The organism is Aeromonas sp. HMWF016, from assembly GCF_963878195.1.
In the GTDB taxonomy this organism is placed as follows: Bacteria; Pseudomonadota; Gammaproteobacteria; order Enterobacterales; family Aeromonadaceae; genus Aeromonas; species Aeromonas lacus.
Genome location: NZ_CAWNWX010000026.1, coordinates 1,355 through 57,787, shown reverse-complemented (window position 1 = coordinate 57,787; position 56,433 = coordinate 1,355). Strand labels below are relative to the sequence as shown.

The 56,433-nt window shown below is 60.7% G+C and carries 51 protein-coding genes and 1 riboswitch (1 of these 52 running past the window's edge); of the genes, 33 read left to right on the top strand and 18 right to left on the bottom strand.

The features are described 5' to 3' along the window. Positions 1–373, top strand: partial view of an NAD-dependent DNA ligase LigA gene (gene ligA / locus AACS24_RS04010; protein ID WP_108572431.1) — the 3' end only. Its footprint begins 1,634 nt before the window's first position; only the last 373 of its 2,007 coding nucleotides appear in the window; the start codon falls outside the window, past its left edge; it ends in the stop codon at positions 371–373. 61 nt (positions 374–434) lie between these two features. On the opposite strand, the gene AACS24_RS04005 is transcribed toward ligA, so the two are convergent. Next, positions 435–1,409, bottom strand: coding sequence for an ABC transporter substrate-binding protein (locus AACS24_RS04005; protein ID WP_108572430.1), 975 nt, complete (start codon positions 1,407–1,409; stop codon positions 435–437). A gap of 447 nt (positions 1,410–1,856) precedes the next feature. On the opposite strand from AACS24_RS04005, the gene nrdD reads away from it, so the two are divergent. The 3 genes from nrdD (at position 1,857) to AACS24_RS03990 (ending at position 5,167) form a co-directional block, all read left to right on the top strand. Further along, entirely contained in the window at positions 1,857–3,974 is a 2,118-nt protein-coding gene (gene nrdD, locus AACS24_RS04000) for an anaerobic ribonucleoside-triphosphate reductase (RefSeq protein WP_108572429.1), read from the top strand. Positions 3,975–4,074: 100 nt separating this feature from the next. Further along, the gene (gene nrdG, locus AACS24_RS03995) at positions 4,075–4,584 is read left to right on the top strand and encodes an anaerobic ribonucleoside-triphosphate reductase-activating protein (protein WP_108572428.1); all 510 of its coding nucleotides are present in this window, start codon (positions 4,075–4,077) and stop codon (positions 4,582–4,584) included. 190 nt (positions 4,585–4,774) lie between these two features. Next, on the top strand, positions 4,775–5,167 hold the full coding sequence (locus AACS24_RS03990) for an energy transducer TonB (protein ID WP_108572427.1): 393 nt from the start codon (positions 4,775–4,777) through the stop codon (positions 5,165–5,167). A gap of 49 nt (positions 5,168–5,216) precedes the next feature. Here the strand turns inward: AACS24_RS03990 and AACS24_RS03985 are convergent, their stop codons facing one another. The 5 genes from AACS24_RS03985 to AACS24_RS03965 all read right to left on the bottom strand — a co-directional run bounded on the left by AACS24_RS03985 (position 5,217) and on the right by AACS24_RS03965 (position 9,187). Further along, positions 5,217–5,573 carry an MliC family protein gene (locus AACS24_RS03985; protein ID WP_033115768.1) on the bottom strand — a complete coding sequence of 119 codons (357 nt, stop codon included), beginning with the start codon at positions 5,571–5,573 and terminating at the stop codon, positions 5,217–5,219. A gap of 129 nt (positions 5,574–5,702) precedes the next feature. Beyond that, a complete protein-coding gene (locus AACS24_RS03980; RefSeq protein ID WP_108572426.1) occupies positions 5,703–6,461 on the bottom strand; it encodes a substrate-binding periplasmic protein in 759 nt (252 codons plus the stop codon). A 99-nt stretch (positions 6,462–6,560) separates the two neighbouring features. After that, positions 6,561–7,628 (bottom strand): DUF2955 domain-containing protein, encoded by a 1,068-nt coding sequence (locus AACS24_RS03975; protein WP_108572425.1) that lies wholly within the window; start codon positions 7,626–7,628, stop codon positions 6,561–6,563. Next, a complete protein-coding gene (locus tag AACS24_RS03970; protein WP_108572424.1) occupies positions 7,618–8,673 on the bottom strand; it encodes an HlyD family secretion protein in 1,056 nt (351 codons plus the stop codon). The genes AACS24_RS03975 and AACS24_RS03970 overlap by 11 nt, the downstream gene beginning before the upstream one ends. Position 8,674: 1 nt before the next feature. Then, positions 8,675–9,187, bottom strand: coding sequence for a MarR family transcriptional regulator (locus AACS24_RS03965; protein WP_108572423.1), 513 nt, complete (start codon positions 9,185–9,187; stop codon positions 8,675–8,677). 303 nt (positions 9,188–9,490) lie between these two features. Here AACS24_RS03965 and AACS24_RS03960 point away from each other — a divergent pair, with 303 nt between their 5' ends. The 5 genes from AACS24_RS03960 to AACS24_RS03940 all read left to right on the top strand — a co-directional run bounded on the left by AACS24_RS03960 (position 9,491) and on the right by AACS24_RS03940 (position 15,349). Continuing rightward, entirely contained in the window at positions 9,491–9,673 is a 183-nt protein-coding gene (locus AACS24_RS03960) for a hypothetical protein (protein ID WP_225628274.1), read from the top strand. A 506-nt stretch (positions 9,674–10,179) separates the two neighbouring features. Beyond that, positions 10,180–11,496, top strand: coding sequence for a 2-hydroxycarboxylate transporter family protein (locus AACS24_RS03955; RefSeq protein WP_108572422.1), 1,317 nt, complete (start codon positions 10,180–10,182; stop codon positions 11,494–11,496). Positions 11,497–11,519: 23 nt separating this feature from the next. Beyond that, entirely contained in the window at positions 11,520–13,070 is a 1,551-nt protein-coding gene (locus tag AACS24_RS03950; protein ID WP_108572421.1) for an NAD-dependent malic enzyme, read from the top strand. Between the two features lie 17 nt (positions 13,071–13,087). Then, a complete protein-coding gene (locus AACS24_RS03945; RefSeq protein ID WP_108572420.1) occupies positions 13,088–14,653 on the top strand; it encodes an ATP-binding protein in 1,566 nt (521 codons plus the stop codon). A 3-nt stretch (positions 14,654–14,656) separates the two neighbouring features. After that, positions 14,657–15,349: a response regulator gene (locus AACS24_RS03940; protein WP_033115761.1), complete on the top strand. Its 693-nt coding sequence runs from the start codon at positions 14,657–14,659 to the stop codon at positions 15,347–15,349. Between the two features lie 80 nt (positions 15,350–15,429). Here the strand turns inward: AACS24_RS03940 and AACS24_RS03935 are convergent, their stop codons facing one another. Continuing rightward, the gene (locus tag AACS24_RS03935) at positions 15,430–16,329 is read right to left on the bottom strand and encodes a DMT family transporter (protein WP_033115760.1); all 900 of its coding nucleotides are present in this window, start codon (positions 16,327–16,329) and stop codon (positions 15,430–15,432) included. A gap of 214 nt (positions 16,330–16,543) precedes the next feature. On the opposite strand from AACS24_RS03935, the gene AACS24_RS03930 reads away from it, so the two are divergent. The 12 genes from AACS24_RS03930 to AACS24_RS03875 all read left to right on the top strand — a co-directional run bounded on the left by AACS24_RS03930 (position 16,544) and on the right by AACS24_RS03875 (position 27,085). Continuing rightward, on the top strand, positions 16,544–17,371 hold the full coding sequence (locus tag AACS24_RS03930; RefSeq protein ID WP_108572419.1) for an AraC family transcriptional regulator: 828 nt from the start codon (positions 16,544–16,546) through the stop codon (positions 17,369–17,371). Between the two features lie 132 nt (positions 17,372–17,503). Beyond that, a complete protein-coding gene (locus AACS24_RS03925) occupies positions 17,504–18,784 on the top strand; it encodes a GGDEF domain-containing protein (protein ID WP_108572418.1) in 1,281 nt (426 codons plus the stop codon). 62 nt (positions 18,785–18,846) lie between these two features. Next, complete coding sequence (locus AACS24_RS03920) at positions 18,847–19,266, top strand: VOC family protein (protein WP_108572417.1); 420 nt, start codon at positions 18,847–18,849, stop codon at positions 19,264–19,266. A 95-nt stretch (positions 19,267–19,361) separates the two neighbouring features. Then, the gene (gene phoB, locus AACS24_RS03915; RefSeq protein WP_033115756.1) at positions 19,362–20,051 is read left to right on the top strand and encodes a phosphate regulon transcriptional regulator PhoB; all 690 of its coding nucleotides are present in this window, start codon (positions 19,362–19,364) and stop codon (positions 20,049–20,051) included. Between the two features lie 8 nt (positions 20,052–20,059). Further along, positions 20,060–21,355 carry a phosphate regulon sensor histidine kinase PhoR gene (gene phoR / locus AACS24_RS03910; RefSeq protein ID WP_108572416.1) on the top strand — a complete coding sequence of 432 codons (1,296 nt, stop codon included), beginning with the start codon at positions 20,060–20,062 and terminating at the stop codon, positions 21,353–21,355. A 177-nt stretch (positions 21,356–21,532) separates the two neighbouring features. Continuing rightward, positions 21,533–22,507: a PstS family phosphate ABC transporter substrate-binding protein gene (locus AACS24_RS03905; protein WP_041208175.1), complete on the top strand. Its 975-nt coding sequence runs from the start codon at positions 21,533–21,535 to the stop codon at positions 22,505–22,507. Positions 22,508–22,685: 178 nt separating this feature from the next. Then, positions 22,686–23,492 carry a M48 family metallopeptidase gene (locus tag AACS24_RS03900; RefSeq protein ID WP_033115753.1) on the top strand — a complete coding sequence of 269 codons (807 nt, stop codon included), beginning with the start codon at positions 22,686–22,688 and terminating at the stop codon, positions 23,490–23,492. Beyond that, positions 23,480–23,986 carry a GNAT family N-acetyltransferase gene (locus AACS24_RS03895; RefSeq protein ID WP_033115752.1) on the top strand — a complete coding sequence of 169 codons (507 nt, stop codon included), beginning with the start codon at positions 23,480–23,482 and terminating at the stop codon, positions 23,984–23,986. The genes AACS24_RS03900 and AACS24_RS03895 overlap by 13 nt, the downstream gene beginning before the upstream one ends. A gap of 103 nt (positions 23,987–24,089) precedes the next feature. Then, entirely contained in the window at positions 24,090–24,992 is a 903-nt protein-coding gene (locus AACS24_RS03890) for an ROK family protein (RefSeq protein WP_108572415.1), read from the top strand. Between the two features lie 41 nt (positions 24,993–25,033). Beyond that, positions 25,034–25,759, top strand: a complete 726-nt coding sequence (locus tag AACS24_RS03885) for a copper homeostasis protein CutC (RefSeq protein ID WP_108572414.1) — start codon at positions 25,034–25,036, stop codon at positions 25,757–25,759. A 204-nt stretch (positions 25,760–25,963) separates the two neighbouring features. Then, positions 25,964–26,575: an FKBP-type peptidyl-prolyl cis-trans isomerase gene (locus AACS24_RS03880; RefSeq protein WP_033115749.1), complete on the top strand. Its 612-nt coding sequence runs from the start codon at positions 25,964–25,966 to the stop codon at positions 26,573–26,575. 195 nt (positions 26,576–26,770) lie between these two features. After that, on the top strand, positions 26,771–27,085 hold the full coding sequence (locus AACS24_RS03875) for a DUF2845 domain-containing protein (RefSeq protein ID WP_041208180.1): 315 nt from the start codon (positions 26,771–26,773) through the stop codon (positions 27,083–27,085). Between the two features lie 53 nt (positions 27,086–27,138). Here the strand turns inward: AACS24_RS03875 and AACS24_RS03870 are convergent, their stop codons facing one another. Further along, positions 27,139–27,357 (bottom strand): DUF1107 family protein, encoded by a 219-nt coding sequence (locus AACS24_RS03870; RefSeq protein ID WP_033115747.1) that lies wholly within the window; start codon positions 27,355–27,357, stop codon positions 27,139–27,141. A gap of 196 nt (positions 27,358–27,553) precedes the next feature. On the opposite strand from AACS24_RS03870, the gene yfcD reads away from it, so the two are divergent. After that, on the top strand, positions 27,554–28,036 hold the full coding sequence (gene yfcD / locus AACS24_RS03865) for an NUDIX hydrolase YfcD (RefSeq protein ID WP_108572413.1): 483 nt from the start codon (positions 27,554–27,556) through the stop codon (positions 28,034–28,036). Positions 28,037–28,090: 54 nt separating this feature from the next. On the opposite strand, the gene AACS24_RS03860 is transcribed toward yfcD, so the two are convergent. Continuing rightward, positions 28,091–29,017 (bottom strand): phenylacetate--CoA ligase family protein, encoded by a 927-nt coding sequence (locus AACS24_RS03860; RefSeq protein WP_108572412.1) that lies wholly within the window; start codon positions 29,015–29,017, stop codon positions 28,091–28,093. A gap of 152 nt (positions 29,018–29,169) precedes the next feature. Here AACS24_RS03860 and AACS24_RS03855 point away from each other — a divergent pair, with 152 nt between their 5' ends. Together AACS24_RS03855 and AACS24_RS03850 are read left to right on the top strand one after the other, a co-directional pair. Beyond that, positions 29,170–29,643 carry a peroxiredoxin gene (locus tag AACS24_RS03855; protein WP_108572411.1) on the top strand — a complete coding sequence of 158 codons (474 nt, stop codon included), beginning with the start codon at positions 29,170–29,172 and terminating at the stop codon, positions 29,641–29,643. A 124-nt stretch (positions 29,644–29,767) separates the two neighbouring features. Next, a complete protein-coding gene (locus tag AACS24_RS03850) occupies positions 29,768–30,736 on the top strand; it encodes a calcium/sodium antiporter (protein WP_108572410.1) in 969 nt (322 codons plus the stop codon). A 72-nt stretch (positions 30,737–30,808) separates the two neighbouring features. On the opposite strand, the gene AACS24_RS03845 is transcribed toward AACS24_RS03850, so the two are convergent. Next, positions 30,809–31,975: a type III PLP-dependent enzyme gene (locus AACS24_RS03845; RefSeq protein ID WP_108572409.1), complete on the bottom strand. Its 1,167-nt coding sequence runs from the start codon at positions 31,973–31,975 to the stop codon at positions 30,809–30,811. Between the two features lie 507 nt (positions 31,976–32,482). After that, positions 32,483–32,593: riboswitch (glycine riboswitch) on the top strand. 264 nt (positions 32,594–32,857) lie between these two features. Here AACS24_RS03845 and AACS24_RS03840 point away from each other — a divergent pair. Next, positions 32,858–34,234, top strand: coding sequence for an alanine/glycine:cation symporter family protein (locus AACS24_RS03840; protein WP_108572408.1), 1,377 nt, complete (start codon positions 32,858–32,860; stop codon positions 34,232–34,234). An 87-nt stretch (positions 34,235–34,321) separates the two neighbouring features. Here the strand turns inward: AACS24_RS03840 and AACS24_RS03835 are convergent, their stop codons facing one another. Further along, entirely contained in the window at positions 34,322–35,710 is a 1,389-nt protein-coding gene (locus AACS24_RS03835; RefSeq protein ID WP_108572407.1) for a nucleobase:cation symporter-2 family protein, read from the bottom strand. Between the two features lie 247 nt (positions 35,711–35,957). Here AACS24_RS03835 and AACS24_RS03830 point away from each other — a divergent pair, with 247 nt between their 5' ends. After that, positions 35,958–37,079 (top strand): GGDEF domain-containing protein, encoded by a 1,122-nt coding sequence (locus AACS24_RS03830; RefSeq protein ID WP_033115739.1) that lies wholly within the window; start codon positions 35,958–35,960, stop codon positions 37,077–37,079. 33 nt (positions 37,080–37,112) lie between these two features. On the opposite strand, the gene AACS24_RS03825 is transcribed toward AACS24_RS03830, so the two are convergent. Together AACS24_RS03825 and AACS24_RS03820 are read right to left on the bottom strand one after the other, a co-directional pair. After that, complete coding sequence (locus AACS24_RS03825) at positions 37,113–37,361, bottom strand: YciN family protein (RefSeq protein WP_033115738.1); 249 nt, start codon at positions 37,359–37,361, stop codon at positions 37,113–37,115. A gap of 138 nt (positions 37,362–37,499) precedes the next feature. Further along, positions 37,500–38,879 carry an MATE family efflux transporter gene (locus tag AACS24_RS03820; protein WP_108572406.1) on the bottom strand — a complete coding sequence of 460 codons (1,380 nt, stop codon included), beginning with the start codon at positions 38,877–38,879 and terminating at the stop codon, positions 37,500–37,502. A gap of 120 nt (positions 38,880–38,999) precedes the next feature. Between AACS24_RS03820 and AACS24_RS03815 the strand changes: the two genes are divergently transcribed. Both AACS24_RS03815 and AACS24_RS03810 read left to right on the top strand, forming a co-directional pair. After that, complete coding sequence (locus AACS24_RS03815; protein WP_181364302.1) at positions 39,000–39,857, top strand: helix-turn-helix transcriptional regulator; 858 nt, start codon at positions 39,000–39,002, stop codon at positions 39,855–39,857. Between the two features lie 69 nt (positions 39,858–39,926). Further along, positions 39,927–41,621: an NAD-dependent malic enzyme gene (locus tag AACS24_RS03810; RefSeq protein WP_033115735.1), complete on the top strand. Its 1,695-nt coding sequence runs from the start codon at positions 39,927–39,929 to the stop codon at positions 41,619–41,621. 105 nt (positions 41,622–41,726) lie between these two features. Here AACS24_RS03810 and AACS24_RS03805 read toward each other — a convergent pair whose 3' ends face one another. The 3 genes from AACS24_RS03805 to AACS24_RS03795 all read right to left on the bottom strand — a co-directional run bounded on the left by AACS24_RS03805 (position 41,727) and on the right by AACS24_RS03795 (position 44,989). Beyond that, positions 41,727–42,725: a porin OmpA gene (locus AACS24_RS03805; RefSeq protein ID WP_108572405.1), complete on the bottom strand. Its 999-nt coding sequence runs from the start codon at positions 42,723–42,725 to the stop codon at positions 41,727–41,729. Positions 42,726–43,063: 338 nt separating this feature from the next. Then, positions 43,064–44,089: an OmpA family protein gene (locus AACS24_RS03800; RefSeq protein ID WP_033115733.1), complete on the bottom strand. Its 1,026-nt coding sequence runs from the start codon at positions 44,087–44,089 to the stop codon at positions 43,064–43,066. Between the two features lie 303 nt (positions 44,090–44,392). Next, on the bottom strand, positions 44,393–44,989 hold the full coding sequence (locus AACS24_RS03795; protein WP_108572404.1) for a hypothetical protein: 597 nt from the start codon (positions 44,987–44,989) through the stop codon (positions 44,393–44,395). 259 nt (positions 44,990–45,248) lie between these two features. Between AACS24_RS03795 and AACS24_RS03790 the strand changes: the two genes are divergently transcribed. Further along, positions 45,249–45,515 carry a helix-turn-helix domain-containing protein gene (locus AACS24_RS03790; protein ID WP_026456659.1) on the top strand — a complete coding sequence of 89 codons (267 nt, stop codon included), beginning with the start codon at positions 45,249–45,251 and terminating at the stop codon, positions 45,513–45,515. Positions 45,516–45,719: 204 nt separating this feature from the next. Then, positions 45,720–47,081, top strand: a complete 1,362-nt coding sequence (locus AACS24_RS03785) for a sodium-dependent transporter (RefSeq protein WP_041208201.1) — start codon at positions 45,720–45,722, stop codon at positions 47,079–47,081. 79 nt (positions 47,082–47,160) lie between these two features. On the opposite strand, the gene AACS24_RS03780 is transcribed toward AACS24_RS03785, so the two are convergent. Both AACS24_RS03780 and AACS24_RS03775 read right to left on the bottom strand, forming a co-directional pair. Further along, positions 47,161–48,027, bottom strand: coding sequence for a patatin-like phospholipase family protein (locus AACS24_RS03780; protein WP_033115730.1), 867 nt, complete (start codon positions 48,025–48,027; stop codon positions 47,161–47,163). A 33-nt stretch (positions 48,028–48,060) separates the two neighbouring features. Further along, entirely contained in the window at positions 48,061–49,614 is a 1,554-nt protein-coding gene (locus tag AACS24_RS03775) for a sensor domain-containing diguanylate cyclase (RefSeq protein ID WP_108572403.1), read from the bottom strand. A gap of 200 nt (positions 49,615–49,814) precedes the next feature. Between AACS24_RS03775 and AACS24_RS03770 the strand changes: the two genes are divergently transcribed. The 3 genes from AACS24_RS03770 to AACS24_RS03760 all read left to right on the top strand — a co-directional run. Continuing rightward, positions 49,815–50,864 (top strand): efflux RND transporter periplasmic adaptor subunit, encoded by a 1,050-nt coding sequence (locus AACS24_RS03770; RefSeq protein ID WP_181364301.1) that lies wholly within the window; start codon positions 49,815–49,817, stop codon positions 50,862–50,864. Then, positions 50,864–53,992 (top strand): efflux RND transporter permease subunit, encoded by a 3,129-nt coding sequence (locus tag AACS24_RS03765; protein ID WP_108572402.1) that lies wholly within the window; start codon positions 50,864–50,866, stop codon positions 53,990–53,992. The genes AACS24_RS03770 and AACS24_RS03765 overlap by 1 nt, the downstream gene beginning before the upstream one ends. A gap of 195 nt (positions 53,993–54,187) precedes the next feature. Beyond that, the coding region (locus tag AACS24_RS03760) for a YgiQ family radical SAM protein (protein WP_258223093.1) at positions 54,188–56,433 on the top strand (2,246 nt) is incomplete at its 3' end.

The following is a 56,433-nucleotide window of genomic DNA, read 5'->3' as shown; positions in this document are numbered from 1 at the left end:
GCTCGAAGTGGCCGACGTGGGCGATGTGGTGGCCAAGCATGTCTACTACTTTCTGCGTCAGCCGCACAACGTGGAGGTGCTGGAAGCCTTGCTGGCTGCCGGTATCCACTGGCCAGCCATCGAGAAGAAAGAGGCCGCGGAGCAACCCTTTGCCGGCAAAACCTTCGTGCTGACAGGTACGCTAACTACCTTGTCGCGCAACGATGCCAAGGCGGCACTGCAGGCGCTGGGCGCCAAGGTGGCGGGCTCTGTGTCTGCCAAGACCGATGTGCTGGTCGCGGGGGCGGCGGCGGGTTCCAAGCTCGCCAAGGCGCAGGAGCTGGGGATCACCGTCTGGAGCGAAGAGGAGCTGCAACAGGCGTTGCAGGGCTGAGTGGCCCGCAGGTTGAGATACAAAGAGAACCCGGCATGGCCGGGTTCTCTTTTATTGGGGGTTATTCGCGCCAGAGGATCTTGTTGCGCCATTTCTCGGGCACCGTGAGGTGCCAGCGGGCGACTTCGCTCTTGCTGAAGACATACTCGCCACGCAGGGCAGCCCGTGGAGAGAGGGTTTTAGGCAATGCACCTGCCAGTATGCTGTTGATGAGCGCCGCCGCTTGCAGCCCCTGATCCTTGCCATCAAGTACCAGGCCACCGATGGCCATCCCCTTGCCCACGGTGAACTCCCAGAAGCAGAAAACCGGCACCGGGCTATGGCTGCTGGTCCACTCCAGTACCGTTTTTTCATCCACATGCTTGCCATTTTCATCCAGCAGTGTGTGGTAGAGGCCGAGGAATATGGCGCCATAGCCGTTTTTCTTGCTGTTGAGCACCGCCTCTTGCCAGAGGCTGTAATCGCCCATCAGCTGGCTGTAGACCCGGGTCTGGCCGACCCGCAGCTCGGTCTGGGTTTTGAACTCATCCTCGATGGCGGTGAGGGCCACATTGCTGGAATCAAACAGCACCAGTACTTTGTTAAGACCTCCCATCATCTGACTCATCTCGCTGATATTGCGTTTGAGCAGGGGGCGCTCCAGCACGCCGGTGATCTTGGGGTGGCCGACAAAGCCCTTGAGCCGGGGATTTTCGTTCATGCCAAGAAAGACGACGGGGGTACCCAGGGACGAGATCTCGCTGGCGAGATAGTTGATGGCGTTGTCATCGCCGAGCACCACAATATCCGGTTTGCTCTTGAGGTAGAAAGCAATCGCCTGTTGGGCGACCGTATCGAACTCTTCCCGTGGCCGGCGCTTGGTATCCATGTAGAAGTGGCTGATCTGGTGCGTTTCCTCTAGACCATCCACCAGCCCCTGGTTGTAACTGATGTCCCACAGATAGTCGGGGTGGTAGCTGCTGATCACCAGTATGCGGGCTGCCCACACAGGCAGGGATAAGGTAGTCAGCAGTAGCAACAAGAGGGATTTACGCATGGGGTGTCCTGTGTCGAACCGTCGTCTCTACCCGCTCAGTATGAGTGGTTTTGCTTGGCACTGTCACCCCGCTATCCAGAGTGTTTATTGCGAATTTTTTTCTGCTTTGGCAGATCGGACGCCAGCCCGCACCACCGCTGAAGATGGCCTTGTTTGAGGCTTTTGTTGGTTGGTCGTGAACTGTCCCACTCGCTGTAAAACCTGTCTTGGATCAATAAATGGCTACCTGCTTTGGTGCCTAATAGACACCACATATAGGCATGCATTCGTTTTTAATCCCTATATGTTGTGTTATTAAGCTGTGCATAAGCTGTTCCCTTCCTATCTTCAGCCCGGGTTTGTCAAGCCTCGGCTGAATTTATTTGTGTCCAGGATGAGACGCCGGGAGGGGGGCCTAACAAGGGTGAGCCAAGGGCAGATTGCCTGGCCTTTTAACGGGGAAATTCGATGAAACCGGTTGTGATCAAACGTGACGGATGTCGCGCACCATTCAATGCCCAGCTGATTGCAGAGGCGGTCAGCCGTGCGGCGGAAGCGGTCAATCAGGCCAGTTCGGCGCTGGCACTGCGTATCTCAAGCGCGGTGAGTCAGGAGCTGGAAGGGCGTGGTGAAGTCGATATCCACGAGATCCAGAACCGGGTCGAAAACCACCTGATGGCGTCCGACGACAAGGCCATCGCCCGTGCCTATATCGAATATCGCCACGATCGGGATCAGGCCCGCGAGGCGCGCGGTCGTTTGGCGCAGGAGATCCGTGGTCTGGTCGAGCAGACCAACGCCGCCCTGCTCAACGAGAACGCCAATAAAGATTCCAAGGTGATCCCGACCCAGCGCGACCTGCTGGCCGGTATCGTCGCCAAGCACTATGCCACCAGCCACATGTTGCCCCGTGATGTGGTACAGGCCCATGAGAGCGGTGATCTGCACTTCCACGATCTCGACTACTCCCCCTTCTTCCCGATGTTCAACTGCATGTTGATCGATCTGAAAGGGATGCTGACTCACGGCTTCAAGATGGGCAATGCGGAGATCGATACCCCGAAATCGATCAGCACCGCCACTGCCGTGACCGCCCAGATCATCGCCCAGGTGGCGAGCCACATCTATGGCGGCACCACTATCAACCGCATCGACGAGGTGTTGGCACCCTATGTGACCATCAGCTGGCAGAAGCACCGTGAAGTGGCCGAAGAGTGGGGCATTGCCGATGTGGACGCCTACGCCATGGCCCGCACCGAGAAAGAGTGCTACGACGCCTTCCAGTCACTGGAATACGAAGTAAATACCCTGCACACCGCCAACGGCCAGACCCCGTTCGTCACCTTCGGCTTTGGCCTGGGCGACTGCTGGGAATCGCGGCTGATCCAGCGCGCCATCCTCAGCAACCGTATCGCTGGCCTTGGCAAGAACAAGAAGACCGCGGTGTTCCCGAAACTGGTGTTCGCCATCAAGGATGGCCTCAACCATAAGGTCGGGGACCCCAACTACGACATCAAGCAGTTGGCGCTGGAGTGTGCCTCCAAGCGGATGTATCCGGACATCCTCAACTACGACCAGGTCGTGAAAGTGACCGGATCCTTCAAGACCCCCATGGGCTGCCGCTCCTTCCTCGGCGCTTACGAGGAGAATGGCGAGCTGATCCACGAAGGCCGCAACAACATTGGCGTGGTGAGCCTCAACTTGCCGCGTATCGCGTTGAAATCCCGTGATGAAGCGGACTTCTGGGATCGTCTGGATGCTGCCCTGCGGGTGGCCAAAAAGGCGCTGATGTATCGCATTGAACGTCTCGACGGGGTCAAGGCCCGGGTTGCGCCGATCCTCTATATGGAAGGGGCCTGTGGCGTGCGTCTGAAGGCAGACGACAACGTCAGCGAGATCTTCAAGAACGGCCGCGCCTCCATTTCGCTGGGTTATATCGGGGTTCACGAGACCATCAATGCCCTGTTTGGCGGCGATACCCATCTGTTCGATAGCGAGATCCTGCGCCAAAAGGCGATCGCCATCATCGAGCGTCTCAAGGCGGCGACCGATGCGTGGAAGGACGAGACTGGCTACGGTTTCAGCCTCTACTCCACCCCGAGCGAGAACCTCTGCACCCGTTTCTGCCGCATCGACGCCAAGGAGTTTGGCGTGGTATCCGGCGTGACCGACAAGGGTTACTACACCAACAGCTTCCACCTCGACGTGGAGAAGCAGGTCAACCCGTACGACAAGCTGGACTTCGAAGCACCCTATCCGCCTATCGCCAGTGGCGGCTTCATCTGCTACGGCGAGTACCCCAACATCCAGCACAACCTGGAAGCGCTGGAGAACGTCTGGGACTACAGCTATGACAAGGTGCCCTATTACGGTACCAACACCCCCATTGACGAGTGCTACGACTGCGGCTTTACCGGCGAGTTCGAGTGCACTTCCAAGGGCTTTACCTGCCCGCGCTGCGGCAACCACGACCCGGCCAAGGTGTCGGTGACCCGCCGTGTCTGCGGCTATCTTGGCAGCCCGGATGCGCGCCCCTTCAATGCGGGCAAGCAGGAAGAAGTGAAGCGCCGCGTCAAACATATGTAAACGCACAAGCGATGAAGAGCTGGCCCCTGACCCAAGGGGCCATTTTCATTGGAGGGCGGCAGCCATGCCGCTGTGCCATGAGCGAGGCAGGAAACAAGCGATGCACTACCACCAGTACTACCCGGTCGATGTGATCAACGGCCCCGGCACCCGAGCCACCCTGTTTGTCTCCGGCTGCGAGCACCAGTGCCCGGGTTGCTACAACCAGAGCACCTTGCGGCTCGATGGCGGCCAGCCGTTCGATGAGGGGATGAGCGATCGCATCATTGCGGATCTCAACGACACCCGCATCAAACGGCGAGGTCTGTCGCTCTCCGGCGGTGATCCGCTCCACCCCGCCAACGTGCCCCACGTGCTGGCGCTGGTGAAGCGGGTGCGCGCCGAGTGTCCGGGCAAGGACATCTGGTGCTGGACCGGTTACCTGCTCGGCGAACTGTCAGAGGCCCAGCGCGAGCTGGTTGCCTTGCTGGATGTGCTGGTGGATGGCAAGTTCGAGAAGGAGTTGGCAGACCCTGGCCTGCTCTGGCGTGGCAGCAGCAACCAGCAGATCCACGATCTCAACGCCTGGCGTGAGAGTGGGGAGCGCATTCCCTGTCTGTTTGCCTCTTGAGTCCGGCATTCTGCCGGGTTAACTTTCGCCAACTTGATGTTTTCAGGGCCAATCTTCACAGATTGGCCCTTTGTTTATGTCCAGCTCGGGTCTTTTTCGCTAGGATGGGTCACTGACCAGTGGACGGCCAGTCTGCTGACCAAGAGCAGAACAAGAAATAACCAGCATAAGAGACGAAAAGGAGTTTGGCATGGGATGGAAAGCATTGTGGTTGGGGTGTGCCGTGTTGCTGCTGGCAGGATGCAGCTCCCGGCAGGAGGTCGCCGCTAACCGTACACCGATCGCGATTCCCCTCGAGCAGCTCTCCAGTTACTGGATCCAGGAAAACCGCCGTTCATTCTTTGGTGATGACGTGCCTGCCGTTGTGCCTGCCAAACCGGTCAGGGGATATGTGGATGTACGGTATCAGATCGATGCCGATGGCAACCCGATAAAACCACAGATCGTCGCCGCCGAGCCGCCCGGAGAGCTGGAGCAGAGCGCGTTGGCAACCCTCTCACGGCTGCGCTACAGTCCGGCGGACAGCAATCCGGATGCTATTCCCGTGGTGGTGACCAACCGCTTCGAAATAGAGCTCAACTGATCCCCGAACAACCAAAAGAGAGACCCCGGCCTGGCCGGGGTCTCTTCTATTACTGCTGTTTGCAGTTGTTGTAGACGATCTGCCAGTCGTCATCCTGACCGCGCATCTCGACAAATCCTTCATCCCCCTTGTTCCACCAGACGGCTTCACGCTCATCCGTATAGCGGGCGCCGGAGGCCGAGATGGCCTGCGGCAGGGTGTAATCCTTGCCGTCCGGTAGAGACAACTTGATAAAGCTGAGGCTCTCGTCGGAGAGGGAGAAGTAGCGCACCTGCACCTTCTTGCCCTGTTCGCACTGATAGCTGACGGGGTCACCGCCGGTAACGGTGAGGGTATTGCCCTGATTGCAGCCGGCAAGCAGCGAGAGAGCCAGTGCTCCCGCGCTCATCATATGAACCTTGTTCATGGTTACAGCTCCCCTGATGTTATACGGTGGTGTCATACGGGCGTGAGCCTAACAGCTCAATGCACAGCTGCAATCACTTTGTGCGAGGATTGATGTCTGACGGGGTGCGGAATGTGGCTGGAGCGCCTTTCAGCGTGCTCCGAGCCGGGTTTCAAACTGCTGCATAAGGGCATCGTAGGTGCCGTTCATTTTGATCTTCTGCAGCCCCTTCTCGAACCGTTTGGCCATATCTTCCCCCAGAGGGTGCTGGCGAGAGAAGGCGACCCAGAAGCCATCGGTAGAGAGCTTGCCGACCTTGACCACCTGACCCGTCAGCGCTTTCTCCCGGATCTTGAGATAGCCCGGCATGCCGTTCATCAGGATGTAGTCGACTCGGCCCCGTGCCAGCATATCGAGGATCTGGGCGTCGGATTTGGCCTGAAAGCGGGCGATCTGCGGATCTGCCATAAAGTTGGTGGGGTAGGTGTAACCCAGGGTGATACCGACCCGTTTGCCCTTGAGAGAGGCGAGGTCGAGATCCCGGCGTGGCTCGCTGGCAAGGGCAAAGATGGCGAGATCCTCGCTGAACATGGGGGTCTCGTGCCAAAAGTACTGGTCGCGATTCTCATCCGTGATGGTGGCATCGAAGCAGCCTGCCAGCTGGTCGCTCTTGGCATCGTGCATGCAACGGGCAAAGGGGAGGGTTCGAAAGGCGACCTCGATGCCTTCGGTGGCGAATACCGCCCGAACCAGCTCGGGTGCCAGCCCTTGCAGCTGACCCGTCTCCCTGTTCAGCACGCTGTAGGGGGCCCAGTCATCTTCGGCACCAATCAGCAACGGCGCTGCGCCGGTATGGCTTGCTGCCAGCCAGAGCCCCCCTGCCAACCATTTTCCCCACCCAGCGACCATAGCGCGGCTCCTCCCCCATGTATTGCAGCTCTACAAGCATAGCTAGCGTCCTTGCCCCGCCTGGTCAAGGTGCTTTGTTGCGTTCGAGTACGCCAGCCGTCAGCAGCCGAAGCGGGTTGCCTCGAAGCGGTTGAGCAACTGATGCACCAGATAGCAGATCAGCAGGGTGGCCACGATGGCAAAGAGGATGCTGCTGACCCGGTAGAGCGCACTGAATACCAGATCGTTGCCCGGCGTCAGATATTGACCGAACAGGATGCCAAGGGTGGTCAGGGCACCAAAACCGACGCCGGAACCGCTCGCCTCCTTCACATGGGCATGGCTGAACAGCATGGCGCCGAGCCAGAGCAGCGGAGCCACCAGCAGCAGTTGACCCGACCAGTCATAGAGCAGCAGCTGGCCAAGCAGACCGAAGGTGACACCGAGCAAGGTGCCCATGGCCCGTTTGCGGGCGTAGTTCAGCGCCCCGTTCCAGTGCATGGGAAAGAGCACCAGCAGGGTGGTGCCTTGCGCCGACATGGAGTCACGCAGATCAAACACCTGAAACACCAGAAACGAGAGGGTGGCGACCGTTGCGCCCAGCAGAGCCTCATGGCGCATCCGGTGCGGTGCCTTGGGGGCAGGGGTTGGTTTGGGGCGCGCCTCCACATCCGGTATCAGGGCCGTCATCAGGTAGGCGATCAACACCGACAACACGCTGGCCAAGAGGTTATTGAAGATGAGGTCGTTGAGGTCGGTCTGCGGATAGCTGGCAAAGTGGAGCATGATACTGAGGCTCAGCACTCCGTTGGCACCAAACAGGAACAAACTGCCCCGCGACATGGCGGCAAAGCGGTAGAGAAACAGCAGGAAGGCGATGGGGGTCATCAGTCCGGGGTGGCTGCCGAACAGCCCACCCAGCAACCCCACCTCCACCCCGCAGATGGCTGCCGCGGCGATCAGCTGGCGGGCGGCATGACCATTCATCACCGGCACCATGCCAAGCAGCAGCACGGGGGTAACCGTGTAGAAGACCCCGTAATTCCAGCCACACAGCTTGCAGAGCAGAAAGCCGGTGGTGCAGCCAAAGGCGATACGCAGACACTGGCGCAACTCGTTGCCGGTCAGGGGCCGATGCCACAGATGGGTTGTGGCTGGACTGGGAGACGCAGCTTGATTAGTAGACATAGTGCAGCAGGCTGAGCAGATGGATCTGGGCACGAGCCAGCATGGCGGTCAGCGGGTTGTCCGGCAGCAGTTGTACCGTGGCCCGGGCACCGGCGGGAAGATGGGAAGGGAGATCATCCAGCTCCAGATGCAGGCGCATCCGCTGGGCATCCCGTACCCAGCGATCCGATTCGACCGGGGCGGCCAGCCGACCGTTGGCATCAAACTGACCGGCGCTCACACCCGCATCGAGACTGCTGACGCGAGCGGGGTAGAGCTGGCCCGGTTCGCCATCAAAGGCGACCAGCGCCCTGGTCTGGTCGCCAACGTGGCGCAGGCTCTTTTCACGAAAATCGGCGATCACATCTACTTGTTCCGACACCAGCGCCAGCAGCGGATTGCCTGCACTGGCGATGCTGCCCGGCTTGAGTTGCAGGTTGGTGATGGTGCCGTCCTGATCCGCATGCACCTGGCTGTAAGCCAGTGCCAGCTCGGCTTGGGCCAGCTTGTTGCGCGCCTGGCGCAGCAGTAGGTTGTCATCCCCGGTCAAGCCACGGTTGGCCTCACGCTGGGTCAGCTTCGCCTTGCTGGCGCGCAGGTTGGCCTGGGCACTGCGCAGGGCACTGTCTGCCTCATCTTTTTGCTGCAGCGAGACCATGCGACGCTGGAACAGAGCATTGATCCGCTCAGCCTCACGCCACTTCTGGCTGGCCAGCGTCTCCTTGGCATAGAGCTCGGCATTGGCGGCACTGAGGGCAGCATCCAGCTCGCTGTTCTGCTGCTCTGCTTGCGCCAGGGCAAGACGGGCCTGCTCGACCGCCAGCTCGAAGGGAACCGGGTCCAGCCGGAAGAGCAGGTCACTTTTTTTGACCTGCTGGTTGTTGTGTACCGCTACTTCGACCACTTTGCCGCTCACTTGCGGGGCCAGCTTGGTGACAACCCGGGTGGCCATGGCCTGCGGGGTGAGTGGCATCAGCAGGTCTGCCATCAGAAAGTAGGCAAAGAGGGCGGTAAAGCCGGCCATGGACCATTTGATCCAGCGGCTGAATTGTTGATCCGGGGTCATCTTATTCCTCTGCGGGCTGTGCATCGGGCGGGGTGCTCTGCCCACCGCTCTCGTTGTCGTGGTGTGTTTCAATCTTGCTCAGGGCATTGGCCGAGATGCGCTGCACCGTCGCCTCAAACAGACTCAGGGTCTCTTCGTCGATACCGGCCAGCAGCTCTCTGCGAATATTCATGATGCGGTTGGCAATCTGGTCGAGCAGGGTCTGGCCGATGGGAGTGACCGAGACGATGCGGGCCCGTTTGTCCTGACTGCAGCAGTGGCGTTCTATCAGCCCCTGCTCTTCCAGCTGGCCGAGGGTGCGCATCAGGGAGGGGAGCTCGATTTCGAGGGCGTCGGCCAGGGTCTTCTGGCTGACATGGTTGCCCATGCGGGAGAGTTTCCACAGCGCCGTCCAGCGCGGGTGGGTCAGGCCAAGGGGGGCCAGCTCCAGATCGGCGGCGGTACGCCACAACCGGTGCATGCGTGCTATTTGCTCGGCGAGCGACAGCTCGCGCAACCTCTCCAGATCCTTCATCCCTTGCTCCTCACATAAATTTGTTAGCCTGCTAACTATTATTGTTTGTTTAGCAGGCTAAGTAAATAGTGTGATGCAGATCTCTTTTTCAGCGGATGGCAGCAAATCGTTAACCGGCGGGCCTTAATCGGCTCTCTTTGGCTGTGGCGTGACCGGATCCGGGGGAAAAGGGGAGGTGCGGGAATATGTGACGAAATAGCGTGATAATTTCGAGGCTATTTTCAGAAAATATCTGTATCGCTCGCGCAGCTTATTTTTTATCCGCTAATATTGATGAGGTTATAAAACAGGGAGAGACGGGTTGTGGATGGCTATGACAGTGGATGTGTATATCTGGCAATAGAAGCTCTGCTGAGTGATGGAGAATATGGTGCAGAGTCCCATTATGGTGTGAGTCGGGAGGGGCCCAATAAGGGCGCCAGCAAGCATGCCGATATCTGCCATGATTTTGACCCTGCCAATATTCCATTGCTGCTGATGGAATAGATCTGACCACGTGTAGTCCTTGTGAGTTCAAGCCGGTGCCGATGTATGCACTGGCTTGGCTCATCGCTCTATATCGATATTCCCCTTTCCTGATGTTGGCCAAACCGCCAGCTTTTTGCGATGCCTTGCTCTTGCTGCATCTCTGCGGCCATAGCCACGGATGGCCGCGCCGTGGCAGGTCGACAGGCTCAGGCTCCGACTCCGACCATATGTTTCACTGCCTGCGTAGATTATTTGCCCACAGGCTTTGTCATCCGGTTCTGCTATTTTCACCGACTCCTCTGCTTATCCCGATCCACAATCCGGGATTGGCTGGAAAATAATTGTCCGGTTTGTTCGCTTGAGCTTCATATAACGCCCGCTTGCCATACAGGATGTATGACATTTGTTCGAGGCGTGACGTTTAAGTTTTTAATGTTTTTATATGGCTTTGCAGTCTGGCTAACCGACAGGGGCGAGAGGGATCAATAAAGTAGCGGCCACAATCATACGCAGAGTCCATAACAATGAAAAACCTCTCTACCCTACAAACCACACAAGAAAAGGCCGCTTTTATGGGCGGCCACCAAATTGCCGGTATGCCGCTCTTTATATTTCTCGGGTTGGCGACCTGCGTTCTCTTTTCCGGCTGGAACGGCTCGCTGCCGCTCGGCATGGTCGGTGCGCTGGCGCTGATGTTTGTGCTGGGCACCCTGCTGACCGAGTTGGGTGAGCGGATCATGCCGATCCGCGAATATCTGGGTGGCGGCACTATCCTCGCCATCTTCGGCGGTGCCGCCCTGTTTGAATATCAGTTGCTGCCGGTGCAGGCCGGACAGGTCATCACCAACTTCATGAAGGAGGGCGGTTTTCTCAACTTCTTTATCGCCAGTCTGGTGACCGGTTCGGTGTTTGGCATGAGCGGCGCTTTGCTGAAAAATGCCGCCATGCGCTACCTGCCGGTCATTCTCGGCGGCGTCGCGCTGGCGCTGCTGAGCGTGGGGCTGGTCGGCTCCCTGATGGGCTATGGCTTCAAGAATGCTGTGCTGCTGATCGGCCTGCCCATCATGGGCGGCGGCATGGGGGCTGGCGCGGTGCCTTTGGTGGAGATCCTCTCCGGCCCGATGCAGATGTCCAGTGCGGATCTATTGTCACGGATGGTTCCGGCGGTCGTGATCGCCAATACCCTGGCCATTCTGGTGGGCTCCCTGCTGGCGCGCCTTGGTCGCCGTTACCCCTCCCTGACCGGCAACGGCAAGCTGATGGTCAAGGAAAATAGTCAGAGCATTGCCGAAGAGCAGGCCGAGGCGCCTACCCTGCAGAGTCTGGGCATGGGGCTCTTTATCAGCTCCAGCATGTTTGTGCTGGGTTCCCTGCTTGGCAACTTTATCCCCATGCACCCCTTCGCCCTGATGATTTTGGCGGTCGCCTTTATCAAGGTGAGCGGCCTGCTGCCGCGCCGTTATGAGCAGGCGGCAGCTGACTGGTATCAGTTCGTGGTGAGTAACCTGACTCCCTCGCTGCTGGTGGGGATCGGCGTCGCCTACACCAGTATTCCCGAGCTGATCAGCGCTTTTTCCATCAGCTACTTCGTGCTGGTCATGGTCACAGTGATTGGCGGAGCCCTCGGTGCGGCGCTGGTCGGCAAGCTGATCGGCTTCTATCCCATCGAGGCGGCCATCACCGGCGGGCTCTGCATGGCCAACATGGGGGGCACCGGCGATGTGGCGGTGCTCTCGGCGGCCCAGCGCATGAAGCTGATGCCCTTTGCCCAGATCTCCTCCCGTCTCGGCGGTGCCGTGATGCTGATTTTGGCTACCGCTCTTATCTCCCTGCTCGCCTGATACCGGATTGAGGAACAAACAAGATGAACGACATCATGATGGGCACCAGCCTGCCCTATGCAGAACGCAAGCGTCAGGGTGTACGCGGCCGCATGCCGCACAAGGAGGAGTCCCTCTCCCAGCAGCGGCGCCGGATCTACCGGTTGGTCAGTGCCATGCAGAGTCCGTTTGACCAGCATCTGCTGCTGCGCCAGCTGCAGGAGGACAACCCTGTGCTCTTCTATGATCTGGTACGCCATCACCTGCCGGAGCTGTTGCCGATCATCTACACCCCGGTGGTGGGGGAGGCGTGCCAGCGTCACAGCGACCTTTATCTGCGCAGCCACGGGCTCTACCTCTCCTGGCATGACAGGGACGATCTCGACGACATCCTCGAGTCGGTGGAGCAGGAAGTCGACGTGATCGTCATCTCCGACGGTGAGCGGGTGCTGGGGCTGGGCGATCTCGGTATCGGCGGCATGGGGATCTGTATCGGCAAGCTGGCGCTCTACTCCGCCGCGGGTGGCATCAACCCGGCACGGACCCTGCCGCTCTGCGTTGATGTGGGCACCAACAACCCCGAGCTGCTGGAGGATGACTCCTACCTCGGCTGGCAATCCCCGCGCATTGACGGCGAGAGCTACTACCACTTCATGGACAAGGTGGTGGCCGCCATTCGCAAGCGCTGGCCGCAGGTGGTGTTGCAGTTTGAGGATTTCGCCGGCAAGCACGCCGCCAACCTGCTGGCCCGCTATCGCGACGAGCTCTGCATGTTCAACGACGACATTCAGGGTACGGCGGCAGTGGCCTCCGCCTGCGTGCTGGCCGGGTTGCAACAGGCGGGCACGGCCCTGTGCGATGCCCCGGTGCTGATCGTCGGGGCGGGCTCTGCCGGTTGCGGCATTGCCGCCATGCTGGCCCAGCTGGCGGGGAGTCGCGACGGCGTCTGGCTGTTTGATCAGGATGGGGTGGTCTGCTGCGATCGCCCTGCGTTGACCCGCGCCCAGCAGCCCTTTGCCCGCGCCGTGGAGGAGGCCAACGGCTCGCTGCTGGAGACCATCCGCCAGGTGCGACCTGCGGTCTTGATTGGCGTGAGTGGTCAGGGTGGCCTCTTTACCCGCGAGGTGTTGCAGGCGATGGGGGAGGTGTGCGAGCAGCCGGTTATCCTGCCGCTCTCCAACCCGACCCGCAGCGCCGAGGCCACCCCCGAGCAGGTATGGGCCGCCACAGATGGCCGCGCCCTGCTGGCCACCGGCAGCCCCTTTGTGCCGGTGACGGTGGCTGGCGAGCGGCGGGGGGTCTCCCAGTGCAACAACGTCTATGTCTTCCCGGGAATTGGTCTCGGGGCCTGCGCCGTCAAGGCGCGCCGTATCAGCGATGGCATGTTGCTGGCCGCGGTACGGGCGGTCGGTGCCTATCCGCTGCTGGCTGGGCGATTGTTACCTCCCATCGAGCAGGTGGGGGAGGTGGCTCGCGCCGTCGCCAGAGCGGTGGCGCTCAGCGCTCGTGAAGAGGGGTTGGCCGATTTTGCCGGTGATCCGGCACCTTTGATTGACCAGACCTGGTGGCATCCGCACTATTGGGTGGCTTCCTGACGTTGCAAGGTCCGTGCATGAAACTTCGCCACCAGCTGGTTACCCTCTCCCTTGGGCTCTCCCTGCTGCTCATCATCATTCTGGGCAGCCTGCTTGCGCTCTTTATCCGCCACCTGCTGGAGAGCAATCTGGAGGAGAAGGGGGGCGATCTGGCCCGCATCATGGCGGCTGACAGCCGGGTGGTGGCGGCGCTGCACCAGGGGAGCGAGCCTGCACTGCGCGATTACATGGAGGAGGTGTGCCGTCGTACCGATGCCGCCTATATGGTGGTGACCGACGAGCATGGTCGCCGCCTCAGCCACCCTAACTCCGCTCTGGTGGGGGGGCAGTTTCGCGGTGAGGATCTCTGGCCCGCGATCCACGAGCGGCGCAGCTACTGCTCGCGCGACATGGGAACCATGGGGCCGGCGATCCGCTGCTTCTCCCCGGTCGTGGGGGCTGACGGGCGCGCCATGGGGGCCGTGGTGGTGGGCTATCTGATGCAGCAGGTGGAGGGCATCTACATGGAGCGGATTGCCCTGCTCATCAGCGCCATCGGCGCCGTCTTTGGTTGCGGCCTGCTGCTGGCGCTCTGGGTGCAATATCTGCTGCGCAAGACCCTGCTCGATCTGGAACCGGAGGCGATCGTCCGCCGCTTCACCCTGCAGGATCTTGTGCTGGAGCAGATCGCCGAAGGGGTGATTGCGCTGGATGGCCGCGGCCACATCGCCATGATCAACAGCACCGCCATCTATCAGCTGCGGCTGCCTGCCACCGGTCGTCACGCCCTGCAGGGGCAGGCGCTGGCCGAGCTGGTGCCACCGCTCGCGCCCGTACTCGAGCAGGAGGGGGAGGTTGCCTTCACCATTCAGGGCGAATCGTTCGTCGGTCGCTGGCAGGTGGTACATGGCAAGGAGCCCGGGCGCCTCCTGATCTTCAGCCGTCCCGAAGTGGCGACCAGTCTGGGGGTGCAGGTCACCCACCTGCGCCAGTACGCCGAGATGCTGCGGATGCAGAGCCATGAGTTTGCCAACAAGCTGAGCAGTCTCTCCGGCCTGTTGCAACTGGGCCATGTGGATCAGGCGGTCGAGCTTATCCAGCAGGAGAACGAGGCGTGCCAGACCCTGCTGCAGGAGCTGCTGGAACTTATCGACAACAAGCCGGTGGCGGGGCTTATTCTCGGCAAGTTCAGCCGGGCCCGCGAACTGGGGGTCACTCTTGAGCTCGATCCCGATTCGGCGCTCGGCGAGTATCCGGCCTCAGTCTCGGCCGATCTCATCACGCTCATCGGCAACCTGCTGGACAACGGTCTGCAGGCGGCCTGGCGCAATCGTCAGCAGTGTCCGCCGCGGGTGCTGCTCTCGCTCTGCGATGTGGGGCGCCGGTTGGTGATCGAGGTGGAGGATAGCGGCGAGGGGGTGGATGAGGATCTGGCCGATCACCTGTTCGATTACGGGGTGAGCCGCCAGAGCGGCGATCATGGCGTAGGACTCTTTCTGGTCAAGGAAACCGTGGGGCGCTACGAGGGTGTGATAGAATGGCGCCGAACTGTCGAGCAGACCACCCTGTTTGGCATCTACCTGAATAAAAACAAATTAATGTGAGCCATGGATCCAATACTCACCCTTGTTATTGAAGATGACGATCGGATTGGTGCCATCTTGTCCGAGCTGGTGGCCTCCACCTCCGGTTTCTCCCTGCTGGGGCGCGCCGGTACGCTGGCCCAGGCCGATGCCATGATGGCCGGCGTGGTGCCGCAGTTGCTGCTGGTGGATATCTCCCTGCCGGACGGTTCCGGCCTTGAGTGGGTGAGCCGCCTGCGCAGCCACAACCGCGAGGCTTATGTCATCATGGTGACCGCCTCGCGCGATGTGGAGACCATCCAGCAGGCGCTCAATCTCGGGGTGCATGACTACATCATCAAGCCGCTGCGGCTGTTTCGCATCCAGCAGAGCCTCGACGAAATCCTGCAACTTCATCAGAAGCTCTCCGAGCCGGGACGGCTGGAGCAGGAGGATCTCGATCGCCTGCTCGGCAAAGGGCGAACCCAGCCGAAAGAGGTGCGTACCACCCCCAAGGGGATCGACAGCATTACCCTGCGTCAGGTGCTCGACCTGCTTGCCGCCGAGCCCGAGAGCGTCTTCTCGACCGATACGGTGGCGCAGCGGTTGTCGCTCAGTCGCACCACGGCACGCCGCTATCTGGAGTATCTGGAGTCGGAAGATCGGGTGGATGTGGATCTCAACTACGGCCAGCGCGGGCGACCGGAGCGGCGCTACCGCTGGCGCCGGGCGGGGTGAGCAGGTTCACAGTCGCTAGAACACGATAGAAATGAACAAGGGAGCCAGCGGCTCCCTTGTTGTTTTTGGCATGTTGCCCGTCAAGCCGCATTGCGCTCCGGCAGTGGGACACGCTTTTTCAGCTGGGAGATCATCACGCCTCCCAGAATGAGGCCACCCCCCAGCAGGTGGTAGCCGTGGATCGGCTCGCCCAGACCGACGACGGCGATAAGCGCCGTACAGAGCGGCATCAGGTTCATAAAGACCGATGTGCGCTCGGCGCCCATGCAGGCGAGGCCGCGCATCCAGCAGTAGGCCGCCAGTAGGGAGGAGGCGAGCCCGGCGAAGAGCACCAGTCCCCACCCTTCGGCCGGCACTGCCATCGAGTCGGCACTGAGAGCGAGCGGTACCAGCAGCAGTACAGCCAGCAGGATCTGCATGTAGAGGTTGAGCCAGGGGCCGAAGGGGGGCTGCCAGCGGCGGATCAGCAGGCCGTAAAGGGCATAGCTGGCGGAGCCCAGCAGCATCATGCCATCCCCCGGGTTGATGCCGTTGTGCAGCAGGGCCAGCGGCTCGCCCTTGCCAAGCAGCCAGAGCACCCCGAACAGGGAGAGGCTCATGCCGAGCAGCGCCTGTTTGCCGGGACGCTGGCCGAAGAAGAGCGCCCCTTGCAGCAGGGTGAGCAGCGGAATGAGGGAGCCGATCACCCCCATGTTGGTGGCGGAGGTGCTGTGAGCGGCGTAGTAGGCGAGACACTGGTAGAGCACCATACCGAGTGCTGCCAGCACCAGCAGCTTGCCGAGCCAGGGACGAACCTCGCTGCGTCGCCGCCAGAGGGTGGGCAGGCAGAAGGGGGTCAGCGCCAGGGCGGCAATCACCCAGCGATAGAAGGAGATGGCCGCGGGGTCGAGCACGCTGGCCGCAGCTTTGGAGACCACGGTATTGGTGGCCCAGATCAGCACCGCCATCAGCGGAAACAGGAGGGGAGAGAAGAGTCGCATCAAAGGCTCCTTGGAGTAGATGTGACAAGTTTAACCTTGTCTGTATATTGTCAAGTAGCGTAAAACTGACAAACTATCCCGCAGAAAAGACAACTCCCTGTGATCTGTTGTAAGGCTACCGCCACCGGTTAGGGTATGGCACCTGCATGGTACGGGCCGAGGTTGAACATCAGGTGGGTATAGAAGCGGGCATCGAGAGGAGAGCGAAGAGACTATGACAACCCGGCACTACCACCCGGCAGACAGCGAGCTGCCAGCGCCCAATCCCCTCTACTTTCGCTACCAGCAGCTGCAGGCGGAGAACGTCATGGCTATGCACTCCCACCCCTGGGGGCAGCTCAGCATGATCAGTCTGGGGGTGATGGAGATGGGGCTGACCAACCAGCGCTTGCAGGTACCCGCCGACTACCTGATCTGGGTGCCGGCGGATCTGGAGCACGCCGCCTACAACGAGCAGGCCCTCGACTACACCTCCATCTATGTCAGTCACGAGCTGGCCGCCCGCTTGCCGGCCGAGCCTCGCCTGCTGCTGCTGACGCCGCTCATCCGCGCCCTGCTCGCCGATTTTTGCGAGCGCAAGGTGGGCCATATGGTGGATGAGTGGGATCAGCGTCAGGCCGAACTGCTGGTGGCGAAGCTGACCCGTACCCGCTGTCAGGAGAGCTACCTGCCGATGAGTCAGGACAAGCTGCTGGCCCCCATGCTGGCCGTGCTGCACAACGATCCGGCCGATCCCCGTACCCTGGCCCAGTGGGCGCAGCAGCTGCACACCACAGAGCGCACTCTGGCGCGCCGTTGTCTGCGCGAGCTCGGGATGAACTTCGGCCAGTGGCGGGCGCGGTTGCGGCTTATCAAGGCGCTGGCCTGGCTCAAGGGGGAGTTGCCCATTCAGGAGATCAGCTGGCGGCTCGGCTATGGCTCCACCTCCGCGTTCATTGCCATGTTCAACCGGGAACTGGGCTGCTCGCCCCAGCGCTATCGTCAGCAATCGCGAGGCAGTTCGCTGGCGGGACTGCCGGGCAAAGAGTCGCGAACATCTTGATAAGCCGCATGTTTATTGTCGTTATCGAGGGTATCATAGTGGCTTGTTTCGAGATTCCACGATGAGGCCGGGGCTATGCTGCCCGGCTTGATCCTGAGGTTTGTGCATCCATCCTGATGCCATGGGGTAAGCATGCTCGCTTCCGGTTCCCGTTTTGCCGAGTCCGTTTTCTGGTATCTACTGGCATTGACAGGCTGTTCCATTCTGCTGTTCGAGTTCGGCCCCGAGCGGGTGCTGGATATCAAAAACTGGCCCCACACCGTCGAGGTGACGCGGGCTTCCGGCGCGAGTGAGGCATCGGCCCGCTATGCCCCCTCGCAGGAAGGGGAGCCCGGCGTGAGCTGTACCCGTTCCGACGAGCCCAGCACCTATCCCGGCTGCGGTTTGATCCTGACGCTTTCGGCCCCCGAGCAGGGGCTCCACCTTGGGCGTTTCAAGACGCTCCATGTGCGCCTGCGCGTGACCGGCAATGGTCAGCAGGATTGGCGCTTCTATCTACGCAACTACAACCGGGCATTCAATATCCCCGGGGATCCCATGTCGCCCAAGTTCAACGAGATCATCTTCCGCCCCGCCGACTACGGCAGAAGCCACGAGGTGCCGCTTGACGTGTTTACCCCGGCCACCTGGTGGATCAAGCGCTACAAGGTGCCCTTGCAGTTGCAGGGGCCAGATTTGAGCCGTGTCTACGCCATCGAGATTGCGGCGGGATCGGACATGTCGCCGGGTGAGCACGGCGTGGTGATCGAAGAGCTGCGGTTTCATGGCGATTGGCTGGATGCCACCCTCTTCTATCGCCTGATCCTGCTGGTCTGGTTTCTCTATGGCTGCGCCACCTTTATGGTCAACCACCTGCATATGAAGCAGCGGTTGCGCCACGCCAATCGCGCGAAAGAGGAGGTGGAGGCGCTCAACCGTAGTCTGAGCGAGGAGAGCCGCCGCTCCCGCGAGCTGGCCTGTTACGATCCGCTCACCGGCGCCCTCAATCGTCTGGGTGGGGAGCGGTTGCTGGCCGATATCGGCGATCTGCCGTTTGCCTTCATCTATATCGATGTGGACCACTTCAAGCAGATCAACGACACCCATGGCCATCCGGTGGGTGACGAGGTGCTCAAGCATCTGGTCAGCGAAATCCAGCTAAACAGCGATGCGCTCTGCCATCTGGTGCGCTGGGGGGGCGAGGAGTTCGTGCTGCTCTGCCTCCATTACGACCTGCTGCGAGCCTGTGCATTGGCCGAACGGTTGCGCGCCAGGCTGGAAGAGTATCCCCACTGGCCCTCCTCCCTGCAGGTGACCGCCTCGTTCGGGGTGGCCGAACGGGGGGGAGACAGCCCGGAGCGGGTGCTCAAGCGGGCCGATGAGGCGCTCTATCAGGCAAAGCAGCGTGGCCGCAATCGGGTGGAAGCGCAGTGAGGGCGGGCAGTACGCCGTTTAGGCCGCCATTCGACAACTTCTTATAAAACGGGCAGAACCATATGACAGGACAAACCATCGGGGCCTTGACCCTGCTGGTGGCCGATTACGACGAGGCCATCGCCTTTTTTACCGAGGGGCTGGGGTTTGCGCTGCTGGAAGATACCCGACTCGACGAGCCGGGCAAACCGGGCAAGCGCTGGGTGCGGGTCGCTCCGGCGGGTAGCCCCGGTTCTGCGCTGCTGCTGGCCCGCGCCGTCAGTGAAGAGCAGCGTGCCGCCATCGGCAAGCAGGGCGGCGGGCGGGTATTTCTGTTCCTTGAGACCGATGACTTCTGGCGGGATTACCGGCGGATGCAGCAGTACGGTGTTCATTTTTGTGAACAGCCCCGTGACGAGTCTTACGGCACCGTAGTGGTATTTGAAGATATCAGTGGCAACCGCTGGGATCTGCTGCAACGGATATCTGCCAGTGGCATTTGAAAACGTTTATCATCCCGTCTGTCACAAAGTCATAAAAGTGTCACAGAAAATTCTAATAATTGGCGCACCCATCTTCACAGAGGAGAGAGAAGGGAATGGCTAAGCGAATTCTGGTGGTCGAGGACGAAGCACCGATCCGCGAAATGCTCTGTTTCGTGTTGGAACAGAAGGGATATGAGACGATTGAAGCGGAAGATTTTGCCGATGGACTGGCGAAGGTGCGCGAACCCTACCCGGAACTCATCGTGCTCGACTGGATGATGCCTGGCGGCAGCGGCATCCAGTTCATCAAGCAGCTCAAGCAGGATGAAGTGACCCGCCAGATCCCGGTGGTGATGCTGACCGCGCGCGGCGAGGAGGAGGACAAGGTCCGCGGCCTCGAAGCGGGGGCTGATGACTACATCACCAAGCCGTTCTCTCCCAAGGAGCTGACTGCCCGCCTTCATGCGGTGATGCGCCGCGTCTCTCCCACCTCGGTGGACGAGGTGATCGAGGTGCAGGGTCTCAAGCTGGATCCCGTTTCGCACCGGGTCAGCGCCGAAGAGAGGGCGCTCGACATGGGGCCAACCGAATTCAAGCTGCTCCACTTCTTCATGACCCACCCCGAGCGGGTCTACAGCCGCGAGCAGCTGCTCAACAATGTCTGGGGTACCAATGTGTACGTCGAGGACAGAACCGTGGATGTCCATATTCGCCGCCTGCGCAAGGCGATCGAAGAGACAGGGCACGATAGATTGATCCAGACGGTGCGTGGAGCCGGATACCGCTTCTCAACCCGTCTCTAGAGGCTGTTATGTTGCAACCCTACGCCTGGCGGCGACAGTTGTGGCGAATGGCATTTTTTTACGCGCCTTTCGCATTGGTTGGCTGGCTGATTGATCACCTTTCGCTCACTCTGCTGGTCGCTGCGTTGCTCCATCTTGGCTGGCACTACCGCTTCCAGAAGCGGTTGTCGGACTGGCTGTGGCACGATCGCAGCCTGGTTCCTCCCAACGGCAAAGGCAGTTGGGAGCACATCTTCAACGGCATCTACAAGTTGCAGCAGCGCCACCGCGCCCGGCGCCGCGAGCTGGCGGGCCTGATCCGCCGCTTTCGGGAAGGGGCCGAGGCATTGCCCGACGCGGCCGTAGTATTGCGCGATGATGGCAGCATCCTCTGGTGCAACCGGCTGGCGGAGCAGTTGCTCGGTTTTCGCTGGCCGGAAGATGCCGGTCAGCATATCGGCAACCTGATCCGCAATCCGGCCTTCACCGCCTATCTGGCGAAACAGGCTTTTGACGAGCCATTGGAGATGCACTCCCCGGTCAACGAGGAGAAGTTTCTCGAGTTTCGCATCATGCCCTATGCCTCCGATCAGGCGATGCTGGTGGTGCGCGATGTTACCCGCTTGCGCAGTCTGGAGAAGACCCGCAAACACTTTGTCTCCAACGTCTCCCACGAACTGCGCACGCCACTCACGGTACTCAAGGGCTATCTGGAGATGACCGAGGAGCCACCGCCGCCCGCCATGTGGGCCAAGGCGCATCGGGTGATGATGGAGCAGACCATCCGGATGGACAATCTGGTCAATCAGCTGCTCACCCTGTCACGCATCGAGGCGGCTCCGAGCGTGGATCTCTCCCATCTGGTGGACATGCCCGCCATGCTGGGGCTGCTGGAGCAGGAGGCACGGGCGCTCTCGGGCGAGCGGGCCCACCAGATCGAGTTCGTGGTGCAGCCCAACCTCTTGGTGCGTGGCGATCAGGAACAGCTGCGCAGCGCCGTCTCCAATCTGGTCTACAACGCCATTCACTACACACCGCAGGGGCGCAAGGTGACGGTGGAGTGGCGCAAGCAGGGGGCGATGGCGCTGTTTGCGGTGCAGGATGAGGGGGAGGGGATCCCGCCCGAGCATCTGGCACGGCTCACCGAGCGTTTTTATCGGGTGGACAAGGCGCGCTCGCGCCACACCGGTGGCTCCGGCCTCGGCCTTGCCATCGTCAAGCATGCCTTGAGTCACCACGACTGCCAGCTCGATATCGAGAGCCGGGTCGGCTTTGGCAGCCGCTTCAGCTTTCTCATCCCCAGCCGAATGGTGGTAATAAAATAGTCTTTTATGACAAGGTGTTAGATATACGGGAAGGGCTGCGTTGGCAGCCCTTTGCCATTTGGACAAAAGCGCCGCCATGTCATTAAAGTGTCACATTAAATCCATAAATTTGTCACTGCCAGGTCAGATACTGGCGCCGTTTTAAGAACGGACCTTCTGTAACTTTGGAGAGATTGGATGAAACTCAACAAACTGGCTGGTGTAATCGGATTCACCGCAGCAACCCTCTTTTCTGCCAGCACCCTGGCCTATGGTGTCGATAAAAACCTGCCGGAATACACCCCGACCAGCGGCATCTCGGGCAACCTGTCCTCTGTCGGCTCGGATACCCTGGCCAACATGATGACCCTGTGGGCTGAAGAATTTAAGCGCATGTATCCCAACGTCAACGTGCAGATCCAGGCTGCCGGCTCCTCTACCGCGCCGACCGCCCTGACCGAGGGGGTTGCCCAGTTTGGCCCGATGAGCCGCGCCATGAAGGCTGGTGAAGAGGAGGCATTCGAGAAGCGTTACGGTTACAAGCCGACTGCCATCCGCGTCGCAGTCGATGCTCTGGCCGTGTTCGTCAACAAGGATAACCCCATCAAGGGGCTGACCATGCCGCAGATCGACGCCATCTTCTCCAGCACCCTCAAGTGCGGCGAAGCCAAGGCGGCCACCAAGTGGTCTGATCTGGGTCTGACCGGGAACTGGTCCGGCAAGGATCTGCAACTGTTCGGTCGCAACTCCGTATCCGGTACTTACGGTTACTTCAAGGAGCACGCCCTGTGTAACGGCGACTTCAAGAGCGGTGTGAACGAGCAGCCGGGTTCCGCCTCCGTGGTGCAGTCCGTCTCTGCCTCCCTGAACGGCATCGGTTACTCCGGCATCGGCTACGTCACCTCCGGCGTGCGTGCAGTTCCGCTCTCCAAGGATGGCAAGACCTTTATCGAAGCGAACGCTGACAACGCCATCACCGGCAAGTATCCGCTCTCCCGCTTCCTGTACGTTTACGTGAACAAGCACCCGAACAAGCCGCTCTCCCCGATGGAGCAAGAGTTCGTCAAGATGATGCTCTCCAAGGCAGGCCAGAATATCGTTGCCAAAGATGGCTACGTACCGGTACCGGCCAAGGTGGTACAGGCTGACCTGAAAAAACTGGGTATCAACTGATAGTTCGATATCCAGAGAGTGTAAAAACGAGCCCTGCGGGGCTCGTTTTGTTTTTGGCGACTGTCAATGTTGTTAATAGTTGGCGCATGATCTTTTTGCATCGGCATGGCTCTGGCTCCCTTGCAGAGCAGGGCGGCATTTCCGAGAATAGGGCAACGTTATGGCAAAGGACCCCTTCATGATTGCGTCTCTCTCCAAGTTTGGCCTGGTAGCCCTCTGCAGTTCCCTGCTGGTCGCTTGTGCCCAGTCTCCGACCGGTCGCAGCCAGATGCTGCTCTACTCTCCCCAGCAGATGAACCAGCTGGGTGCCGACTCGTTTGCCCAGATGAAGCAGCAGGAGAAGGTGAGCACGGATGCCAAAATGAACGCCTATGTATCCTGCGTCGCCAAGGCGGTCGCAGCCCAGGTGCCCGCCAGCTACGGCATCACCAACTGGGAAGTTGTGGTGTTTGACTCCAAGCAGGTCAACGCCTTTGCGCTGCCCGGTGGCAAGATCGGGGTCTACAGCGGCCTGCTCAAGGTGGCCAAGAATCAGGATCAGCTGGCGACCGTTATCGGTCACGAGCTGACCCACGTGCTGGCCCAGCACTCCAACGAGCGACTCTCGCGCAGCCAGCTGGCCGGGATCGGTATGGCTGCGGCCGATGTTGCCCTCGGCAGCAGCGAGTATCGTGGCGCCACCATGGCGGCCCTTGGCCTCGGCATGCAGGTAGGGGTGATGCTCCCCTATGGCCGCACCCAGGAGAGCGAAGCGGACCGGCTGGGTCTGGAGCTGATGGCGCGTGCCGGTTTCAACCCGGCCGAAGCGATTCCGCTTTGGCAAAACATGAGCGCCGCCTCCGGTGGCAACAATCCGCCCCAGCTGCTCTCCACCCACCCGAGCAACGAGAGCCGGATCGCCGATCTGCAGGCACAGCAGGTTGAAGTCGAGCCGCTCTATCAACAGGCTCGCGCGTCGGGTCTGGTGCCCCAATGCAAGGCATAAGCCTGCGCATGGCGCGGCCCGAGGATGCTGCCGCCATGACGGTAATGCAGCGGGCCAGCTGGCTCGCTGCCTATGGTCAGGTGCTGGGCCCGGATCTGCTGGAGCAGCTGGCGGTGACCTCCCATCTGCAGATCTGGCAGCAGCGGTTGGCTGACGCTGGGCCAAGGCCCATGCTGCTCTGTCTCGATGAGGTGGTCATCGGCCTGCTCTACTGGCAACCGGTGCAGGAGGGGGATGAGACCATCGCCTGGATCCGCGCCTTCTATCTTCACCCCGATCACTGGCGGCAGGGCTATGGCAAGCGGCTGTGGCAGGCGGTGGCGATGCAGATGCGCCGAAGCCGCTGCTCCTGCGTCAAGTTGTGGCTGCTCGATGGCAATCATATCGGAGAGGGCTTCTACCTGCGCCGCGGTTTCATGTTTGATGGTCAGGAGCGCACCCTGATGAGCCTTGGCCACCCCTGTCTGCAGCGGGAAATGTCCCGTTTGCTCTGATCTCTCTCCCGTTTTTCGCCCCCGGTCACTTTATTTTTTTAGCGAATTAATACAATGTCACCCGAAACAGATGGGATGAGAACTCGCTGACAGGGAGAGCGGCATGTATTACGGCTTTGATATCGGTGGTACCAAGATTGCGTTCGCTGTCTACGACGGCGCCCTGAACCTTTGCCACGAAGAGCGTATGAGTACGCCCGGTGATGACTATCAGGGGCTGTTGCAGCTGGTTCGCTCTCGGGTCGAGCAGGCCGATACCCGCTTTGGCGTCAAAGGGGCGGTCGGCATCGGTTTTCCCGGTATTCTCAACCGTCACGACCAGAGCATAGTGGCGGCGAACCTCCCCTCCATCAATGGTCGCCATCTGGGGGCTGATCTGGCCGAGCTGCTGGCGCGGCCGGTCAAGGTGGACAACGATGCCAACTGCTTCCTCTGGTCGGAAGTGCACAAGGGGGCAGCCGATGGGGCCGGCAGTGCGCTGGGCATGACCATTGGCACCGGCATCGGTGGTGCCATCTATCTGGCAGGCACCCTGATCCAGGGGCGTAACTGGCTGGCTGGTGAAATCGGTCACTATCCGCTGCCGGCCACCATCCTGATGAAGTATCCCGACTTGCCTCGTCCCCGCTGCGGCTGTGGCCGTCTGGTCTGTTTTGAAACCTATGCATCCGGTACAGGCCTTGAGCGCCTCTACTACCATTTTCACGGCCACCGGGCCACCGGCCATCAGATTGTGGCGCGCTTCGAGGCTCATGAGCCCCATGCCGTCGCCACCATCGACTGCTGGCTAGAGATCCTGGCGGCTGGACTTGCTACCGCCATTTCGGTGATGGATCCCGAGGTGGTTGTGTTGGGGGGCGGCCTGAGCGGCCTGCCTGCCCTTTACGAACAGTTGCCGCTGCGCCTGCCCGGCCATCTGCTGCCCGGGGTGGCTCTGCCCGAGATCCGCGAAGCCCGCTTTGGCGGCGCTGGCGGGGTGCGGGGCGCAGCCTTGCTCAATCTATGAGATCAGATGCAGGTCTGATCTCCCCGATAAAAGGAGTCCTCATGACCTCTCTTGAAATCTGCATCGACAATCTGGAATCCCTTTTCACTGCCCAGGAGGCCGGCGCCGATCGCATCGAGCTCTGCTCTGCGTTGGGGCTTGGGGGGCTGACCCCCTCCTATGGTTTTATGCAGTTGGCCGCTCGTCACGCCACCGTCCCTGTCTATGCCATGATCCGTCCACGCGCCGGGGATTTTTGTTTCAACGACGGTGAGTTCGAGATGATGCTGCAAGATATCGCGGCGGCACGCTCTGCCGGTCTGCAAGGGGTCGTGGTCGGTCTGCTGGATGAGGAGGGGCGGGTGCCTGCCGCCAAGCTCAAGCAGCTGGTGGATGCCGCCGGATCGTTGGGTGTCACCTTCCACCGCGCCATCGATCTCTCTTCTGACTGGCGGCTCGATCTGGAGACCATAGTCGCTGCCGGCTGCGAGCGCATTCTCAGCTCCGGCCATGCACCGACCGCGCTGGCCGGACTGGAAAATCTGCAGGCGATGCAACAGGCGCTGGCGGGGCGAGCCAGCCTGATGCCGGGGGCGGGGGTCAATGCCGACAACGTGCGTACCATCATCGAATTTACCGGGGTGAGCGAAGTGCATATGTCCGGCATGGGCTGGCGTGGCGGTATGGTGCCTCATGGCGTCAATATGGGCACCTCGGATGATGGCCGGGTCAATATCACCGATGGCGCCAAGGTCGCAGCGGTGCGGGCTCTGCTGGACAAGACCTGATACGGGCCGCGTGGCGGTAGTTCGCGTACTGCTGGACGATAACCTTTCGGACAAAAGAGGGGCGCCACTTGCTGGCGCTCCTCTTTTTGCTTGTGTGAACTCTCTCCCACGCTCGGGGAAATCAGGCACGAGGCTGGCAGCACCTCGCGAAAAAGTCTGATATCATCCCGTCTCTTTTATCATCTGGACCCGGAGCACATCTCAATGTCCCAATACGACTCTATCGAACAGAAAGCCAGTTATGGCATCGGCCGCAACATGGGTGATCAGCTGGCGCAGCAAGCCTTCGCCGGTCTGGATATCCCGGCCCTGCAGCAAGGTCTGGCAGATGCCCTGAACGGTCTGGAGTTCGCGGTCAGCCGTGACGATATCAACGATGCCTTCCAGGTCATCACCGCTCGCATGCAGGAAGAGCAGGAAGCGGTTGCCAAAGCAGCAGCTGCTGCTGGCGAAGCTTTCCTGGCCGACAACGCCAAGCGCGACGAAGTGACTGTGACCGATTCCGGCCTGCAGTACGAAGTGCTGGTAGAGGGTAATGGCGCCGTGCCGGTAGCGGGTCAGTCCGTACGCGTGCACTACCACGGTACCTTCACTCACGGTGGCGTGTTCGACAGCTCCGTTGCTCGCGGTCAGCCGGCCGAGTTCCCGGTGACCGGCGTTATCGCTGGCTGGGTTGAAGCGCTGCAACTGATGCCGGTTGGCTCCAAGTGGAAGCTCTACATCCCGCACGATCTGGCCTACGGTGCCCGTGGTGCCGGTTCCATCCCGCCCTACTCCGCGCTGGTATTCGAAGTAGAGCTGCTGGATATCCTGTAATCCGGCTGGCTTGATCTTGATGCAGACGGCGACCCTCGGGTCGCCGTCTGTTTTTTGGGCCCCTCAATAGACACCGGTTGTCGCGATCAGATGAAATCGGAGAGTCTGCCAGCCAGCTTTTCCGACTCTTGATTGATTTTTTCACTCTGGCTGCAGCCATACTGCAAACCGTCTGACCAAATCGAGGAACCCCGGATGAACAGATACATGAACAACGCCGTGCTGACCGCCTTGCTGCTGCTCAGCATTCCGGCCAGTGCCGACGCCATGCGCTGCAAGAATGCGCTCATTACCGAAGGGGACAGCACTGCCGAGATGCTGCTAAAGTGCGGCGAGCCCATGTTGCGGGAAGACATTACCCGTAACGAGGAGAATCAGTACGGCAACGTGGTCGAGGTCAAATATGGCGAACGCTGGACTTACAACTTCGGCAAGAACGAGTTCATGCGCTTTGTCACCGTGCGCAACGGCAAGGTGATAGATATAGAAAATGGCCCGCGCGGCGAGTAACCGGCGGGCGAAAGGCATGGATGCACAACAGACAGAAGGGCAAGTCCCTTGACTCACATGTCCGGCAAGGGATCGCGGTGACCAAGTTGTCTGACCGCCAGATTGATCTGGCGGGCCAGCCTCAGTCGCTGGCGACAGGTCAGGCCGTGAAGACTGATCCTGCCGGCGTTGAATTCAAATGTCCCCAATGCCTCGATGGCAAAGTAACCTCGGTGAAAGCTCTTGATGTAGCGAGCGATCTGGCGTGGGGATAACTGCTTGAACACCTTCATCACAACAAACCCTGATTGAACCGGACGGGGGAGATGATGGGACTCGTATATGACATGCTAATGACGGTTTTGTACGCTTTCAATTAATCCGGTCACGGTCACGCGCGACTACGCGGCCATGAAAAAGTTGTGCGGTGCAAAGGGTTAGCCCCGATATACTGCGAGCACTCTGACTGGATGGAAAAAGGGCCTGCGCGTGGAATGGGTTGATGTAGTGGATGCGGATAACCGGGTGATTGGCGTGGCCGAGCGTGCCAGGGTGCGGCGCGAGAATCTCTGCCATCGGGCCAGCTACATTCTGGTACTCGACGAGGCGAACCGCATCCTGGTGCAGCGGCGCACCCTCAGCAAGGATTTTTGCCCCGGCATGCTGGATGCCTGTGCCGGCGGTGTGGTCACCACCGGGGAGGCGATGGAGCCCTCGGCGCGGCGCGAACTGGCCGAGGAGCTGGGGATCCGCGATGTGCCGCTCGAGGCATTCGGTGACTTCTATGCCGAAGGTGAAGGGTATCGGGTCTGGGGTGGCCTCTTCAGCTGCCGCTATCAGGGACCGCTGCAGTTGCAGGCCGAAGAGGTGAGCGAGGTGCAGTGGATGAGCCTGGCCGAGATAGCGGCCCGCGCTGCCGAGTTTACCCCCGACTCCCTGTTGGCTATCGCCACCTGGCAGGCCCGGCGTTAAGAGCGCAGCCACAAAAAACGGGCAGCCTTTGGGCTGCCCGTTTTTGTTGCGCGGCTAGACAAGTTTGAGCTGGCGGTTGGTGCGCCCGCAGCGGCTGGGTCTGGCCAGCCAGTAGCCCTGCCACTCTGTGGCAAGGCGCAGCAGCGGATACTCCAGATCGAGCCTGGTCACCACCAGTTGTCCCGGATCTTCTCCCGTCACCGGCTTGCCACTGGCCGGGTCGATGATCTCGACGATGCAGCTCTCGTTGACGATAAAGCCCTGACCGGGGCGACTCTCGTAGGCCACCACCCCGACATCCTGCCACACCAGACAGTTGAAGGCGGCAATGCCGTGGATAGCCTCGAGCGGTGCTGTCTCGGGGTGGGTCACCTCGCACAGCAGGGCGTGGCGCAGACATTCGGTGGGGGTCTCGGCCAGCTCGGCGGCCTCCAGCAGATCGAGCAGGGTGACCAGCGGGCCGACGAAACCTGTGGGTTGATAGCGCCGCAGTGTTTCGAGCTGGCGCTGGGTGTCGTCGGGGCCGCAGGGCACCACGGGGCAGCCGAGCTGGCGCGCCCCGTTGTCAAAGATGAAGGCGGTGGGGCCGGCATGATAGTCATGGCAGTTGAGCAGCACCTCTCCTGCCTTGAAGCCGGCGGCAAAGAGCGCCCGTGCAACCCCCCACCAGTCGGCCCCGGCATATTCGGGAATGGCCAGCTGCCCGGGGCAGGAGAAGACCCGCAACGCCTGACTGGCTGGTCGACCGGTGAGTCCGGCAAAGGGGGGATAGGCTTGCTGGGCGGTAAAGAGATCCGTGCTGTCGAGCAGCGGCAGGGAGGCGAGCTGCTCCAGATCGTCGAGACGGCAGTGGCGATAGGCGCTGGAGTAGCCAGAGCAATACTGGCTGACATGGGCGAGTTGATGATTGAGCTGATCCAGCTGCTGTTGTGCGCGCAGGGCTGGGGGGCGAATTTCCAGCCCGTCGTAATGGTTATGCATGAAGGCCTCCTGAGTCGGCAGATCCTGCTCAAGGTTAGTTCAAATGGCCCCGGCAGAGAGAGGCCTGTGTCACATGGCAGGTGTGGGGTAGACTGGGGCTCTTTTCATCCAGAGATCCCCATCAACTACCCATTAACTAAAGGACGAGCACGATGATCGCGATTGGTCAGACCCTGCCTGCGGGCGAATTCACCTTCATCACCGCCGAGGGAAAGCAGCAGCGAGACACCCGAAGCCTGTTTGGCGGCAAGCGGGTGGTGCTGTTTGCGGTGCCCGGCGCCTTTACCCCTACCTGCTCCAACGCCCATCTGCCGGGTTACGTGGTGCTGGCCGACCAGCTGATGGCCAAAGGGGTGGATGCCATCTGTTGTCTGTCGGTCAACGACGCCTTCGTGATGAAGGCGTGGCAGGATGCCCAGAACGCCGGGGCCATCACCATGCTGGCGGATGGTGATGGCAGCTGGACCCGGGCGCTGGGGCTTGCCAAAGAGACCGGTGCCTTTGGCGGCGTGCGTGCCCAGCGCTTTGCCCTCATCGCCAATGATGGAGTGGTGGAGCAGCTGTTTGTGGAGGAGCCCGGCAAGTTCGAGGTCTCCGATGCGGCGAATCTGCTGAGCAGACTGTAGCGATTAATCGTTGTTTGATTTCCCCTTGAATTGACTGGCGGCGCCGTTACACTGGGCGCCACTTTCCAATGGCGCCAGCAGCTTTGCTGGCGCTCCTGTTTACTGGCGATGGGATAGAGACCTTATGACCCTGGCTTTTGTTGCCCTGATTGCCGGACTGGCGCTGCTGGTCTGGAGTGCAGACAAGTTTGTGGACGGGGCGGCGGCAACCGCCCGTTATGCCGGCATGCCGCCGCTGCTGATCGGCATGGTGATCATCGGTTTTGGCACTTCGGCCCCGGAGATGGTGGTGTCGGCACTGGCGGCAACCCAGGGCAACCCGGGTCTGGCCCTTGGCAACGCCTATGGCTCCAACATCACCAATATCGCGCTAATCCTGGGTCTGACGGCGCTGATCAGCCCCATCGCGGTCGCCTCTCAGGTGGTACGCAAAGAGATCCCGATCCTGCTCGGCATTACCCTGCTCTCCGGTGCCTTGCTGCTGGATGGCCATCTTGGCCGGATGGATGCCACCATTCTGGGCGTCGTCTTTGTCGGCCTGATGGGCTGGTCCATTTGGGCTGGTATGAATGGCAAGGGAGATGCGCTGGATAGCGAGACCGCCGAGGATATCGAGAGCGAGGGGATGTCCCTCAAGAGCGCCATTCTCTGGCTCATTGTCGGGTTGGTGCTGCTGATCGGCGCCTCCCGTTTGCTGGTCTGGGGGGCGGTCACCATCGCTCAGGCGCTCGGTATCAGTGATCTGGTGATTGGTCTCACCATTGTGGCCATCGGTACCTCGCTGCCTGAGCTGGCATCATCGCTGATCGCCATTCGCAAGAACGAGCATGATCTGGCGCTGGGCAATGTGATAGGTTCCAACCTGTTCAATACCCTGGCGGTGGTGGGGATTGCGGCGGGCATCCACCCGCTCGACGTGGCGCCGGAAGTGCTCACCCGTGACTGGAGCATCATGATGGGGCTGACCTTGTTGCTGCTGCTGATGTGTTTGGGTCGCAAGGGGCAGGGGCGGATCAATCGGCTGGAGGGGGGCGTGCTGCTGACCTGCTTTGTCGCCTACACCGGCTGGCTGCTGACCAGTCAGTTTATCTAACCCATGCCGGTGCAATGAGAGAGGGGGAAGCTTAAGCTTCCCCCTCTTGTTTTTGCTCGGTGAGCGGTTTGCTTAGGCAACAGCTACCAGCTTCTGCCCCTTCTGGTTGCTGTCCAGAATGAGGATGCTCGCCTTGGGGAAGAAGTTGAAGGTAGAGGCCGAGGCCCAGGTGTAGGCGCCCATCACCTTGCCAATCACCAGCTCGCCGATGGCCAGATCCGGCAGCATGATGCCCTCGCGGATCACGTCCACGCTGTCGCAGGTGGGGCCGGAGAGCACCGAGTTGTGCAGCTCGCCGCTGGCATAGGGCGTACTCACCGGATAGGTGACGTGGTCGTAGAGCTGGCCGTTGTAGCTGCCATAGAGGCCGTCATCCAGGTAGTACCAGATCTTGTCGCCGCGGTGGGCCTTGCCCATCACGCTGGCGACCGAGGTCATGGCCGGTGCGCTGATAAAGCGGCCCGGCTCGGCAATCTTCTGCACCGTAGCCGGCAACTTGGCCAGCGCTTCGCGGATCGGCGCGCAGAAGCCGTCGATATCGAACTCGCCTCCTTCATAGTCGACCGGGAAACCGCCGCCGATATCCAGTACCCACGGCTTGAGACCGAGCGCCCAAGCTTGCTCCATGATCTCGCGGCAGGCGTCGATGGCCTGCACATGGCGGCGGGCGTGGGGCACTTGCGAGCCGACGTGGAACGACAGCCCCATCACCTTGATCCCCTTGGCGTGCGCCAGTTGCAGCAGCGGCAGCGCCTGCTCCGGGGTGCAGCCGAACTTCTTGGAGAGATCGACCTTGGTCTCCGGGTTGGGGAAGCTGACCCGCAGCAGCAGTTTCACTTCGTCCTTGTAGGGAATGAACTTCTCCAGCTCCAGCGGGTTGTCGTAGACAAACACGGTGCAGCCGAACTCCAGCGCATAACGGATATCGCTGTCGCGCTTGATGGGATGGGTATGAATGCAACGTCCCGGGCGAACCCCCTGGCTGCGCACCAGATCCACTTCGCCATTGGTGGCCAGATCGAAACAGGCCCCCTCTTCCTTCAAGACAGAGACCACCGCCTCGTGGGGCAGGGGTTTGAGTGCGTAGTGCAATCGCACATCGGGCAGGGCGGCGGCCAGCGCCCGATACTGTTTGCGGACGGCTGCCTTGTCGAGCAGCAGCAGGGGAGAGCCGAATTGTTCAACCAGCTGACGGTAGTCTTGTGCGACCACATCTTTTGCAACCAGGGTCTCGTTCATTCTCTTTTGGTCATCCTTAGGGGGCGTGATATGCCCAAGCCATATGCGATTGAACCGGCGACGGCCGGGTCAGGCGAGCGGTCCGGTGGGACCAACCGAACACAGTGCATAAATTGATGGCAAAGTGCTTGGTTATGCGTCGGATTATCTGCTTATTGACTCTGTGTGCAAGCTATTTGCTTGGATATGTTGGCAAGTTTTTCTGGCCGAAACGATTGAGAGGATTGCTATCAATTCAGCCACTTTCCTTATCGAACCGTTTCGCTGCCGTTCGGGCTTAACTTGTTGATAGTTAACTAACATTTAACATGTTGGCGAGGGTTTGAGCGCAGGGCAAAAAAGTGCGGCAGCGGGGTTCCAAGTGCGAGACAGCTCACATTTTTTGGATTAACATGCCCGCTTCCTAATCCAAATTAGTTCGGATGAAGGTAGCAGGAGAGCGATGGGCAACCATCCACCGAAGAAGTGAATCTTTCAGGTACCGGGCAACCGGTGTGGACTGCTACTGGACGATACTCTGGAGAGACCCGTTTAATCGGGCGCCGAAGGAGCAAGGCACCATGATTGCATCGCAATCTGGCGCCGGAAACTCTCAGGCAAAAGGACAGAGGGGATGGGATGGTTGTACCTGAGCTTGGAGCTGTTCACGATCTGTAACGAGAGGTCGTCAGCAAGGCAAAGAGCCGCGCAGGAACCGGAGCGTATAGACATACGTGAGCCTCTCGGTTCCACATAAGCGAGCTGCACATGAGCCTTGATCACGGTCTCGCAGTAAGAGTGTGAACACGTTTTTGGCCCGCATCCGATCGCCTCTGGCCGATCGCGACACCTATGGGAAGATCATCCTTCTCCTCCTTAATTTTTGTTTCTTAAGGAGGATGCATGTCATCAATTCAATCGGCGTTAACCGCCATCGATAGCTTTATCTGGGGTCCGCCCCTGCTGATCCTGCTGGTCGGGACCGGTATCTACCTCACTCTGCGTCTGGGTCTGCTTCAGGTGGTGCGCTTGCCGCTCGCTCTGCGTCTGGTCTTTGGTCGCGATCAGGGCCAGGGCAAGCAGGGGGATGTCTCCAGCTTCGGCGCCCTCTGTACTGCACTTTCGGCAACGATCGGCACCGGCAACATCGTCGGGGTCGCCACCGCTATCAAGCTGGGTGGCCCCGGTGCCCTGTTCTGGATGTGGATGGCTGCGCTGTTTGGGATGGCCACCAAGTACGCCGAGTGCCTGCTGGCGGTCAAATATCGCGAGCAGGATGCCAACGGCCAGATGGCTGGCGGCCCCATGTACTATCTGGAGAAGGGGCTCGGTTCCAAGCCGCTCGCCAAGCTGTTTGCCCTGTTCGGCATCGGCGTCGCCTTCTTCGGCATCGGTACCTTCCCGCAGGTTAACGCCATCAGTGACGCCATGAGCCTCTCCTTCTCGGTACCCCGTGAAGCGACTGCTGTAGTGCTGACCCTGATCGTGGCGCTGGTGACTTTGGGGGGCATCCAGTCCATCTCCAGCGTGTCGAGCAAGGTGGTGCCTTTCATGGCCATCTTCTACATCGTCGCCTGTCTGGGCGTGCTGGTGAACAATGCCAGTGCCCTGCCGGAGGCGATCGCGCTGGTGATCGGGAGTGCCTTCACCGGCCATGCGGCGACCGGTGGCTTCGTCGGTGCCGGTATCATGCTGGCAATCCAGTCCGGGGTGGCGCGCGGGGTCTTCTCCAACGAGTCGGGGCTGGGCTCAGCGCCCATCGCGGCGGCGGCGGCCAAGACCGACTCCTGTGTGGAGCAGGGGCTGGTCTCCATGACCGGTACCTTCATCGACACCATCATTATCTGCACCATGACCGGTCTGACTCTGGTGGTGACCGGGGTATGGAGCGGCGATGTGAGCGGGGCGGCCATGACCAGTCTGGCCTTTGCCCAGGGGCTCGATGCCCATGTCGGCCAGTATCTGGTGAGCATTGGCCTCCTGTTCTTCGCCTTTACCACCATCCTTGGCTGGAACTACTACGGCGAGCGCTGCACCGAGTACCTGTTCGGGGTGAAGGCGATCAAGCCCTATCGTCTGGTCTATCTGGTATTGGTGGCGAGTGGTGCCTTCTTGCATCTGGATATGATTTGGCTGCTGGCCGACATCGTCAACGGCCTGATGGCGGTGCCCAACCTGATCGGCCTGATTGGCCTGCGCCATGTGGTGATCGCCGAGACCCGCGCCTACTTTAGCCGCGAACAGGATGGCGAAGCAGAGCCGGAACCGCAGACCGCCTGATCCCGCAGCAATCAATCCAAATGAAAAAAGCCACGACCCGGGTCGTGGCTTTTTTATTGCGCTCTGTTCGTCGCGGGATTAGAGAGGCTATTTGCTGCGCTTGGGCAGCAGCAGGTTCATCACGATGGCGGTGAGGCCGCCGGTGGCGACGCCGTAGGAGAGCACGCTTCTGGCCAGCTCCGGCAGGTGTTGCAGCACTTCCGGCACCTGCGCCACCCCGAGGCCCATGGCCAGCGACACCGCCAGGATCATCAGGGCACGGCGATCCAGCTCCTCGCGGGAGATGATGCGCACGCCAGCGGCGGCAATGGTGCCGAACATCACGATGGTGGCGCCACCCAGCACGGGCTCGGGGATCTGCTGCACCAGACTCGCGACCGCCGGGAACAGGCCGAGCAGGGCCAGCATGGCGGCGATGAAGAGGCCGACGTGACGGCTGGCGACGCCGGTCAGCTGGATGACGCCGTTGTTCTGGGCGAAGGTGGACATGGGGAAGGTGGAGAAGAGTGCCGCCAGCATAGAGTTGGCGCCATCGGCCAGCACGCCACCCTTGATCCGTTCCATATAGACAGGCCCTTCCAGCGGCTCGCCGGAGATGTCCGAGGTGGCGGTCATATCGCCGATCGCTTCGAGCGCTGTCACCACGAAGATGATGGCGAGCGGTACGAACAGTTGCCAGTCAAAGCCAAGGCCGTAGTGGAGCGGAATGGGCACCATCACCAGCGGGCCATCGAAGGTGGGGGCGCTCACTTTGCCCAGCAGCAGCGCCACCGCATAACCTGCCAGCATGGCGATCATGATGGCGGAGAGGCGCAACCAGGGGTTGCGACTGCGCTGCAGCAACACGATAAGGCCGAGTACCAGCAGGGAGAGGAAGAGGTTGGTGTGGCTGGCGAAGCTGCCGTCCGCCAGCGCGCCGTAGCCGCCGCCCATGCTGATGAGCCCCACCTTGATGAGGGTCAGGCCGATGAGCAGCACGACGATGCCGGTCACCAGCGGGGTGATGATCCGTTTGACCAGATGAAGGAAGCGGCTCATCACCACGATAGTGAGGGCGGCCGCCAGCATGGTGCCGAACAAGGTGCCCAGCAGATCGTCGGTGGGCATGGCCGCCTGCTTGAGGGCGAGACCGGAGGCGATGATGGGGCCGAGGAAGTTGAAGCTGGTGCCCTGTACCGAGAGGAGGCCGGAACCGATGGGGCCGAAGCGGCGGGTCTGGATGAAGGAGGCGATGCCGGACATGACCAGCGACATGGAGACGATATAGCGAGTGTCGGCGGCAGGGATGCCGAGGGCATTGGCGATGATGAGAGGAGGAGTAATGATGGCGACAAACATGGCGAGCATATGCTGCAGGGCGGCGAACAGCGTCTGGGGCAGAGGCGGGACATCCTCTATGCCATAGACCAGTTCGCTATGGGCTCGCCTGGGTGGATGTGCCTCTCGATTGGCGCGTGTGACTGCTGCCTGTTCCATATGTACCTCGATTGTGTGGGGGGAGGGGGAAAAATTGGGCGATATTGTAGTGATCGAGAGGGGGATGACCAGCGTTAATGAAGAGAAAAAAGGTTTATTTTTCTGTGCATTGAAACGTTTGCGCGGTGTCGTTATCATCTGTCGGTTTGTGTGATCGTCCTCTCCTTTTTATTCCCCTCGCTAATGACATTTTTACCACTTTGTAGGTGTAGAATGAGCCCTCAGTAATTAATCGTGGAGACTCTGGATGCTTAAGTTGTCAGAGTTCTGGAGTGCGAGGGTTCACTCCGAAGACTTTACCCGTACCCGTATGGGCTTTATGACGGTGCGGTTGCGCCTGCTCACCTGCCTGCTGATGGCCGGGTTGCCGGCCTGGGCCGTGGTGGATTGGATTACTCTGCCGGCCCCCCATTTCGAGCTGCTGTTTCAGGCCCGCATCTTCTGTACTCTGGCGCTTTCACCGCTGATCCCCCTCTCTTACCTGATTCATTTTCGTCGCGAGCGGATGAAGCTGGCGCTCGGCTATCTGATGATGGTGATGATGATCTTCTCCCTTTTCTGTTTGCACAGTTTTGGCAGCGAGCAGGAGTTGCAGGCCGGTTATGCCGTCTTCCCCTATCTGCTCATCACCCTCTTTGCCATCTTTCCCATCCCGCTCTCTCTCGGGCTACAGCTGGCTGGCGTGGTGCTGGTGACCATGCTGCTGGGGTATTGGTTGCTGGTGGGACAGAGCCTCTGGAGCCAGGCCACCCTGAACCAAATCTGGGTACTCGGCATGTTTACCCTGGCCAGCTGCTGGGTGCAGTGCGGTCAGCTCAATATGCTGCTGCGACTCTATCGGGAATCGACCACCGACGAGCTGACCGGCATGATGAACCGCCGCCTGTTGATGAAGCAGCTGGAGCAGGCGAGAGCCCGACTGCAGACCAAGAAGAAGCCCTTTGCGGTAATGCTGCTGGATCTCGATCGCTTCAAGCGGATCAACGATATCTACGGTCATCTGGCAGGGGATGCGGTGCTCAAGGAGGTGGCCACCACTCTGGGCGAGCAATTGGAACCGGATATGGTGCTGGGGCGCTACGGCGGCGAGGAGTTTGCCATCCTGATGCACAACCACGCCGATCCGGTGCAGGCGACCAAAATGGCCGAACGGCTGCGTATTGCTGTCGAGGCGCGGCTGGTAAAAAGCCCCACCTCGGACGAGTTGCTGGAGGTGACGGTGAGTATCGGGATTGCCATGGCGCGTGCCGACGACACCATCGATATTCTGATCAATCGTGCTGACGAGTGCCTCTATCAGGCCAAGATGGCGGGGCGCAACTGTGTGGTGGTCGAGGGGCAGAACAGTGGAAAAACAGATGCCGCCTGAGGGCGGCATCCTGTTGGCAAGGTGCTGACGAAATCAGCTCAGCTTGTACTTGCCGGAGAGTTGCTGGGCCAGCAGCTTGAACATGTTGAACACTGCCATGGTCTTGCCGGTCGGGGTGCCATCTTCGGCGAGGAAGAACTCCCCCTTGAACACCAGAATATCCCCCTTCTGCTCCACCGAGTCGGCGCGCATGCCGTGAATGAAATCCTCGTGTTCCTTGATGATCTTGTTGGCCATCTCCAGCAGGGCAGTCTCGGTGATCAGCTCTTTCTGTGGTTGCATGCTCGTCTCCTTAAACGACTACTGGGCAGGGGCATTGAGCCATTGCATGTGGCGGCGCCCTGCCTCTGATTGAAGAGGGGGCTAGCATACTGCAAACGGGGATTTTCTGTCATTGATATGACCCCGCTTTGTCGCGTTTTAGCCCATCACCAGATTCTTCAGCCAGCGGCGCTGGCGAATGCGACGCTGCACCAGCACCATCTTGCTGATCTCCTCCAGCAGCACCACCGCCACCACCCAGGAAAGGGGCCAACCGAGCAGGGAGACAGCTACCCAGGCGAGCGGCAGGCCGATACACCACATGCCGACAATATCGATGAAGATGCTGTAGTTCACATCGCCGCCAGAGCGCAGCACCCCGATGATCCCCACCATGTTGAACACCTTGAGCAGCATCCCGAGGCACATGATGCCGAGCACCTGTCCCGCCTCGGCCATCAGCTCGGGAGGCAGGTTGCCGACCCACTGCAGCAGGTTGGCTTGCAGCAGCCAGACGATGATCCCCACCAGTAGCGCGCCAATCGGTGCCAGCAGCAGGAAGAGCTGGGAGTGCTGCCAGGCGATCTCGTACTCCTCGGCGCCAAGCCGGTGGCCGAGCAGGGTGGAGCAGGCTACCGCCAGCCCGAAGAAAAGGGAGATAAGGATGCTCTCCAGCGTGCCCAAGGTCGTCATGATGGCCAGCGAATCGGTGCCAAGATGGGCGTAGAGAAAGCCGTAGAGCAGCATGCCGAATGCCCAGAGCCCGTCATGAAACAGCAGCGGCAGGGCGATCAGGGTAAATCGCACCACCTCCTTGCGCCGGAATGCCGCCAGCCAGTCAGCCTTGCGCGGCACGAGGCGAGCCTCATTGCGCTGCACATAGATGAGCAGCAGCACCGTCTGCAGCAGACGGGAAAGGGTGGTGCCCCAGGCCGAGCCGGCGACGCCCATCGCCTCGAAGCCGAAATGACCGAAGATGAGGGCGTAGTTGAGGATGACGTTGGCAATGATGGCGATGATGCCGATCCGGGTGGGGGCGGCGGCGTTGCCGACCGAGCGCAGCGCCGACTCCAGCGGCACCACCACGGCGGTGCAGAGGATGGTGGCACCGGTGATCATCAGAAACTGGTCGGCCAGCGCGCGCAGCTCGGGATCCTGGCTGGCAAAGCCGAGCACGTCGCCCGGAGCGAGTACATAGACGAGGGCAAACGGCAGCGCCACCAGCAGGGCGCCGACCAGTGCCAGTGCCAGTGAGCGGCGTACCCCGGCCATCTCGCCGCGGCCGTAATATTGTGCTGCCAACACCGAGACCCCGCCAGCGAGGCCCGCTGTCACCAGCAGATTGAAGAAGAAGACCCGGTTACCCAAGCCGACCGCCGCCACAGCCGTGGTGCCAAGCTGGCTCACCATCATGATGTCGATGAGACCAAGCAGGGAGAACATCATGGATTGCAGCGAAACCGGCAGGGCCAGCCGCCACAGTCGAGTCATGAACTCGCGATCGGTGGTTTGTTTTAAAATCGCTTGCCAATAATTCATTAGTGTTAACCGGGTATGAGAAAAGCAAGGTTTGTCATGGGTATGATAGGGGGAGTGGCGAGCGGCTTCACTGTGAGTCTCTCTCGGGTTTATTGTGTGAAACTATCCTGTTGAGGTGTTATGCCCTTTGTCAGCGAGTGTCTGGAGATAGCGCCCGCCTGCGATGAGCGGATGCTGGGGCGCGAAGGGCTGCCCCTGCTCGGTGAGGCCGGTATCTTTCTGACCGGCCTTTCGACCATTCGGGAGCACTACCTCATTCGCCGCAATCGGCCCGAGTTTCACATTCTGATGGCGAGCCACAGCGAGGGGGGAGCGCTGCTCACCGACCGGGGCGAGCAGCCCATCCCGAACGGTTCGCTCATCTTTTTGCCCGCCGCCGTGCCCGGTGGTCTCAAGCTGGTGGGGGAGCAGTGGCAGATGAGCTGGATTTTGCTCGATGACGTGCCGCGCTGGCAGCATCTGCACCGGCTTGGTCATCGTATTTGGCAGGGGGATGGCGGTGATCAGCTTCATCATCTGCTGAGCCTGATCCAGCTCGAAGGGGTTCGTTCCCCACTCCAGCCCCAGTTGCTCACTCTGCTGCTGGCACTGCTGGAGCGCACCCTGCAGGGAGAAGTGCGTGGCACACCGGAGCTGCGCCTGCAGGCGCTGTTTCGCCGGGTGGAGGCGCGCCTCGACGAGCCCTGGAGCGTGGCCCTGCTCGCTGATCAGATGGCCTGTTCGGTGCCCCATCTGCACCGCCTCTGTCAGCAGCACTTTGGCATGGGACCGATGGCGAGGGTGACCGAGCTCAGAATGAACAAGGCGCGCCAGCTGCTGCTCTATACCAACTGGCCACTCAGCGAGCTGGCCGCCCGGGTCGGTTATAGCGATGGGGCCAACTTTGCCAACTCGTTTCGACGCCTGACTGGTCAGACCCCGGGGGCATTTCGTCGACTCGGTCGCAAACCTTTTGCAACGGATATGCAAACTCTTTGAAATTAATGACACAAGCCCCTAGGATCGGCGGGTTCCTGCGTCTAGCTAACCGTTTAGGTATCAAGATCCATGTTTGAAGATAATAACCAGAAACGTCCTCTCTACATTCCCTACGCCGGCCCCGCCCTGCTGGAGACCCCGCTGCTCAACAAGGGGAGCGCCTTCACCAGCGAAGAGCGCAGCAACTTCAACCTCGAAGGGCTGTTGCCCCAGAATATCGAGACCATCGAGGAGCAGGCCGAGCGCGCCTATCGCCAGTTCATGGCGTTTGGCAACGACATGGACAAGCACATCTATCTGCGCAACATCCAGGATACCAACGAGACACTGTTCTACCGGCTGCTGCACAACCACCTGACCGAGATGTTGCCCATCATCTACACCCCGACCGTCGGCAAGGCGTGCGAGGAGTTCTCCAACATCTATCGCCGCGCCCGTGGCCTGTTTATCTCCTATCCGGACAAGGACAGGATCGATGACATGCTGCAAAACGCCACCAAGCAGAACGTCAAGGTGATCGTGGTGACCGATGGCGAGCGGATCCTAGGTCTGGGTGACCAAGGGATCGGCGGCATGGGCATTCCCATCGGCAAGCTGTCGCTCTACACCGCCTGTGGCGGCATCTCGCCCGCCTACTGCCTGCCGGTGGTGCTGGATGTTGGCACCAACAACCAGCAGTTGCTGAACGACCCCTTCTACATGGGCTGGCGCAATCCGCGCATCTCCGGTGAAGAGTATGCCGAGTTTGTCGATGCCTTCATTCAGGCGGTCAAGCGCCGCTGGCCCGATATCCTGCTGCAGTTCGAGGACTTCGCCCAGAACAACGCCATGCCGCTGCTTAACCGCTACAAGAATGAGCTCTGTTGCTTCAACGACGACATTCAGGGCACCGCTGCCGTGACCCTGGGCAGCCTGATCGCCGCCTGCAAGGCTTCCGGCGCCAAGCTCTCCGAGAAGCGGGTTGCCTTCCTCGGCGCGGGCAGCGCCGGTTGCGGCATCGCCGAGCAGATCGTGGCGCAGATGAAGGCCGAAGGGCTGACCGATGCGCAGGCGCGCAGCCGGGTCTTTATGGTGGACCGTTTCGGTCTTATCACCGACAAGATCCCCAACCAGCTCGACTTCCAGCGCCGTCTCTCCCAACCGGTGGAGCGCATTGCCGACTGGCCGGTGGGGGACAATATCTCCCTGCTGGAGGTGATGGAGCACGGTCGCCCGGACATTCTGATCGGGGTCTCCGGTCAGCCGGGGCTGTTTACCGAAGAGGTGGTCAAGACCATGCACAAGCATTGTGCCCGTCCCATCATCTTCCCGCTCTCCAACCCCACCTCCCGGGTCGAGGCGACGCCGGCCGATCTCATCCGCTGGACCGATGGTCAGGCGCTGGTGGCAACCGGCAGTCCGTTTGCACCAGTGGAGTACAAGGGCAAGCGCTACGTCATCGCCCAGTGCAATAACTCCTTCATCTTCCCGGGGATCGGCCTTGGCGTCATCGCCTCCGGTGCCAAACGGGTGACTGATGCCATGCTGATGTCTGCCAGTCGCGCGCTGGCGGAGTGTTCACCGCTGGTGAAAGGGGAGGAGGGCTCGCTGCTGCCGGATCTGGCGGATATCCATCAGGTATCCCGCTACATCGCCAAGATGGTGGCCAAGACCGCCATGCTGCAGGGCAAGGCGGTGCAGACCCCGGACGAGGTGATCGAGCAGGCCATCGAAGCCAACTTCTGGCATCCGGAATATCGCCGCTACCGCCGTACCTCCTTCTGATACAGCTCAGCGCTAAATAGCCGTAAAAACAAAGGGATGCCATGGCATCCCTTTTTGCATCCAGAGGGGATGCAGTTTCATCCCCTTGGGTGTTATCAGACGTGGTTACTGGGTCACTTGCTGGACGCCGGTGACGCGTACTTCGACGCGGCGATCCGGGGCCAGACAGGCGATCAGCTTGGCCTTGGCCTTGATGCCGTCGCACTGGGTGCCGGTAACCGGGTTAGCCTCGCCACGACCCTCGATGGAGACCTTGCCAGCCGGCAGACCCTTGCCTACCAGGAAGTCGGCCACGGTGCGGGCACGGGCTTCGGAGAGCTTCAGGTTGTAGGCATCGGAGCCGATACGGTCGGTGTAACCGACCACCACGGCGCTACCATCTTTGGGCTGCACGTCGACGATCTGTTGATACAGGGTATTGAGCGCTGCGACACCTTCTGGCTTGAGGCTGGATTTGCCGAAGGCAAACAGTACGTCAGAGCTCAGGGCAAAGTTCTTGTCGACGACCACAGGCTCGGGGACGGGCTCGGGGGCCGGAGCGGCAACCGGTGCGACGTAGGATGTCCGGTTGGGGTGCAGCACCAGCTCCAGGGTGGCGACGCTCATGTCGCTCTCCCAGGTTTTCTGCTCGTCACCGAGATTCCACAGGTAGCGGTAGCGAGCCTGCACATCGATGAGGTCGGAGAGCTTGGCTGTCAGCCCCAGGCCCGCCAGCGGTGCAGTGCCGTTGGCGTCGCTGCCGTTGCCGTTGACGTGGTTGAAGTAGGCGCCACCTTCAGCGAATACGGAGAAGATATCGCCCAGCGGCAGGCGAGCGATACCGGATAAAGTGCCCCCCTGAGTCTTGAAGTCGGTACCGTCTACGCCAGCTTTGCCAGCGTAGAGATAGCCCAGCTCGGCGGCGAAGTTCTGGTTGAAGTTGTAGCCACCGAACAGGTTCAGTGCGGTAGCATCCTTATCGGCATCTTTGCCGAAATCATCGAGATTGTGGGCATAGGCCCAGCCAGCGCCCATACCGCCGTACCAGTCATCGGCGGCCTGTGCCGTGGTAGCTGCGGCGGCAAGCGCCAGTGCGATCAGAGTTGGTGCCATGTTGATTTTCATCGAATTATCCTCGTTGCATCTGCCCTTGCGGGCATTCGAAACAGTCGTTTTTATTAGCTGCGAAAAATTCGCCAGCAAAGTGGATAGCGGATGGCTTCGGGACACTCATGAGGCATTGGCATCATGGACAACAGGCCGGAAGGGAAGCGTTATCTCGCGCTTATCCAATCCCTTACAGGCGCAACTACTGTATGCCTTTGACTCTGAGCAGGCAAGTTCACGGGAAAAGGTGACAGGATTGTCAGAAGCAGAACAGGGAAGTATGAAGCGGGGAAAAACGACAGGGGATAAACAAAAGGGGGAGCCTTGGCTCCCCCTTTCTGCACACAAAAGTCAGATTACTTCTGAACTTCTTGTACGCCAGATACGCGAACTTCTACGCGACGGTCCGGAGCCAGGCAGGAGATCAGCTGAGCTTTAGCTTTCACGCCGTTGCACTTGGTGCCGGTAACCGGGTTGGCTTCGCCACGACCTTCGATGGCAACCTTGCTGGCAGCCATACCTTTGCTGACCAGGAAGTTGGCAACGGTGCGGGCACGCGCTTCAGACAGCTTCTGGTTGTAAGCGTCGGAACCGATACGGTCGGTGTAACCAACAACAACAGCGTTGCCATCTTTCGGCTGGAACTCAACGATCTGCTGGTACAGAGCGTTCAGGGCAGCAACACCTTCCGGCTTCAGGCTGTCTTTGCCGAAGGCGAACAGGACGTCGGAGTTCAGAGCGAAGTTTTTCTCAACGATCTGCGGAGCAACCGGAGCCGGAGCTTCTTCAACAACCGGAGCCGGAGCCGGAGCTACGTAGGAAGAACGGAACGGGTGGTATACGGCTTCCAGGGTAGCAACGCTCTGGTTGGACTTGTAACGGTCACCGTTGTCAGCGTGCAGGTCAGCCACGTCCCACATGTAGCGGTAGCGAGCTTGCAGATCCAGAGCGTCGTTAACCTTGTAGGTCACGCCCAGGCCAGCCAGCGGGGAAACCTTGGTGTCGCTTACGCCCAGACCATCGGTGTGAGCCCAGTAGGCGCCGCCTTCAGCAAAGGCAGAGAAGTCGCCGCCCAGCGGCAGACGAGCGATACCGGACAGGGTGGCACCCTGGTTCTCGTAACGGTTGCCGTCGGTGTTGCCACGACCAGCGTACTGGTAGCCGAACTCGGTACCGAAGTTTTCGTTGAAGTTGTAACCTACGAATGCGTTGGCTGCAGCAGCATCTTCTTCACCAACGTTGGTGCTTTCGATCTTGTTCAGACCGTTGAAGTGAGCAGCACCAACACCGGCACCGAAGTAGATGTCGTCAGCGGCGTGAGCAGCGGTGGCACCCAGAGCAGCCATGGTGATGGCAATCAGGGAAGGAGCCATTTTCATCATAAAAAAATCCTCGTTGAGATCGCACGTTGTTCACATGCTTCGCACTATTGAATTTATGTAAGCTGCAGGCTCCGCCGTACTGCTGGCGTCGAGTCTGGCAGTGACCCGGTGTCGGGTCGCACACTCTCCTGGTGTGTCAGATGCGCTGGCAGGGCACGCTGAGCGTGAAAAACCGCAGCCAGGCAACGATGTCATTCCGATGACGAGGCGCACTCTATGCCGATTTTGAAACATGATCAAGCTCACAAATGAACCTGATGGCAAATTGTGTCGTGTCGATAACTGGCTGTTTATCCAGATTAATTAGTGATCCAGATAGGCCCTGTGCAGGCGCTTTTCGAGCTTCATATAGGCCTGAACCCAGTCTGGCTGCGGGTTGGCCGGATTCACCCTGGCGGCAAAGACGGCGAGATAATCCTGCTCGGTCACGTTTTGCAGCAGCGGAGTGAGACTGGTCAGAAAATGGCGGGCCAGATAGGGGTCCAGTGGCCAGATATTGAGAATGGCCCGGGCGACCGGCTGGATGGCAGCCGGGCAGACAAAGTGCAGGTGGCCAGCTTCCAGCCATTTGGCCATGTCAGCCAATTCTGATTCCGGTACTACACCTTTATCTCCCGGCGTGACGGCCAGCATCACCTCCTGACCATTGCCGGTGAGCAGCAGACCATTTTGCTGCAACACACCGTCATGACTGCGCAGTTGAAGAGTCGGTTCATCCTGCTCCAGAAAGAGTGAACATTTCTCTGACAGGGTTGTCAGAACGGTGCTGCACTGATCGCTCAGAGAGGCGGGAAGCCAGAATGCTTCGGCGCGATATTTCGCTCCCTGCTGGAGCTGCAGTTGCAATTCTATGTCGCTGGAAACCGTGTGCAGGCGAGAGATAATGCCAGGAAACGCCATACTTATTCCTCTTAATGGGTAGCTGGCGAATTATACGGTTTATTGGGATGGCAACAATAAAGGTTTCTTTTCGAGACTGTTTACCTGAGGCGGCTGAGCGATTACCATCCCCCTTTGAAGGCAAGGGTTGTCGCCGAAAGGCGCTCATAAAGATAGAGGCTCGACCATAACGAGTCCGTACAAAACTGATACACTTGACTACGAGTCGTCGCGAAAAATAAAAGGCGGATTAAATCCGCCAAACGGAGTATGGAACAATATGAATTCAAATATCGTCACTGTTGGCAAGAAGATCCGTCAGATCCGTGAAGCGGTTGGTTTGAGCCGTCCGAAGTTTGCTGATTTGCTGGGTGTTCCCCCCACAACCCTGAAGAACTATGAACTGGGTTATCGTGAAGTCGGTGGTGCCTTCCTGGTTGCCCTGGCTCACCACCCGGAACTGCACAAGTTCACTCTCTGGCTGCTGGCTGACAAAAAAGTCGCCGAAATCGGCCAGATTGGTCCGGACGATCTCGCCAAGGCGTAATCGTCACTGTGACAGATAGAGAAATGCCGCCCTTGGGCGGCATTTTTTTGTCTCTGAAACAGTGCTCGGCCAGACGTTTCCCGTATCTGTGCACTGCATAGAGCTTTTACGCAAAACATCTTGGCAAACCACATCAAACCTCAGAAAATTCCGAGCCTCAAAAACCGGTTCATCTCGCATGATGCGAAAGAAAGTGAGACAAGCATGAGTCAAACCACCCCCAAGGCCAGAGACGGCTTTACCAGCAAATTCGGCGTACTCGCCGCTACCCTAGGTTCTGCCGTCGGTCTTGGCAACATCTGGAAATTTCCCTACCTGACGGGTGAGAACGGCGGTGCCGGCTTTCTGCTTGTCTATGTGATCGCAACCCTGCTGGTCGGTCTGCCGGTGATGATCTCCGAGATCATGCTGGGTCGCAAAAGTAAAACCGATGCGGTGACCACCCTGAGCAAGCTGGCACCCAAAGGGCAGCCCTGGTGGCTGATCGCCGTCATGGGCGTGCTGGCTGCTTTCCTTATCATGTCCTTCTACTCGGAAGTGGCAGCTTGGGTTTTCGCCTACATCTTCAAGGCGGTTGATGGCTCCATCCTCTCGACCGATCCCAAGGTCACCGGCGATGCCTTCAACGCGCTGATCAGCAACCCGTTGCAGAGTCTGCTCTGGCAGTGGCTGGTGCTGGCCCTGATGGGCGGCATCCTGCTGATGGGGGTCTCCAAGGGGATCGAAGCGGTCACCAAGAAGCTGATGCCGGTGCTCTTCATTCTGCTGCTGGTGATCGGTGTGCGCAGTCTGACCCTGCCGGGGGCGAGCCAGGGGCTCTCCTTCCTCTTCTCACCGGATTTTTCCAAGATCACCGGTGCCGTGGTGCTGACTGCAATGGGGCTCGCCTTCTTCAAACTCTCCATCGGTATGGGCTGCATGATGACTTACGGCAGCTACTTCCGCGATGATCAGAACATCCCGGTCACCGCGTTCCGGGTGATGTGCGCCGACCTGTTCGTCTCCATGCTGGCCGGTATCGCCATCTTCCCGGCGGTGTTCGCCTTCGGTTTCGAACCGACCGCCGGCCCGTCGCTGCTGTTCATCACCATTCCGGCGGTTTTTGCCAGCATCCCGTTTGGCCACCTCTTTATGGTGCTCTTCTTCGTGCTGTCGGCCATTGCCGCCACCGGCGCCATGCTCTCCATTCTGGAAGTGCCGGTATCCGTGCTCTCCGAGCGCTTCAAGATGAGCCGCCCCAAGGCGACCCTGATCAACCTGCTGGTGCTGGGCGCCGTCGGCTCCACCTGCGCGCTCTCCAACAGCGCCATGGCGGATGTGCATATTGCCGGCAAGACCTTCTTTGATCTGTTCGATTACCTTTCCTCCAACATCCTGATGCCGCTGGGCGGTATTTTCCTCTGCCTGTTTGTGGGCTGGGTATGGGGCGAGGAGAAGCTGCGCGATGCCCTGACCAATGGTGGCGAGCTGGAGCTGCCGATCCTCAAGCCGCTCTTCTTCATCATCCGTTACGTATCGCCGCTGCTGATCCTGATCGTGATGCTCAAGGGGCTGGGACTTTTCTAAGCCAACCGTTTCCCCATAGCAAAAGAGCGCCGCAAGGCGCTCTTTTTGTTTTGGTTGTTTTGGCGATGGGCGCTGCGGGCTAGATCACCCCGAGCCGGCCCAGTTCATCCTTGAGCTGGTCAAGGTTGCGCTCGACGCAGGCTTCCCCCTCCTCGATGGCATCGCTGGCGCGATGAAAGTCCATGATGGAGAAGCTGCCAAGGCGCGGACAGAGCTGGATTTCCGGGGGATCCCCCGCCATCCGCGCCCGGGTGATCCGCTCCTGCATAATGTTGATGGAGCCGCTCATCACACTCCACATGCCGGGCGTGGCCGGGGTCGCCTCACCGCGATTGAGCCACTGGCTGAGCAGACCGCCGCCGGATTGATCCGGCTCGTCGGTCCAGGGCTGGTGCATGTCGGTGTTGAGGTTGATGGCGATCACCACCTCGGCCCCCATGGCGCGCGCCAACGAGATGGGCACCGGATTGACCACGGCACCATCGACCAGCCAGCGATCGTTGACCCGGGTCGGAGTGAGGATCCCCGGCATGCCGCAGGAGGCGCGCACCGACTGGCGCAGTGGCCCCCGTTGCAGCCAGATTTCGCGGCCGGTATCAAGTTCGGTCGCCACGCAGGCAAAGGGGATGGGCAGGCTCTCCAGCTCGGGATCCCCCAGATGGTTGGCGGCAATGCCAAACACCTTTTCGCCGCGAAAGAGGCCGCCGGAGAGGGCGGGATCGAGCAGGCTCACCACCTGCAGGCGGGTAAAGCCGCGTACCCAGCTCTCCAGTCTGTCCAGTTCGCCAGCGGCATAGGCGGCGCCGACAAAACTGCCGATGGAGCAGCCGGCGATGAGATCGGGCTTGATGCCGAGTCGTTCAAGAGCGCGGATGACGCCGATATGGGCCCATCCTCTGGCGGCGCCGCTCCCCAGAGCGAGCCCTACGCGGGGTTTTCGTGGCACGAAGTGACTCCTGAAAAGTGTGGAGGGCCCAGCTTACTCTGTGAGCTGGGCCTCGTCACCCTGCCATCTTTCCGAGCGGTTACGGCCATTGCCTTTGGCCTGATAGAGGGCGACATCGGCGCGGCGGATCGCCTCGTGCAGCGGGATGGAATCTGCGTGGGGGTGGTAACCGAGGCTGATGGTGACGGCCAGCTCGGGCACTATGGCGCGCCAGTCATAATGCTCGACCGCGATGCGGATCTGCTCGGCCAGCGCTGCGAGACGAACGTCGTCACAGCGGGCGACCAGCAGCAAAAACTCCTCGCCGCCCCAGCGGATCAGGCAATCCGATGGGCTGAGTTGCTGCTGGCAGATCTGCACCAGCCGGATCAGCACGATATCACCCACTCCATGGCCGAAGCGGTCGTTGACCCGTTTGAAGTGATCCGCATCGAACAGGATCACCCCGACAGGCATCTGTTTTGCCAGCTGGCCACTCTGCTCCTGTTGGGTCAGATAGTGACGATTGAAGGCACCGGTGAGCGCATCATGGCAGGAGAGGTAGTTGAGCTGCAGGTTGAGACGGTGAGATCTCAGACTGGAGAGGGCGGCCAGCAGCATGAAGGCGATGGCGAGCAGGGTCGGTGCCGACTGGCAGATCAGCGCAACGAGCAGTTCAAAGAGAGGGATGCGATGCACCAGCCGCAGCGGGGTATCGCTCAGCGCTTGGGTAAGTTGAAAGCCCCCCTGATTCCAGCGGTACTGATCGTCCGGCGCCAGATGCCGCTGGGGATGGGGATCCGAGTTGCTGCAGGCCAGCACCTGATCGTACTGATTGATGAGCAGGTAACCACCGAGCCTTGGGGTGAGCGCCTGCAACTGCTGATGGAGCCGCGAGAGCAGCACATCCATGCTGATGACCCCCACCAGAGTCGAGCCTTTGTAGAGGGGTTGCGACATGGTGATCATGGTGCCAAGGCCGGCAAAGTCCTCATAGGGGCGCGAGAGAATGGTAGTGCGGCCCGGATTGGGGGTCGCCTGCGCATCCTGCCAGTAGGATTTCTCATAGATGGCATTGGTAAAGCGGTACTGGCTGGAGGGGCGCCAGGGGTAGAGGTAGACAAAGTTGTCTGCGCCGGTGAAGTAGACCCAGGCGATCTCCTTGCCGAGGCGCTGGCTGGCGGTGGAGAGCAGGGGCGAGAGACTCAGGGCCAGATGAATGCGAGCCTCCCGCTCGCTGCCACGGGGGGGCAGGGGGCCAAACCCGGTCAGGTTGCCGACCAGCCCGGCGGGCAGGTCGGCAGGGGGATGGTCGAGTGCCAGTCCCTCTGGCAGCTGTTCGAGATGGCGATAGAGCTGGCGGGTCAGTACCGACTGGGGATCGCTGCGCAGTCGCTCTTCGGCCTGCCCGCGCATCGCCTCGAGAAAGGTCTCGGTCTGCTTGAACTGATCGCGCAGGCGAATGGCGCTATTGGCCGTATCGCTCAGATAGAGATCCTCTATCTGTTTCAGACTTTGCCGCAGGGTCAGACCAACCAGCAGGATGACGGAGGCGAACAGCAGCCAGGTCAGGCGTGAGAGGAAACGTCGGTCAGACACATTTGGCATAGGCGATTTGGCTATATTGCGAAGAAAACTGTCGCTAGTGTATGCGACTCTGCTGAAAAAGGGATCGAAAAGGCTTGATTGCAGTGATCTGGCGCCACTCCTGTTACGTTTTGTCACATTTATACATAGTCACGGCATAGTCTGGGGCTAAAATGGCCCCCAATCAGATTTCCCCCTCTCAACTCTTCATGGATAGTTCGATGAAAATGCGTATCTGGCTGGGCCTCGGCCTGCTCTCTCTGGTGGCTGCCATCTGGTGGGCGGTTGGTCACTTTCAATCGGCAGCCAAGGCCCCGACTCGCGAGATCAATATTCGCACCCAGACCGTCAAGCAGAGTCTGGCCGAGCCGACCCTCAAGCTGGTGGGTAAGCTGGAGGCCAACCGCTCCGTCGTTATCAGTCCCGAGGTGACCGGCCGCATCGTCAACATCGCCGTGAAGTCCGGGCAGGGCGTCGCCAAAGGGGAGACCCTTATCGCCCTCGACAACGGCAAGCAGCGCGCCGAGCTGGCCGAGCAGAGCGCCAGCCTGCGCGACGAGCACCGCAAGCTTAACGAGATGCGCAAGCTGGTCGCCCGTGGCGCCGTCACCCAGTCGGTGCTGGAGGGGCAGGAGGCTACCGTCGATCAGGTGCAGACGCGCGTCGATGCCGCCCGCTACGAGCTCTCCCTGCGTAACTTGCAGGCGCCCTTTGCCGGCACCGTCAGCCTGATTGATCTGAGCGAAGGGGCGTTGGTCAATAGCGGCGATACCCTGCTACACCTCGACGATATCGACACACTGCGCCTCGATCTGGCAGTGCCGGAGCGCTACCTTTCCCTGCTGCGCCCCGGCATGGCAGTGACGGCGACCAGCTCTGCTTGGCCGGATCAGCACTTCAACGGCACCCTCACCACCCTCGACAGCCGCATCTCCAACGAAACCCAGAACATCAAGGCGCGGGTCGAGCTGCCCAATCACAACGGCCAGCTGCGTCCGGGCATGCTGCTCAACGTCGAGCTCTCGCTCCCTTCCCGCCAGCTCACCCTTATTCCTGCCCAGTCGGTGGAGTATGCCGGCGAGCAGCGCTTCGTCTATCGCCTCGAGGCCGATGGCCGGGTCAAGCGGGTGCCGGTGGTACTCGGCGAGACCGAAGGGGAGACCGTCTGGGTCACCGAGGGGCTGAAAGTCGGCGATCGCATCGTGGTCGAGGGGCTGGTCAATCTGCGTGATGGCGCCAAGGTCCACGATCTGGCGGAGGTAAACGGCTGATGTGGCTCTCCGATATCTCAGTACGCCGCCCGCTGGTGGCGGTGGTGCTCAGCGCCCTGCTCACCGTGTTCGGTCTGGTCGCTTTCAGCAAGTTGACGGTGCGGGAGATGCCCGATGTGCAGACCCCGTCTGTCACCATCACCACCACCTATGAGGGGGCTGCCCCGGCGGTGATGGAGAGTCAGGTCACCAAACCCATCGAGGATCAGCTCTCCGGCATCAGCGGCATCAAGAACATCAACTCGGTGACCCGCAAGGGGCGCTCGATGATCACGGTGGAGTTCAAGCTCGGCTGGAACATGGTGGAGGGGGTCTCCGATGTGCGCGATGCCCTGACCCGCGCCAAGAGCAAGCTGCCGGAGGATGCCGACGATCCGCTGGTGACCAAGGATAGCGGCAGCGGCGATGTGGCGGTCTGGCTCAACTTCAGCAGCAGCCAGATGGATCGCACCGCCATGACCGACTACGCCAACCGGGTGCTGGTCGACCCCCTGAGTCTGGTGGACGGGGTGAGTGAAGTGGAGCTCTCCGGCGATCTCACCCAGGTGATGTATGTGCGGCTGCGCCCGGCCGATATGGCGGCGCGCGGCGTGACGGTGGCGGATGTGCAGGATGCCCTCAAGCGCGAGAACATCGAGCTGCCGGGCGGCGAGATCCGCAACAACTCCATGACCATGTCGGTACAGATTGCCCGGCTCTACCACACCGCTGAAGATTTCCAGCAGTTGCAGGTGCGCACCGCCGCCAACGGCCAGAGCGTCTATCTCTCCGATATCGCCGATGTGGAGGTGGGGGCCAAGAACGAAGACAGCGCCTACCAGCGCAATGGCCGCGAGAGTCTGGGGATCGGTATCGTCGCCCAGTCCACCGCCAACCCGCTGGCGGTGGCGCAGGGGGTGGAGAAGAAACTGGTGGAGATGCAGCGCTTCCTGCCGGAGGGGGCCAAGCTGGAGGTCGACTACGACTCCACCATCTTTATCAAGCAGGCCATCGACGAGGTATATGAAACCCTGGCCATCTGCGCCGTGCTGGTGGTGGCGGTACTCTATCTGTTCCTCGGCCAGGGACGTACCACCCTGATCCCGGCCATCACGGTACCCGTGTCGCTGATTTCCGCCTTTATCGGCGCCTGGTATCTCGGTTTTTCCATCAACCTCATCACCCTGCTGGCCCTTATTCTCGCCATCGGTCTGGTGGTGGATGACGCCATCGTGGTGGTAGAGAACATTCACCACCATCTGCAGCGGGGTGAACCGCCCCTGCTGGCGGCCTGGCACGGCACCCGCGAGGTGGGCTTTGCGGTCATCGCTACCACCGCGGTGCTGGTGATGGTCTTTATCCCCATCGCCTTTATGGATGGCATGGTGGGCCGGCTCTTTACCGAGTTTGCGATCCTGCTCTCTTTGGCGGTGCTCTGCTCCTCGCTGGTGGCGCTGACCCTCACGCCGGCCATGGGCTCCTGGCTGATGCGCCCGCTGGATAAACCTAACCGGCTGACGGCGGCCCTCGATCGCGGCCTTGGCTGGGTTGAGGGGCACTATCGCCGCCTGTTGCAGGGGCTGCTGCGCCGCTCGCGCTGGACGCCGCTGGCGCTGCTGCTTTGTCTGGCCGGTATCGGCGCTCTCTTTACCCAGCTGCCGAGCAGCCTCACCCCGACCGAGGATCGCGGCGTGGTCTTCGTCTTCGTCAAGGGGGCGGAGGGAACCAGCATCGAGCGGATGAAGCGCAACATGCAGCAGGTGGAGTCCGCCATCATGCCGATGCTGGGCAAGGGGGTGGTCAAGGCGATGAGCTTCAGTACCCCCGCCTTTGGCCGCGGTGGCGATCAGACCGGCATGGTGATCATCCAGCTCACCGACTGGGCCGAGCGCGACATCACCGCCACCCAGTTCTCCCGCTCGCTGGGTGCCAAGCTCTCCGGCATTCCCGACGTGATGATCCGCACCTTCCAGCCGGGCTTCCGGGGCGGCTCCACCGCCGCGGTGCAGTTCGTGCTGCAGGGTAACGACTATGCCGAGCTGTACCAGCAGGGGCTGGAGCTGCAAAAAGCGGCGCAGGCCAGCGGCCTGATGATAAGCCCGGATCTCGACTACGCCGAGAAGACCCCGGAGCTGCAGGTGACCGTCTCGCGCGACAGCGCCAGCCAGCTCGGCATTCCGGTCTCCACCGTTGCCAGCACCCTGCAGGCGATGCTGGGCGGGGTGAGCAAGACCACCTATGTGGACAGGGGCGAGGAGTATGACGTCTACCTGCGCGCCAACCAGAAGGAGTTCAACGGCATCTCCGATCTCGGCCGCATCTACCTGAAGGCGGCCAATGGCGAGATGGTGAGCCTCTCGACGCTGGCGACCGTCAAGCAGGTGGCGACCGCCAATCGCCTCAACCACTACCAGCGCCAGAAGGCGGTGACCCTGACCGCCGACGTGGCGCCGGATCACACCCTTGGCGAGGCGCTCGACTTCCTCGATGGCTGGGCCAACGAGCATCTGCCGAGCGGCATGACGGTCGATTACGCCGGTGACTCCAAGGATTACCGCGACAATCAGGGGGAGATGGCGATGGTCTTTGGCCTCGCCCTGCTGGTGGTCTATCTGGTGCTGGTGGCCCAGTTCGAGAGCACCCTCACCCCGACCGTGGTGATGATGACGGTGCCGCTCGGCATCTTCGGCGGCCTGCTAGGCCTCTGGCTGACGGGGCAGGAGATGAGCATCTACAGCCAGATCGGCATGATCATGCTGATCGGCATGGTGACCAAGAACGGCATCCTGATCGTCGAGTTCATCAACCAGCTGCGCCAGCGCGGCGAAGGGTTCGAGCAGGCGATCATCGCAGGCTCGGTGCGCCGTCTGCGCCCGATCCTGATGACCTCGCTCACCGCCATTATCGGTGCGGTGCCGCTGATGCTCTCAATGGGGGCGGGCTACGAGAGCCGGATGGCGGTGGGGACTGTGGTCTTCTTCGGCCTGTCGCTGGCGACCCTGGTTACCCTGCTGGTGGTACCTGCCACCTACCACCTGATTGCCCGCCATGCCGGCATGACCGGGCAGCGGGATCAGCAGGTGGACGAGGCGCTGGCCGCCAAATTGACCGCCAAAGGGGAGGGGGACGAGCAGACCCCGGCCCACTGACGCGCTGCCGTCAGGGTGAGCGTTGCCAACAAGGGCGCCTGCGGGCGCCCTTGCTTTTGGCCCGATTGCAGGCGCCGTTGCTGGCTGAATGGGGGGCCAGCCCTTATCCCGTGCGAACTCTGGGGGCAAAAAGCCATCGCCCCCCTTGGCCGCAACCGGTATAATGCGCGACCCGAATTGTTCCAGGTGGTTAAAATGCAGCCGGTTACCAACCTTTTCTCCTATCCCCGCTATTGGGCCGAGTGCTACGGCGCGGCGCCCTTCCTGCCCATGTCCCGCAAAGAGATGGACAAGCTGGGTTGGGACAGCTGCGACGTCATTCTGGTGACGGGGGATGCCTACGTGGATCACCCGAGCTTCGGCATGGCGGTGATTGGCCGGATGCTCGAATCCCAGGGTTTTCGGGTCGGCATCATCGCCCAGCCGGACTGGTCATCGAAGGATGACTTTATGCGTCTGGGCAAACCGAACCTCTTCTTCGGGGTCACCGCGGGCAACATGGACTCCATGATTAACCGCTACACCTCCGACAAAAAGCTGCGCCACGACGACGCCTACACCCCGGGGGATGTGGGCGGCAAGCGGCCGGATCGCGCGACTCTGGTCTATACCCAGCGCTGTAAAGAAGCCTTCAAAGAGGTGCCGGTGGTCATCGGCGGCATCGAGGCGTCGCTGCGTCGCATCGCCCACTACGACTACTGGTCCGAGACTATCCGCCGCTCCATCCTGCTCGATGCCAAGGCCGACATCCTCATCTACGGCAACGCCGAGCGGCCGCTGGTGGAAGTGGCTCACCGCATCGCAGCGGGGGAGACCATCGACACCATGCAGGATATTCGCGGCACCGCCGTCATCCGCAAGGAGCCGCTGCCGGGCTGGAAAGGGGTGGATTCGAGCAAGCTCGACCAGATTGGCCGCATCGACCCCATCATGAACCCCTATATGGAAGGGGCGCCCTGCTCGGACGATGCCACCGAATCGGCTCCGGCCGCGCAAGAGGCTCAACCCGTGCTGGTGCAGCCGGCCAAGCCCAAGCCGTGGGAAAAAACCTATGTGAAGCTGCCGGCGTTCGAGCGGGTCAAAGAGGACAAGGTGCTCTACGCCCACGCCTCGCGCATTCTGCACCATGAGACCAACCCCGGCTGTGCCCGCGCCCTGTCGCAGGCCCACGGCGATCGCATCGTCTGGGTCAACCCGCCCGCGTTTCCGCTCGAAACCGAGGAGATGGACGGCGTATTCGGCCTGCCCTACCAGCGGGTGCCGCACCCGGCCTATGGCAACGAGAAGATCCCGGCCTTCGAGATGATCAAGACCTCGGTCAACATCATGCGCGGCTGCTTTGGCGGCTGCTCCTTCTGCTCCATCACCGAGCACGAAGGGCGCATCATCCAGAGCCGCTCGGAAGAGTCGATCCTCAAAGAAATTGAAGATATCCGCGACAAGGTGCCGGGCTTTACCGGCGTCATCTCGGATCTCGGCGGCCCCACCGCCAACATGTACAAACTGCGCTGCAAGAGCCCCAGGGCCGAGCAGACCTGCCGTCGCGCCTCCTGTGTCTGGCCCACCATCTGCCCGCACATGGACACCGACCACAGCCCGACCATCAACCTCTATCGCAAGGCGCGCGACCTCAAGGGGATCAAGAAGATCCTCATCGCCTCCGGCGTGCGTTACGACATCGCGGTGGAAGATCCCCGCTATATCAAGGAGCTGGCCAAGTACCACGTCGGCGGCTACCTCAAGATTGCGCCGGAACACACCGAGGAGGGGCCGCTCTCCAAGATGATGAAGCCGGGCATGGGCAGCTACTACCAGTTCAAGGAGCTGTTCGACAAATACTCGAAAGAGGCGGGCAAGCAGCAGTACCTGATCCCCTACTTCATCTCCGCCCACCCGGGCACCACAGATGAAGACATGGTCAATCTGGCGCTCTGGGTCAAAGAGAACCGCTTCAAGCTCGATCAGGTGCAGAACTTCTACCCGTCGCCGCTCGCCAACGCCACCACCATGTATTACACGGAGAAAAACCCGTTAAACAAGGTGAGCCGCGAGGGGGGCGATGTGTTCGTCGCCAAGGGCGAGCGCCGTCGCCGCCTGCACAAGGCGCTGCTGCGCTACCACGACCCCGCTGGCTGGCCGATGATCCGCGAAGCCCTGCTCGCCATGGGCAAGGGCCACCTGATTGGCAGTGGCCCCGGCTGTCTGGTGCCGGCGGAAGGTCGCAACGAACGTGCCGCCAGCGGCAAGGGGCTGAAACCGGCCCTGACTCGCCACAGTAACATTGCCCATCAGCGCGGCAACGGTGCAGGCAACAAGGGGGCGGGCCAGAGCAACGGCCAGCTCGCCAACCCCAGCGCCAACAAGAGCAGCAAGGGCAATGGCAAGCCGCTGGGCTCCGAGCTCAAACTGGGGAACGGCAAGCCCGCCGGACAAGGCGCAGG

What these genes read in the sequence shown, in the direction of transcription:
- AACS24_RS03775 (WP_108572403.1), bottom strand. Translation starts at nt 49,614, where the DNA reads ATGCCAAATGTGTCTGACCGACGTTTCCTCTCACGCCTGACCTGGCTG.
- AACS24_RS03820 (WP_108572406.1), bottom strand. Translation starts at nt 38,879, where the DNA reads ATGAATTATTGGCAAGCGATTTTAAAACAAACCACCGATCGCGAGTTC.
- AACS24_RS03975 (WP_108572425.1), bottom strand. Translation starts at nt 7,628, where the DNA reads ATGTCTACTAATCAAGCTGCGTCTCCCAGTCCAGCCACAACCCATCTG.
- AACS24_RS03770 (WP_181364301.1), top strand. Translation starts at nt 49,815, where the DNA reads ATGAAAATGCGTATCTGGCTGGGCCTCGGCCTGCTCTCTCTGGTGGCT.
- phoB (WP_033115756.1), top strand. Translation starts at nt 19,362, where the DNA reads ATGGCTAAGCGAATTCTGGTGGTCGAGGACGAAGCACCGATCCGCGAA.
- AACS24_RS03855 (WP_108572411.1), top strand. Translation starts at nt 29,170, where the DNA reads ATGATCGCGATTGGTCAGACCCTGCCTGCGGGCGAATTCACCTTCATC.
- AACS24_RS03795 (WP_108572404.1), bottom strand. Translation starts at nt 44,989, where the DNA reads ATGGCGTTTCCTGGCATTATCTCTCGCCTGCACACGGTTTCCAGCGAC.
- AACS24_RS03955 (WP_108572422.1), top strand. Translation starts at nt 10,180, where the DNA reads ATGAAAAACCTCTCTACCCTACAAACCACACAAGAAAAGGCCGCTTTT.
- AACS24_RS03905 (WP_041208175.1), top strand. Translation starts at nt 21,533, where the DNA reads ATGAAACTCAACAAACTGGCTGGTGTAATCGGATTCACCGCAGCAACC.
- AACS24_RS03900 (WP_033115753.1), top strand. Translation starts at nt 22,686, where the DNA reads ATGATTGCGTCTCTCTCCAAGTTTGGCCTGGTAGCCCTCTGCAGTTCC.
- AACS24_RS03825 (WP_033115738.1), bottom strand. Translation starts at nt 37,361, where the DNA reads ATGCAACCACAGAAAGAGCTGATCACCGAGACTGCCCTGCTGGAGATG.
- AACS24_RS03805 (WP_108572405.1), bottom strand. Translation starts at nt 42,725, where the DNA reads ATGAAAATCAACATGGCACCAACTCTGATCGCACTGGCGCTTGCCGCC.
- AACS24_RS03790 (WP_026456659.1), top strand. Translation starts at nt 45,249, where the DNA reads ATGAATTCAAATATCGTCACTGTTGGCAAGAAGATCCGTCAGATCCGT.
- AACS24_RS03850 (WP_108572410.1), top strand. Translation starts at nt 29,768, where the DNA reads ATGACCCTGGCTTTTGTTGCCCTGATTGCCGGACTGGCGCTGCTGGTC.
- AACS24_RS03945 (WP_108572420.1), top strand. Translation starts at nt 13,088, where the DNA reads ATGAAACTTCGCCACCAGCTGGTTACCCTCTCCCTTGGGCTCTCCCTG.
- phoR (WP_108572416.1), top strand. Translation starts at nt 20,060, where the DNA reads ATGTTGCAACCCTACGCCTGGCGGCGACAGTTGTGGCGAATGGCATTT.
- AACS24_RS03860 (WP_108572412.1), bottom strand. Translation starts at nt 29,017, where the DNA reads ATGCATAACCATTACGACGGGCTGGAAATTCGCCCCCCAGCCCTGCGC.
- AACS24_RS03970 (WP_108572424.1), bottom strand. Translation starts at nt 8,673, where the DNA reads ATGACCCCGGATCAACAATTCAGCCGCTGGATCAAATGGTCCATGGCC.
- AACS24_RS03765 (WP_108572402.1), top strand. Translation starts at nt 50,864, where the DNA reads ATGTGGCTCTCCGATATCTCAGTACGCCGCCCGCTGGTGGCGGTGGTG.
- AACS24_RS03810 (WP_033115735.1), top strand. Translation starts at nt 39,927, where the DNA reads ATGTTTGAAGATAATAACCAGAAACGTCCTCTCTACATTCCCTACGCC.
- AACS24_RS03980 (WP_108572426.1), bottom strand. Translation starts at nt 6,461, where the DNA reads ATGGTCGCTGGGTGGGGAAAATGGTTGGCAGGGGGGCTCTGGCTGGCA.
- AACS24_RS03920 (WP_108572417.1), top strand. Translation starts at nt 18,847, where the DNA reads ATGACAGGACAAACCATCGGGGCCTTGACCCTGCTGGTGGCCGATTAC.
- AACS24_RS03800 (WP_033115733.1), bottom strand. Translation starts at nt 44,089, where the DNA reads ATGATGAAAATGGCTCCTTCCCTGATTGCCATCACCATGGCTGCTCTG.
- AACS24_RS03925 (WP_108572418.1), top strand. Translation starts at nt 17,504, where the DNA reads ATGCTCGCTTCCGGTTCCCGTTTTGCCGAGTCCGTTTTCTGGTATCTA.
- AACS24_RS03880 (WP_033115749.1), top strand. Translation starts at nt 25,964, where the DNA reads ATGTCCCAATACGACTCTATCGAACAGAAAGCCAGTTATGGCATCGGC.
- AACS24_RS03890 (WP_108572415.1), top strand. Translation starts at nt 24,090, where the DNA reads ATGTATTACGGCTTTGATATCGGTGGTACCAAGATTGCGTTCGCTGTC.
- AACS24_RS03875 (WP_041208180.1), top strand. Translation starts at nt 26,771, where the DNA reads ATGAACAGATACATGAACAACGCCGTGCTGACCGCCTTGCTGCTGCTC.
- AACS24_RS03830 (WP_033115739.1), top strand. Translation starts at nt 35,958, where the DNA reads ATGCTTAAGTTGTCAGAGTTCTGGAGTGCGAGGGTTCACTCCGAAGAC.
- AACS24_RS03845 (WP_108572409.1), bottom strand. Translation starts at nt 31,975, where the DNA reads ATGAACGAGACCCTGGTTGCAAAAGATGTGGTCGCACAAGACTACCGT.
- AACS24_RS03935 (WP_033115760.1), bottom strand. Translation starts at nt 16,329, where the DNA reads ATGCGACTCTTCTCTCCCCTCCTGTTTCCGCTGATGGCGGTGCTGATC.
- AACS24_RS03870 (WP_033115747.1), bottom strand. Translation starts at nt 27,357, where the DNA reads ATGAAGGTGTTCAAGCAGTTATCCCCACGCCAGATCGCTCGCTACATC.
- AACS24_RS03815 (WP_181364302.1), top strand. Translation starts at nt 39,000, where the DNA reads ATGCCCTTTGTCAGCGAGTGTCTGGAGATAGCGCCCGCCTGCGATGAG.
- AACS24_RS03835 (WP_108572407.1), bottom strand. Translation starts at nt 35,710, where the DNA reads ATGGAACAGGCAGCAGTCACACGCGCCAATCGAGAGGCACATCCACCC.
- AACS24_RS03985 (WP_033115768.1), bottom strand. Translation starts at nt 5,573, where the DNA reads ATGAACAAGGTTCATATGATGAGCGCGGGAGCACTGGCTCTCTCGCTG.
- AACS24_RS03840 (WP_108572408.1), top strand. Translation starts at nt 32,858, where the DNA reads ATGTCATCAATTCAATCGGCGTTAACCGCCATCGATAGCTTTATCTGG.
- AACS24_RS03930 (WP_108572419.1), top strand. Translation starts at nt 16,544, where the DNA reads ATGACAACCCGGCACTACCACCCGGCAGACAGCGAGCTGCCAGCGCCC.
- AACS24_RS03885 (WP_108572414.1), top strand. Translation starts at nt 25,034, where the DNA reads ATGACCTCTCTTGAAATCTGCATCGACAATCTGGAATCCCTTTTCACT.
- nrdG (WP_108572428.1), top strand. Translation starts at nt 4,075, where the DNA reads ATGCACTACCACCAGTACTACCCGGTCGATGTGATCAACGGCCCCGGC.
- AACS24_RS03950 (WP_108572421.1), top strand. Translation starts at nt 11,520, where the DNA reads ATGAACGACATCATGATGGGCACCAGCCTGCCCTATGCAGAACGCAAG.
- AACS24_RS03940 (WP_033115761.1), top strand. Translation starts at nt 14,657, where the DNA reads ATGGATCCAATACTCACCCTTGTTATTGAAGATGACGATCGGATTGGT.
- AACS24_RS03990 (WP_108572427.1), top strand. Translation starts at nt 4,775, where the DNA reads ATGGGATGGAAAGCATTGTGGTTGGGGTGTGCCGTGTTGCTGCTGGCA.
- nrdD (WP_108572429.1), top strand. Translation starts at nt 1,857, where the DNA reads ATGAAACCGGTTGTGATCAAACGTGACGGATGTCGCGCACCATTCAAT.
- AACS24_RS03895 (WP_033115752.1), top strand. Translation starts at nt 23,480, where the DNA reads ATGCAAGGCATAAGCCTGCGCATGGCGCGGCCCGAGGATGCTGCCGCC.
- AACS24_RS03965 (WP_108572423.1), bottom strand. Translation starts at nt 9,187, where the DNA reads ATGAAGGATCTGGAGAGGTTGCGCGAGCTGTCGCTCGCCGAGCAAATA.
- AACS24_RS03785 (WP_041208201.1), top strand. Translation starts at nt 45,720, where the DNA reads ATGAGTCAAACCACCCCCAAGGCCAGAGACGGCTTTACCAGCAAATTC.
- AACS24_RS04005 (WP_108572430.1), bottom strand. Translation starts at nt 1,409, where the DNA reads ATGCGTAAATCCCTCTTGTTGCTACTGCTGACTACCTTATCCCTGCCT.